Genomic DNA, 57,671 nt, shown 5'->3' with positions numbered 1-57,671 from the left:
TTCATCGGGCTTTTTTGTATCTGGTTCGCATCAACGTAAGCGTCGGTGCTTAAAGCGTATCGTGGAACTCCACAAGTACTTGTTCACACCACTTTTCAATTCGCTCGTCACTCAAGTCGTATTGAGAGTCTTCATCTAGTGCTAGGCCAACAAATTGACTGCCATCTTCCGTTAGCGCTTTCGAGGCTTCAAACTCATAGCCTTCGTTTGGCCAATAACCGATAAACTGGGCGCCGGTTGCTTTTAACTCGTCGTGCAGTAGGCCCATGGCATCAAGGTACCATTCACCATAGCCTTCTTGGTCGCCAAGACCAAATAGCGCCACAACTTTGCCTTTCAAGGGCGTAGACGCGATGTCTTGCCAACTAGCGCTCCAATCTTCTTGGATCTCACCAAAGTCCCAAGTCGAGATGCCTAGAAGCAATAAATCATACTCAGCCATCAGCGATAGCGGCGTCTCTTTCACATTGTGAATATCGACAAGGTCTGCACCAATAATGTTGCGAATTTTCTCTGCTGCCATCTCGGTGTAGCAGGTTGTTGAGCCGTAAAAGAGTCCGATTTTCATTATATTCGTCGTTTTTTGTGTTGCTGTTGCAGAGGATTTTAACCTTAAACTGCCTAGGAATGCAGCGAATATCGTGAGATTCCCCACCTGAGCCAATTTTTTATAGCATTCACACTGGCGCTGTCTTACTCTCACAGGGTATAGATGAACAATAAAAGGAAGCGTGAATGACGGCACAACAGCCTGTCAATCAACAAGATTTTGCGCTTGTTGAGCAATTCTTAGATGCAATGTGGATGGAGCGCGGTCTGTCAGAGAATACGCTGGCTTCGTACCGAAATGACTTAATGAAGCTTCTCACTTGGATGGAGCATCATCGTTACCGCCTCGATTTCATCAGTTTGTCTGGACTTCAAGAATACCAAACGTATCTGGTGGATTTGGATTACAAGCAGACGTCACGTGCTCGTATGCTGTCAGCCATTCGCCGTTTGTTTCAGTATCTTCACCGCGAAAAAGTACGTGCCGATGACCCAAGTGCCTTGTTGGTCAGCCCGAAATTGCCACAACGCTTACCGAAAGACATCAGTGAAGAGCAAGTGGACGCACTTTTGGACGCGCCAGATCCGAATGATCCGGTAGAGCTGCGCGATAAAGCCATGCTTGAGTTGTTGTATGCGACTGGGTTGCGTGTGACAGAACTCGTCAGCCTGACGATGGAAAACATCAGTTTACGTCAGGGCGTCGTGCGTGTGACGGGTAAAGGTGGCAAGGAGCGTTTGGTGCCGATGGGGGAGAATGCGATCGAGTGGATTGATACATTCATCCAGCAAGGTCGTCCTGCATTATTGGGAGATAAGTCTTCCGATGTGGTATTCCCAAGTAAACGAGCACGCCAAATGACTCGTCAGACGTTTTGGCATCGTATCAAATACTATGCTGTCATTGCTGGTATCGATACCGACCAGCTTTCGCCGCACGTTTTACGCCACGCGTTTGCAACGCATTTATTGAACTATGGCGCAGATCTCAGGGTCGTACAGATGCTGCTAGGGCATAGTGACTTATCGACCACGCAAATTTATACTCACGTGGCGACTGAACGATTGAAGCAGATCCACAGTCAACACCACCCAAGAGCATAATGATGGCTTGCTTCATCCTTTTTGATTGGATGAAAAGAATTTATTTAAAGGTGACTTTAATGAGCGTATTACGCCGACTAACTCTGCTGACTTTACCATTCTTTATTACCGCGTGTGGTGCGGAAGAAAGTCAGGCAAAAACCGAAACTCCTGCACAACAGGCTGCGCCAACTGCGCAACAACACTTTGATGAAGCGGCGCTAAAAGCGAAGTTCTCGAAACTAGGTCTGTCTATTATTGATATTCAACCTTCAGATGTGGCGGGCCTGCTAGAAATTCAAACCAACGGCGGCATATTGTTTACGTCAAACAATGGCGATCACTTTATTGCAGGTACGCTATACGCGATTGATGACAACGGCGGTTACAAAGACGTACTTGCAGAACGCCAAGCGCCTTTGAATGCTGAGAAAATTGCTAAGTTTGCAGACAGCATGATCGAATACAAAGCGGACAACGAAAAGTACGTGGTGACCGTGTTTACTGACATCACTTGTGGCTACTGTGTTCGTCTGCATAACCAAATGCAGGGCTACAATGATCTAGGTATTACTGTGCGTTACATGGCATACCCTCGCCAAGGTGCGACAGGGCCTGTTGCTGAGCAAATGGCAACGATTTGGTGTGCAGAAGATCCAAAAGCGGCGATGCATAACGCGAAAGTGAGCCGCACTTTCGACAATCCAGCGAAAGATCTTGAGCAATGTAAAGAGACCATTCAAGCGCACTACAACGTTGGTCGTCAGTTAGGTATTTCAGGTACGCCTGCAATCTTCCTTCCAAACGGTGAGATGGTTGGTGGGTACTTACCGCCAGCTGAACTACTGAAACGTTTAGAGCAACTGTAATCCTTTAAGGAGCAGAGCCGACGCAATAGTCGGCTCTTTTCAAGCATGATAGAAATTCAACGACGTCCCGAACCGGATCTTTCCCTTCTCCCAGATTCCATTCCTCCGATCTTAAAACGCATTTACATCAATCGCGGTATTACTGACATCGCGCAGCTAGAAACCTCTGCTCGTGGATTGCATTCGTACCAAAAGCTTGGCGGCATTGAGCAGGCGGTTAAGTTATTGTTCCAAGCGATTCAAGAGCAAAAACGCATCATCGTGGTGGGTGACTTTGACGCAGATGGCGCAACGAGTTCTGCTCTTTCTGTATTGGCATTGCGTATGCTTGGCAGCAATAACGTCGATTACTTGGTGCCGAACCGCTTTGAAGATGGCTACGGTTTGAGCCCAGAGGTGGTCGATCAAGCATTGGAACTTGGCGCAGAAATGATCATGACGGTCGACAATGGCGTATCGTCGATTGAAGGTGTGCGCTACGCCAAAGAAAATGGCATTACCGTATTGGTGACAGACCACCATTTGCCAGGACAAGTTCTGCCAGAAGTGGATGCGATGGTGAACCCAAACCTCGACAGTTGTGCGTTTCCTTCTAAAGCGTTGGCTGGCGTTGGTGTGGCGTTCTATCTGATGATGGCGTTGTGCGTCCACATGCGCAAACACAACTGGTTTGCTCAGCAAGGCATGCAAGAGCCGAAACTGATGGAGCTGATCGACCTTGTCGCACTGGGCACTGTTGCTGATGTTGTGCCGCTTGATGAGAACAACCGAATTCTGGTGCATCAAGGTTTGCAGCGCATTCGTGCGGGGAAAGCGCGCCCAGGTATTCAAGCACTGATTGAAGTGGCGAAACGCGATGCGCGACGTTTGGTGGCATCGGACTTCGGCTTTGCATTGGGGCCGCGTATTAATGCCGCTGGCCGTTTAGACGACATGTCTTTTGGTGTTGAGCTGCTGATGTGTAACAACATCCACGCCGCACGTCGCATGGCCAGTGAGCTTGATGGACTCAATCAGACTCGTAAAGAGATTGAAGAAGGCATGAAGCAAGAAGCGATGGCGTTTTGTGAACGTTTGCAGTTTGGCGAAAACAGCGAGCTGCCATACGGCTTATCGCTGTTCCAACGCGATTGGCACCAAGGTGTGATTGGTATTCTCGCTTCGCGTATCAAAGAGAAATTCCATCGTCCAGTCATTGCCTTTGCTGACGGTGGTGAAGGGACGATCAAGGGTTCTTGTCGTTCGATTCCTGGATTACACATGCGTGATGCGTTGGACTTCATAGATACGCAAAATCCAGGTTTGATCATCAAGTTTGGCGGTCACGCGATGGCGGCAGGCTTAACCATCAAAGAGCAAGATTTTGAGCGTTTCAGTCGTTTATTCGATGAAGTGGTGAAAAAAGAGCTCGACGAAGCGGCTCTAAAAGGCGTGATTCTTACTGATGGCGAGTTAAAACCGGAAGAGTTTTCTATGCACATTGCGGAGCAGTTGCGCGCTGGTGGGCCATTCGGACAAGCTTTTCCTGAGCCAATCTTTGATGGTGAGTTTAAGGTGTTGCACCAAAAATTGGTGGGAGAAAAACATCTTAAACTGATGTTGGAGCCTTTATACAAAGGGCATCCGACCAATGTGATGATTGATGGAATTGCATTTAACGTCGATTTACGCCGTTGGCCTGACGCATCGGTCAAAACTGTACGTTTGGCTTACAAGCTGGATGTGAATGAATTTCGTGGTAACCAATCATTGCAACTGATGATTGATCACATCGAAGCCAAGTAATACCTAAGCTTTTCTTAAATATAGAGTACGGTTGCCCTTAAGCGGGTGTAAAATTTTATGACCGTGCTCTCTCTAATCGTAATCTGATTTCTCAGCCGAAATTTTCCTGTATCTCCGTCACATTTTTCAGTAGAATTTCTCGGTTAAATTCTATTCTAAAATGTTGAGCAAACATGTTTGAAATCAATCCCATTAAAAACCGTCTTCAGGACGTGTCTGAGCGCACGAATGTCCTGAGGGGGTATCTTTGACTATGACGCGAAGAAAGAGCGTCTAGAAGAAGTCAACGCAGAACTTGAACAGCCAGATGTATGGAACGAGCCTGAACGTGCACAAGCACTAGGTAAAGAACGTGCATCACTTGAAGCCGTAGTTGAAACTATTGATCAACTAGAGCAAGGTGTAGAAGATGTTGATGGTCTTCTTGAACTGGCTGTTGAAGAACAAGACCAAGAAACGTTTGATGAAATCGAACCAGAACTTGCAGAGTTGGAAGAGAAGCTTGCGCAGCTAGAATTCCGCCGCATGTTCTCTGGTGACCACGATAGCTCTGATTGCTACATTGACTTGCAAGCAGGTTCAGGTGGTACTGAGGCGCAAGACTGGACCAACATGATGTTACGCATGTACTTACGCTGGGCAGAAGCGAAAGGCTTCAAGGCGGAAGTAATCGAAGTATCTGAAGGTGAGGTTGCGGGTCTTAAATCTGCAACGGTTCGTATCTCTGGTGATTACGCTTACGGTTGGCTACGTACAGAAACTGGTGTTCACCGTTTAGTACGTAAATCGCCATTCGATTCAGGCGGCCGTCGTCATACGTCTTTTGCGTCTGCGTTCATCTACCCAGAGATTGATGAAAACATTGCTATCGACATTAACCCTGCTGATCTGCGTATCGACGTTTACCGTGCGTCAGGTGCGGGTGGTCAGCACGTCAACACCACTGAATCTGCGGTACGTATTACGCACGTACCAACGAATACTGTGGTGCAGTGTCAAAACGACCGTTCTCAACATAAGAACAAAGATCAGGCAATGAAACAGCTTCGAGCGAAGCTATTTGAGCTTGAATTGCAAAAGCAAAACGCGGAAAAACAAGCTAATGAAGACGCTAAGTCTGACATTGGCTGGGGTAGCCAGATCCGTTCTTACGTATTGGATGATTCACGCATTAAAGACCTCCGTACGGGCGTTGAAAACCGTAATACTCAAGCGGTTCTTGATGGCGATCTGGACAAATTTATTGAAGCTAGCCTGAAATCAGGCCTATAAAGCTTTTCACCGACAAAAACAGGATACATCGAAAATGACTGATGCTGTTCAAAACGAAACTGTACAAGAAGAAAACAAGCTGATTGCTGAGCGCCGCGCTAAACTGGACGAAATCCGAAAGAGCTGCAAAGCAAACGGCCACCCAAACGACTTCCGTCGTGACGCACTAGCGGGCGACCTTCAAAAAGAGTTCGGTGAAAAGACTAAGGAAGAGCTAGAAGAGCTTAACCACGTAGTAGCGATCGCTGGTCGTATTATGGCAAAACGTGGTCCATTCCTAGTAATTCAAGAAACATCTGGCCGTATCCAAGCTTACGCAGACAAAGAAGTTCAAAAAGAACTGAAAGAGAAATACCAAGGTCTTGATATCGGTGACATCATCGGTGTTAAAGGTGCGCTACACAAATCTGGTAAAGGCGACCTATACGTGAACATGGAAGAGTACGAGTTGCTAACAAAAGCACTTCGTCCACTTCCTGAGAAGTTCCACGGTCTGACTGACCAAGAAATGCGTTACCGTCAGCGTTACGTAGACCTAATCGTTAACGAAGATTCTCGTAATGCATTCGTTGTACGTTCTAAAGTTATGTCTGCAATTCGTAACTTCATGATCTCTAAACAGTTCATGGAAGTTGAAACGCCAATGATGCACGTGATCCCTGGTGGTGCAAGTGCTCGCCCATTCATTACGCATCACAACGCGCTAGACATGCCAATGTACCTGCGTATTGCGCCTGAGCTATACCTGAAGCGTCTAGTTGTTGGTGGCTTTGATCGCGTATTCGAAATCAACCGTAACTTCCGTAACGAAGGTCTTTCTCCACGTCACAACCCAGAATTCACAATGATGGAATTCTACATGGCGTACGCGGATTACAAAGATCTAATGGACTTCACTGAAGAACTACTAAGCTCTGTAGCACTAGAAGTTCTAGGTTCAACATCAATGCCTTACGGTGAAGATACTGTTGAGTTTGGCGGTAAGTACGCTCGCATGAGCATGTTTGAAGCAATCAAACACTACAACCCAGACCACGCTCAAATCCAAGCGCTAACGGAAGAAGATCTACAAAACCGCGAACTAATGGTTTCTATCGCGAAATCTGTTCACGTTGAAGTAGAACCTTTCTGGACTTGTGGTCAGCTTCTTGAAGAGATCTTCGGTGAAACTGCAGAACCTAAACTAATGCAGCCTACGTTCATCACTGGCTACCCAGCGGATATTTCTCCACTGGCACGTCGTAGCGATGACAACCCATTCTTCACAGACCGCTTTGAGTTCTTCATCGGTGGCCGTGAAGTAGCAAACGGCTTCTCAGAGCTTAACGATGCAGAAGACCAAGACGCGCGCTTTAAAGCACAGGTTGAAGCAAAAGAATCTGGTGATGACGAAGCGATGTTCTACGATGCAGACTACATCACTGCACTAGAACACGGTCTACCACCAACAGCAGGTCAAGGTATCGGTATCGACCGCCTAGTTATGCTGCTAACTAACACGCACACTATCCGTGACGTGATCTTGTTCCCTGCAATGCGCCCACAAGCGTAATTCTTTGCTGAACAATGACAAAAAACCACCTTCGGGTGGTTTTTTTGTATCTTTAATTTCCTAAAATTCAATAAGTTGCATTTTGATTTTGATGGCATATGCAAATAAGTATTCGCCAAATCTCAATCTATTGCATAGTCTTAATATTGAGACAGACTTCGAGCGTCGTAGTCTCGATAATGTTACCCGTTCGCAAAGATGGGTTTGTGGCGCGAAATTTCTATCAACAAAAGAATAAGGGTTAGAGAATGGCTGGGCAGTTTAAGATGGATTCCATCCCGGGATCGCTTGTGGTAGTTGGCGGTACTTATGAGCCTTGGTTATCAGTACTGGAACAAGTTGGCTGGAAGTGTCACCAAGTAGGCGACTTACGCAAAGCTAACACGTTATTGGAAGATATTGGGCCTTGTATCGGTATCGTTGACCTGAGCCATGACGAGTTTAGCTTGAATGGTCTGGCAAACTTAGTGAGTTCTCATAAGCACGTGCGTTGGTTGGCGTTTATTCGTGAGTCTCAGCTCGGCACAGACACCATCTGCCAATTCATCGTTAACTTCTGTATCGACTTTTTTACTGCCCCAATCCCAGATGCCCAACTGTTGAGCACCATCGGCCACCAACTTGGTATGCTCAAGCTAGAGAAAAAAGTTTGGCCAAGCTTTGGCAATAGCCTCGATATGGGGCTGATTGGCGAATCTATCCCGATGAAGCGCTTACGCGATCAAGTTAAGCGAATTGGTCCTACGGACGTGAGTATTCTGATCTCTGGTGAGAGTGGTACTGGTAAAGAAGCGGTTGCTCGTGCAATTCACAAAGTATCTTCCCGTTCTCATAAGCCCTTTATGTCGATTAACTGCCGCGCTTTGAATGAGCAACGTTTCCAAGCGGAAGTCTTTGGTATTGCTGCGGATGCTGAGATGGGCCCAAGTCTGTTGGAACAAGCAGATGGCGGTACTGTGTTGTTTAATGACATTCTGACCATTTCGAAGGACCAGCAAATGAACCTGTTAAGGTTCTTGCAAGAGGGCACGATTGAAACGCGCGAAGGTGTGAAGAATGTGAATGTGCGTATTCTTGCTGCTAACTCGTCAGACGTAGAAAAAGCCTTGATTGATGGCGACTTCAACGAAGAGTTGTACCATTACATCAACGTACTTCGTATCAACGTACCAAGCTTGAAAGAGCGCGCGAGTGACATTGCACTACTAGCTCGCTTCTATCTGCAAGAGTTCTCTAAAGAGTACAACTCTCAAGCAAAAAGTTTCTCAGAGGACGCTTTGAAAGCTCTGACTCGTTACTTCTGGCCTGGTAATGTTCGCGAGTTGATGAACCAAGTTAAGCGTGCGGTGTTGATGTCTGACAGCGTGATGATTGAAGAGCATCATCTCGATTTGCCGCAACGTAATGATTCAAAACGCAGTTTGAAATCAATTCGTGAAAAGAGTGAGCGTGATGCGTTATTGGTTGTGTTGGAGTCGCACTCTGGTCAAGTTTCCAATGCGGCGAAAGAACTTGGTGTGTCGCGTGCAACCATGTATCGACTACTTAACAAGCACAACTTGATTTCCGATCAAGCGATGTAATTCAAAGAGTGAATCGAATTGAAAGAGCGACCTTGCTGGTCGCTCTTTTTCGTTGTATACGTTCTGATATATAAAACTCGAAGTTTTATATATTCCCTAGATGAATATGTTATATGAAAAAACATATGCAACTTATCTTCAGGGTATTGATTTGTTTTTTATCGAAAGCATAGAAATTGTTTGATATATATTCATCAACGCTTACAATTTAGCCATAACTCGTTGAGTTATATCACTTCACACACGGATTATTTTTTTAGCTAGGAGGCGCAAGATGAAACATTACGTTGTTAACACCACTGCTTGCGCTGATCGTATGTCTAAATCTCCGATAGCTTTTAAATCGGATATTAACGATACCACTGGCTCACAAGATAAAAATTAATCCGTAACCTAATTTATGTTTACTAGGCTGCGGAAAAGTAGCGGCTTAGTCTCAACAGATCTCTCTGTGTCTCTGCGTACTATTTTTCCCAGTCGATCATTTATCGTTTAATTGGAGAAAAATTATGCGTCACTCAATTTACTTAACATTGGCGACTTTGCTTATTAAAGCGGATTTAAAACGTGAAGAGAGAGAATGGCAACGTACCGTGCGCCGCAGTTCTCATGATGTTCCATGGACCAATGTTCATTTATTAAGGGATATTGGTTTAGATCGTGAAGGGCGAGTTACTCAAACCAGCGTGCCTGAAGCGGTTAAAGTTGAACGTCGAGTTCGTCATCTTCGTCGAGTGCTAACTGCGCGAATACCGACGTAATCTATAGCGTGTTGAGCTTCCAACATTACGCTTTAGTTAACCCTAAAAGCTCAACACGCTGTAAACGCATATCGAAATAGATTTGTTCTAAGTGCTATTAACAGGCTGACCTATATGGTCAGCCTGTTTGCTTTTATGGACATGGGTTAGAGTAGGTAGTACCGATCGCTTGAATGTCTGTTAACAGCTCATCACTAAGCTTGATATCGATGCTGTCAATGTTGGCTTTAAGTTGATCAAGGTTGGTCGCACCGATGATATTGGAAGCGACAAATGGACGTTGGTTGACGAACGCCAATGCCATTTGCGCAGGATCTAGGCCATGCTCACGTGCCAAGTTCACGTATGCTTCTGTCGCTTTGACGCCTTGAGGTGTGAAGTAACGAGCGAAACGCTCCCACTTAGTACAGCGTGCACCTTCTGGTTTTGCGCCATTTAAGTATTTACCACTCAAACAACCAAACGCCAGAGGTGAATACGCTAACAGTTGGACACCTTCATAATGGCTGATTTCAGACAAACCCACTTCGAAGCTGCGGTTGAGTAGATTGTATGGATTTTGAATTGAAACGATACGCGGTAAATCATGCTTCTCCGCTAAACGAAGCAAAGACATCACCCCCCAAGGTGTTTCGTTAGATACGCCGATGTAACGCACTTTACCCATCTTAACCAGTTCAGTTAATGCTTCTAGGGTTTCAATTAACGTCACTTCTTCTTGCTTGTCTGGGTAAGGGTAGTTGAGTTGGCCAAAGCAGTTAGTTTGACGCTGTGGCCAGTGAAGTTGGTACAAATCTACGTAATCGGTTTGGAGTCGTTGAAGGCTAGAGTCGATGGCATCATGGATATTGCGACGATTTAAACTCATGTTTTCACGGATGTAGGGCACATTGCGCGGCCCTGCCACTTTCGTCGCTAGAACGACTTTTTCTCGCTTGCCGGATTTTGTCAGCCAGTTGCCGATGTATTGTTCTGTTAGGCCTTGTGTTTCTGCTTTTGGCGGAACTGGGTACATCTCTGCGGTATCAATGAAGTTCACCCCATGATCGACAGCAAAGTCGAGCTGCTCAAAAGCTTCCTGTTCGGTATTTTGCTCACCAAAAGTCATAGTGCCGAGGCAGATTTTACTGATCTCGAGTGATGAGTGCGGTAGTTTGGTGTATTGCATTTCACTTCCTTGAAAAATAGCCAACTGAATAGGTTATCCATCAATATATGGGATTTTTGGTCGCTATCGCAAATCATTTACGTATAAGCGCAAGTGTGGCTCGAAAGGTATTCATCCCCCAACTACACTAAAAAGATCTTGTGAAGGAGGTGCACTATGCAGAAGCATCAACTGGACATGTGGCTACATGGTCAACATAAAGACACCTATACGTTACCCAAAGTATTTGTCATTGGGTGTTCCGATGTCGCTGACTATTTGCTAGCTGTGGAATACAAGCACCAGCTAGAGCCGATTAAAGATGGAGAGGAACCGCTTCATTTTGGTTCTTTAGATTTGGTGAAAGAAGAGCTGCTCAGGTTAGGTATCGACAAAGCTTATTTGCGGTTACACAACGCTTACGATGAGTGCGGTAGTGAGGGTACCGCCTCTTACTGCGATATCGAATTATCGTTGGTTACCCATTAGAGTGAACAGATGAGTTACTCAGATTGCACATTGATATAGTGCTTCAGTAAGATCTGTTCGGTGAATTGTGTTCGCAGGTAAAAGCCTCGTGGTAGCGTCTTCATTGGTTTCCCGTTGGAGCTATAGGCTTCAGTTAGTGCTTTGGCATTAGCGGCCTTTGGGCGTAAGTGAAGCGCTTCGCCATGTCTGGCTGAAATTTGATCAAATTTGCCAAAGACGATCATTTCCATCAGTTCTTCCCAGTCATTTCGTAAGATCTGCTCCTCTTCTTTATCTGGCGACCAAATAAGAGGTGTCCCTACACGACGCTCGGCAAGGGGGATTTCTCGTTCACCTTCTACAGGAACCCACAATACACGCGAGAGCTTATTGCGCACATGGCTGGTTTCCCATGTCAGTCCTTGAACACCAGTTAAGGGTGCAACGCATACAAATGTAGTTTCTAACGGTCGTCCGTTGTAGCCAATTGGAATGCTCTTTAACTCGATACCAAGTTTGGAAAAGTCTTGTTGAGGTTTGCTACCCGCAGGAGCGCCCAAATGCCATTCCAGCAATTGTCCCACCCAGCCTTTATCGCGTTTGAGGTTTTCTGGAACGGTCATCTCTGCTTCGTCCGCTAATTCCGCAAAACTGAGTCCGGCAATATCGTGAGCGCGTTCCATTAACTCCGCTTCTGATTGTGGTTCTGGTTTCATAATAACTGCATGACAATGGAAAAATCCTAGTCTAACAAATTTCAACAAAATCTACTGTCCAAGATTTCATCGAGATGGATTAAGAATGATCAATTCATAACTTATCCACAGATATAGGTGCATATAAGTGGATCTACTGATGGGCTGGATGAATAAACAGGGGTTTTGAAACGTTTTTAGGCTTGATTTTATGTAGATGTCATGAAGTTAGAGAATGAATGTGTGGATAAATAACCGATCGGTTGATCTTTGACCGATCTGAGTTTGGTGAAAAGATCATCAGAATTGACAAGATCGTTTTATCACCAGGTTTGTTTTTAAGTTTATATTTATCATTGAGTTATGATTGGTCGTTATTTTTATTGATGAGTAAGAGAATAATGCTTTTGATTGAAAATCGGAGTTGATATGGAATTCTTCACAAAGTTATTCACAGAAAAGGTGAATAAATGTGGGCAATGTCTCACTCTTGTGTTGATAAACTTTAATTTGATTAAAAGATATCCAATAACGGTGAAAAGGTAATAAATCTTGCTCATATCACATCAGTAAGTTTGCTAGTAATGGGGATATGTGGAAAAATCACGGTAATAAAAAATTATTCATAGAGGTTAGCCAGTGATAGATGGCGATGGTTACCGACTGAATGTTGGTATTGTGATATGTAATAACCATGGTCAGGTCTTCTGGGCTAAACGATACGGGCAACACTCATGGCAATTTCCACAAGGTGGGATTGACGAAGGTGAAACACCTGAACAGGCGATGTTCAGGGAGTTGTATGAAGAAGTCGGATTAACGAAAAAAGACGTTAAGATCATTGCAACAAGTCGTCATTGGTTAAGATATAAACTACCAAAGCGATTGGTGCGTTGGGACTCCAAGCCTGTTTGTATCGGCCAAAAACAGAAATGGTTTCTGCTGCGATTGGAATGCGATGAATCGCGCATCAATATGCAGCGCGGGAAATCCCCTGAATTTGATGGTTGGCGCTGGGTGAGCTATTGGTATCCAGTTCGGCAAGTTGTTTCTTTCAAGCGTGATGTTTATCGTCGAGCGATGAAAGAGTTTGCATCTTTAGCCATGCCTTTTCGAGAGAGAAAAGCGAAAGGGAAAAGAAAAAAGCAACAACGTAGAGGATAGTCATGCTCAGCCAGCTAAAGGAAATAGTTGAGAAAGTCTCCAGAGTCGATGATGTGCATCTGGCTCTCGATATATTGGTAAAAGAGACTTGTGCCGCCCTTCGCACTGAGTGTTGTACTATCTATCTCGCCAATGAAGAAATGCAGCGCCTTGAGTTGATGGCAACTCAAGGCCTTATTTTTGAAGGCGATAGCATCCACATTAATTTCAATGAAGGTTTAGTTGGTCTCGTTAAACGCAGCGCAGAACCTCTTAACCTCGCAGAAGCTTCAAAACACCCTGAATTTAAATTTTTCCCGCAGCTTGGTGAACAGGTTTATCACTCTTTCCTCGCCACTCCAATCATCCATCGCAAACAAGTATTAGGTGTATTAGTCATTCAGCAAAAGACGCCACGATTGTTTAGTGAGATGGAAGAATCTTTCTTAGTGACCTTATCTGCGCAGTTAGCCGTGATCATCGCTCACGCGCAAAGTTTAGGTCATTGGCAATTAGCCTCAAAACCGAAGGTTCTTAAAGGCTTGCCTGCATCAACGGGTGTCGCCATCGGAGAGTTTTGGTTTGACAACACGCAGCCGAGTTTGTCGGACGTATTCCCGTCTTCCACGCTGGATAAAGAGCGAGAGCAAGAGCTGCTGCTGGTAGCGATTGAGCGTGCGCTGAATGATTTCCGCCGGATGCGGAAAAAGTTCGACAGCGAAATCAATAAAGATGCGTTAGCGATATTCGATTTGTTTACCCACTTGCTCAATGATCCAATGTTGCGCGGCGATCTTAAGAAACAGATTGAAAAAGGCGATCGAGCGGATTGGGCGTTGCGTCAGGTAGTCGAAACTTATTCAAACCGCTTTGCTCGTATGTCAGATGTCTATTTGCGTGAACGAGCACAAGATATCCGAGAGTTGGGGCAAAGGTTGCTGTATTTTCTGCACAACAGTGAGCAAGAGAATGCGGCCATCGATCGTCCTATCATCTTAGTGGCCAATGAGCTTACTGCGACTTTGTTAGCATCGGTGCCGAAAGAACATTTATTAGCGGTCGTTTCGCTTGAAGGGGGCGCAAACTCACACGCTGCAATTCTTTCGCGCGCATTGGGTGTGCCGGCCGTTATGGGCGCTAACATCAATACGGATGTGGTTAACGGCAAATTAGGCATCGTTGATGGCTATACGGGCGAGATTTTTCTTGAGCCCAACCGCCAGCTGTTACGTGAGTATCGCAGTTTGGTTAGTGAAGAGTCAGAGCTCTTCGCGATGGTCAATAAAGATCTCGCGTTACCTGCCGTAACGTTAGATAACCAGAACATTGAAGTGATGCTGAATGCGGGTCTCAGTGCCGATAGCAACATTGCCATTAATACGGGCGTCGATGGTGTCGGTTTATATCGAACTGAAATTGCATTTTTACTTCAACATCACTTTCCATCGGAAGATGAGCAGTATCATCAATATCGAGCAATATTAAACAGCTACTCGAGCCAACGCGTGGTGATGCGTACTCTGGACATCGGTGGTGATAAACCATTGCCATACCTGCCAATCGAAGAGGACAATCCGTTTTTAGGTTGGCGCGGGATTCGCTTTACGTTAGATCATCCTGATATCTTTTTGATTCAATTGCGTGCGATGCTAAGAGCCAGTGCTGAAAGTGGTAATTTAAGTATCTTGTTACCCATGGTATCTGGTATTAAAGAGCTGGATGATGCGATGACGCTGATCAACCAAGCCTACAGCGAAGTTGTCTTGCTTGATGAGCGTATTCAGGCTCCAAAGGTCGGGGTGATGATCGAAGTACCATCGATGGTATATCTGCTTCCTGCCATCGCGCATCGAGTGGATTTTGTCTCTGTTGGTACTAACGACTTAACTCAGTATTTACTGGCGGTGGATCGGAACAATTCCCGCGTTGCTGATGTCTATGAATCCATGCATCCGGCAGTGCTGTTAGCACTCAAACAGATTCATGACGTGTGCGATAAATATCATGTGCCAGTGTGCATCTGCGGTGAATTAGCCGGTGATCCATTTGGTGCGCTCTTATTACTTGGGTTGGGATACACCAGCTTAAGTATGAACACATCTAACGTGGCTAAGGTGAAGTATTTGATTCGTCATAGCCAACAACAGGAACTAGAAAAACTAGCGGAACAGGCGATGACAAAATCGTACGGAGAGGAGATTCATCAAATGATGCATGATTTCTTTATCCAACAAGGTTTTGCAGGCTTCGTTCGTGCAGGGAAAAAGTAGGTAATCGTGACCGTCTCTTTATTTTTGTTATTGCTGGCGCTAGGCGCTTTTGTTGGTGTGATGGCGGGGCTACTCGGCATTGGGGGCGGATTAATCGTCGTACCTGCGTTGTTATTTTTGCTGCCTTGGGCGGGCATTTCTCCAGAAATGAGCATGCACATGGCGCTTGCGACATCTTTGGCAAGTATCATCGTCACATCAGGTTCTTCTGCTCTCAACCATCTTAAACTTGGCAACGTAGATATGTTTGTTGTGAAGTGGCTAATGCCCGGAGTGGTGATTGGCGGTTTTGTTGGTGCCAACATTGCCGAATGGATCCCAACTCATTACTTGCCGAAAGTATTTGGTGTCATTGTACTGTGTCTAGCTGTGCAGATGTTCCGATCCATTAAAGTAAAAAGTGAGAAGCCAATGCCGAGTAGTCCGGTCACTATGATGTACGGAACGGGAATTGGTGTGGTTTCGAGCTTAGCTGGTATCGGTGGTGGTTCTTTATCGGTGCCTTTTCTCAACAAGCACGGCGTAGAAATGCGTAAAGCGGTCGGCTCATCGTCAGTTTGTGGCTGCATCATCGCCATCTCTGGCATGATCGGCTTTATTTTGCACGGCTATAAGGTTGAAGGCTTACCTGCGTACAGTATTGGTTATGTTTACCTTCCTGCGTTACTTGCGATTGCGATGACTTCGATGTTGACCACGAAAGTGGGGGCGAAGCTCGCGACCAATCTTCCTACTGCGGTATTAAAGAAAATATTCGCAATATTCTTGATGTTTGTTGCAGCAACAATGCTGCTGTAAGTTTATTCCCAAGTTATTCACGCTGAACCGAGCATTTGAGGTGACTTGGGTATATTGGTTTTATTTGTAAATAAGAAGAGAATGATTTATGTCTCAGGGATACCTTCAATTTCCCAATATTGATCCGGTTTTAGTCTCTATTGGTCCTGTTTCAATTCGTTGGTACGGTTTGATGTACCTCGTCGGTTTCATGTTTGCATTGTGGTTGGCGAACCGTCGTGCTGACAAACCAGGCAGCGGCTGGACTCGAGAGCAAGTCTCTGATCTACTTTTCGCGGGCTTCTTAGGGGTCGTCATCGGTGGTCGCGTCGGTTACGTTATCTTCTATAACTTTGAACTGTTTTTAGATGATCCTTTGTATCTCTTCAAAGTTTGGACTGGCGGTATGTCGTTCCACGGTGGTTTATTGGGTGTGATTACGGCAATGTTCTGGTATGCACACAAGAACGGTCGAACTTTCTTTGGTGTAGCGGACTTTGTCGCGCCGTTAGTGCCATTTGGCTTGGGTATGGGCCGTATGGGTAACTTCATGAACAGCGAGCTTTGGGGGCGTGTAACAGATGTGCCTTGGGCTATCATTTTCCCAAATGGCGGGCCTTTACCACGTCACCCATCGCAACTGTATGAAATGCTGTTAGAAGGCGTAGTGCTGTTTTTCATCTTGAACTGGTTCATCAAAAAGCCTCGCCCATTGGGTTCGGTATCAGGGCTATTTTTAGCTGGATATGGTACATTCCGCTTCTTAGTCGAGTTCGTTCGCGAACCGGATGCTCAGCTTGGTCTATTTGGTGGTTATATTTCGATGGGACAAATTCTATCAACGCCAATGATCGTGTTGGGTATTCTGATGATGGTTTGGGCTTACAAACGTGGTCTTTACCAAGACAAAGCTCAAGTTAAAACGAAGTAAGGTATTGGTGTGAAACAGTATTTAGATTTGTGTCAACGCATCGTTGATCAAGGTGTTTGGGTTGAAAATGAACGTACAGGTAAGCGTTGCCTGACGGTAATCAACGCGGATTTAACCTACGATGTTGCGAACAATCAATTCCCATTGGTAACGACGCGTAAAAGTTTTTGGAAAGCAGCAGTGGCTGAGCTACTTGGCTACATTCGTGGTTATGATAATGCTGAAGATTTCCGTAAATTAGGCACCAAAACGTGGGATGCGAACGCCAACCTAAACGACGCTTGGTTGAATAACCCATACCGTAAGGGTGAAGACGACATGGGCCGTGTGTACGGCGTTCAAGGTCGCGCATGGGCAAAGCCTGATGGTGGTCATATCGACCAGCTACGCAAGATTGTGGATGATTTGACTCGCGGTGTTGATGACCGTGGTGAAATCTTGAACTTCTACAACCCTGGTGAGTTCCATATGGGGTGCTTGCGACCTTGTATGTACAGTCATCATTTCTCGCTACTGGATGACACTTTGTATCTCAACAGTACACAGCGTTCGTGCGATGTGCCGCTTGGATTGAACTTCAACATGGTTCAAGTTTATGTGTTCTTAGCGATCATGGCGCAAATTACGGGTAAGAAGCCTGGTCAGGCCTTCCATAAAATCGTTAACGCGCACATTTATGAAGATCAGCTTGAGTTGATGCGCGATGTTCAGTTGAAGCGTGAACCGTTGCAAGAACCAACATTCCATATCAATCCGGAGATTAAATCTCTAGAAGATTTGGAAACTTGGGTGACACTGGATGACTTTTGGGTAGAAGGGTACGAACACCACGATCCAATTCGTTATCCATTCTCAGTGTAATCACGCTGGTTCTTGATACTACAAAAAGCTCCGAATGGAGCTTTTTTGCTTTTGCGATGCGTTTGAGTTTCGTTACTTCAATGCGCTAACGATATAGCGATGAATCGGGTTAGTTTGCTTCGGAGTCGATAACGCAGGGCTAATGAACTTCGGTTGAGTGAAAATCCCTTTATTAACGAGAGAACGGATCAGATCGAAATACTTTAATTCCGTTTTACCACATAGCAGCAGTGAAAAATCATCCCCTAGCTTATCGTACGCGTTGAGCACTTCTCTAAATCCTCTCAGGTACAAATAATCTTTAGTTAAGCCACCACCGCGGTATACGCGCGAAGTAATGGTAAAGGCTTGAACGTCAGACGCTTTGTACTGCTCCTTCAGCAACATAAAGGTGTGGCGGAAATCGCGCTCTTTAATCATGGATTCTACAGCAAGCACGCGAAGAGCTAAGGTTCTTAAACGTTTGATACTGAAGTGTCCAGAGAGGTACTCACACAAAATTGCCAACCCTTCCTGCGTATTGGTATTGGCAGGGCAACCTAAACTAAGCACTTTAAGTGGTTGTTGACGGCCATTAAGCGTAGTTAGCAAATGCACGCCCATCTCGTGGTGTGCGAGTGCTTCAAGCTCGTCAGTTGTGATGTGCGCAGCGCTGTTAATCTTCACTCGAGAGCCTGACACCAAAGCGTTTGCTAGCATGCCATCTAAGATTTGAATTTCACATTCATACCCATTTTTATCGGCGAAGCTTTGCATGAAATGAGCAATGGAGCGGCTATCATGCTCTGGTTTGCTCTCTTCTTCTGTCGGCAGATGCAAAATGAAATGTGCGTTAGCAATGTCTTTCGCACTTGGTTCACCGTAATAGCGCAGAGAGTTGTATAGGAACTCTTGCGTACCTATGGTGTTGACTTGATCAAGTTTGTCGGCGTAAGACTGAATGACATCCTCATAAAGCTTTTGCAACTGAGTATCTTCGATGTGTTCCAAAGGCAATTCGTACAAACGGCGTTTTGACTGATGAGTGTCAAGAGGCGCTTTCTGGTACTGAAAGTTAGGTTCTTGCGAGTACTTATTACTGATGAACCTTTCTCGCTCTTGGGCGTAATTAAGCGGGTTTACGCTGCTAAGAATATCAATATCAGTGACTAACTGAGTGAGGTTTTCATCTATTGCTAATAGCTGGCTAGAAATTGGTTCATTAAACTGAGCCATGTCGTTCAACTCCATGTGAAGGTAAGACCTTTTTCAACAACGCGCAGAGTACCTGTCAGTCATCGAAGACAACTATGGGAGGCAAGAGCCGTTATCCATTGTGTATATGACCGTCTCTGTACTTTTGACTAACGGTGATTGTATTGAAAGAGGTGGAGCCAAATTATCATTGAGTGTTTGGTTTGAACAACAAATATTTCTCAGTCTCAATCGGAGTTACATCAGCTCTCATTTTTGCATCATGGTTACAGATACAAAAAAGGCCCCACAACGTGGAGCCTTAAACAATAAGCGATGGTTGGTATTATCAGGTTGTCAGAGCAAGGATTGCGCCTGGCAGAATGATGAATACAGACATCAGGTAGCCACCCACAACGGCTTTGTTTTTGATAGCAAGCTCTGAAATCATTTCAGCGCCTTTTACTGGGATTTCACGTAAGAACGGAATACCAAAGATAAACAGTGTCGCCAAAATATTAAAGGTTAAGTGTACTAGCGCAATCTGAAGAGCAAACACAGCAAACTCACCAGATACTGCGGTAGCAGCAAGTAGCGCAGTGATACACGTACCGATGTTAGCACCCAGCGTGAATGGGTAAATGTCACGAACTTTAAGAACACCAGTACCTACAAGTGGAACCATCAAGCTTGTTGTTGTTGATGAAGATTGTACCAGCACCGTCACGATAGAGCCTGAAACGATACCGTGGATAGGACCACGACCAATTGCGTTCTTCAGAATATCGCGAGCACGGCCAACCATTAAGCTCTTCATTAGCTTACCCATTACTGTGATAGCAACGAAGATTGTAGCGATACCTAAAGCAATTAGAGCCACGCCACCCATGGTGTCACCAAATGTTGATAGCGGTTCTTTGATAGCAGAAACAACAGGCTTAGTGATTGGCTTGATGAAGTCAAAACCCTTCATGCTCATGTCGCCAGTGTTCAATAGTGGCGAAACCAACCAGTGAGAAATTTTCTCTAGAATGCCGAACATCATTTCCAAAGGAAGGAAGATCAGAACAGCAAGAAGGTTAAAGAAGTCGTGGATCGTCGCACTAGCAAATGCGCGCTTGAATTCTTCCTTACAACGTACGTGACCTAGTGAAACCAAAGTATTGGTCACTGTGGTACCAATATTGGCACCCATTACCATTGGAATCGCTGTCTCTACAGGTAGACCACCTGCAACTAAGCCCACAATAATAGAAGTTACAGTACTTGAGGATTGGATTAGGGCTGTTGCTACTAGGCCGATCATAAGACCAGCGATAGGGTGAGATGCAAACTCAAACAATACTTTTGCTTGGTCGCCAGTTGCCCATTTGAAACCGCTACCAACCATAGATACTGCTAGAAGAAGCAGATACAGCATGAATGCCAAGTTAGCCCAGCGTAACCAACGAGTCGTGCTCGAGATAGGCGCTGCTGTTGAAGTAGCTTGGTTCATCATAATTTTCTCCGTTGACCTTTAAGTTCGTTTTTCGGTCTTAAGTTGAAACTTCGGGCGATGTTAGAGAACAAATATTTCAGTAATATTACAGATTGATTTCTGTGAGCACTTTTTATTGTGCTTTTTAATAGTTCAAAAAAAGTAGCGGATTATCCTGTTTTAATTCATTGAAAAATATAGGCTTTATTGGTTTTATAAACTGAGGTTTTTTTGAAGAGAATTCGATAAAAAGTGCGTTTTACTTCAAGTTTTATGACAATACTGAGATTGTATTTTCGGTAAAACTTAATTTTAGTTGGTTAAAGTGATGGTTTTGCCGAGTATCTTGTCTGTCTCTGTCACATTTGGTATAAAAAGCATCACCTTCTTTTCTGGAATTGGCCGATGTCACATCTAAATTACAACCATCTTTATTACTTCTGGATGGTGTGCAAGCAAGGCTCTGTTACCAAGGCCGCGGATGCGCTTTTTCTCACTCCTCAAACGGTGACCGGGCAAATCAAAGCGCTTGAAGAGCGGATGAAAGGCAAGCTAACCAAGCGAAACGGCCGTACTGTAGAACCAACAGAACTCGGACAATTGGTCTTCAAATATGCGGATCGTATGTTTGGTTTAAGCTATGAGATGCTTGATATTGTGAACTACAGTCAGCACTCCAACATTTTGTTTGAAGTTGGTGTCGCCGATGCGCTGTCAAAACGGCTAGTTAGTAAAGTACTGATGACAACCGTGCCTGAAGACAACAGTATCCACTTACGTTGTTACGAGTCGACGCACGAACTGTTATTAGAACGGCTATCGCAGCACAAGTTGGATATGATTCTTTCTGATTGCCCGGTGGACTCGACGCAAAGCCCAGGCCTTTATAGTAAGAAGCTTGGCGAGAGTAGCATGAGTTTCTTTGCATCTTCTGACATTCCAGACGTCAAGTTCCCTGAAATTTTGGAAAAGAAAAAGCTGTTGATCCCAGCAAGTCGAACGGCGATGGGGCGAAAAGTCATTCAATGGTTTGATCGCCAAGGATTACAACCTGATGTCTTGGGAGAGTTTGATGACGTCGCGTTGATGAAAGCCTTTGCGAGATACCGTGATGATGTAATCTTTTTGGCGCCGACGGTTTACATGTCAGAAATCGAAGATGACCGCAGCCTACAGTTGATCGGTCATGTTGAGGATTTGAAAGAAGAGTATTACGTTATTTTCGCCGAGCGAATGATTCAGCATCCTGCGGTAAAAAACGTATGTGATGCTGATTTCAGTCAAATGTTTGAGTAAACCCGTATCGTTGCTCAAATAAATAGATTACTATCGATAAAAATATAAATCTAAATGATACCTAAGTAATTCAAGATACTTGGCTTAGTGAGCAAAATTATTTCTCGTCGATAAAGCCCCAGTGAACACTGCTGGTGGGTAAAATTGATGTATCGCTTTAAAGCTAAATTTAGAGGTTCTAATAAAGAAGACTCTGGAGAAGAATCTTGATGTTCTTAGAGATATTAAATCAGTGCAACACAACAAGCTGGCCAGGGTTGGAATAAGTAAGTTGTAGCTAGAGGTCCAACACATGAATCTACAAGAAATGGAGAAAAACTCCGCAAAAGCCGTCGTGTTGCTCAAAGCGATGGCAAACGAAAGACGCCTACAAATTCTTTGTATGCTGCATAACCAAGAGTTGTCCGTTGGGGAGCTGTGTACCAAACTGGAATTAAGCCAGTCGGCGTTATCGCAACATTTAGCTTGGCTTCGTCGTGACGAATTAGTCGCGACGAGAAAAGAAGCGCAAACGGTGTATTACACGTTAAAAAGTGATGAGGTGAAGACATTGATTCAAACCCTTCACGGTCTTTATTGCGCAAACTGATCGCACAGACTGAAATGCGTTAGTGTTATCTGTGTTGTTTAGGCAACGGTAGGTAACTGGCAGATTTGAGTCGTTCTAAATAACAAAAGCTGGCAGTGCCAGCTTTTTTCTTATCTTGGATTCGTGATTTGACGAATTTTAGATATAAAAAAACCGACATAAAGCCGGTTTTTTCTTCACTGTAAAATCAAGTGTCTATTAAAGAGCTTTGATTTGTGCAGCGAAACGAGACTTATGGCGAGCTGCTTTATTCTTGTGAATAAGGCCTTTAGTTGCCATGCGGTCTAGGATAGGTGTAACTACAGCGAATGCAGCAGTTGCAGCTTCTTTGTCGCCTGCTTCGATAGCAGCAACAGTTTTCTTCATGTAAGTACGCATCATTGAGCGACGGCTAGCATTGTGCTGACGACGTTTCTCAGCTTGGATAGCGCGCTTCTTAGCAGATTTACTATTTGCCAAGGGTCTAACTCCCAAAAACTTAGTTCTGTGACAATTTAAGGGCGAGGAATATCCCTCATTTGCGCCTAAATGTCAAATGATTTGTGCAAAAACCCATCTAAACCAAAACAAATTTTGGTATGAAAGGTTATCGCGGTTAAGATGGCGGGGATTCTAACAGCATTTTTATACCAATGCTAATAATTATCCGCTTAGAACTAACAATAAACGGATATATTTTTGACGTCTATTTAGAGCCTCCACGAGCTTAACAGTATAGGGTTGGCTGTCTTATAGTGATATTCCGAGGTTACAGTGAGTAAACGACTACTCAAGTCAGGCATGATCGTCAGTGCTATGACATTAATTTCCCGCGTTCTGGGTTTAGTTCGCGATGTTGTAGTGGCAAATTTAATGGGGGCAGGAGCAAGCGCTGACGTCTTTTTCTTCGCCAACAAAATTCCGAATTTCTTACGACGTTTGTTTGCTGAAGGGGCTTTTTCTCAAGCGTTTGTCCCTGTTTTAACGGAGAATCACGCTCAAGGTGATATGGATAAAACACGCGAGTTGATTGCTCGTGCTGCCGGTACGTTAGGGGTTATTGTCTCTATTGTTACCGTGCTGGGCGTGCTGGGCTCTGGTGTGGTAACCGCGCTGTTTGGTTTTGGCTGGTTTTTAGATTGGATGCATGGTGGGCCGGCCGCAGAGAAATTTGAGCTAGCCAGTCTGATGCTCAAAATTACCTTCCCTTATTTATGGTTCATCACCTTTGTTGCGCTTTCCGGAGCCATTCTTAACACACTCGGCAAGTTTGCCGTCTCCTCATTCACTCCGGTCTTTTTGAATGTCATGATCATTCTGGCGGCTTGGTTTATCTCGCCACAGATGTCTCAACCGGAAATCGGTCTGGCTATCGGTGTGTTTTTAGGTGGTTTGGTTCAGTTCTTATTCCAAATTCCTTTCCTTATTAAGGCGGGCGTGATGGTTAAGCCTAAGTGGGGGTGGCGCGATCCTGGGGTGGTTAAAATCCGCACGTTGATGATTCCCGCTTTGTTTGGCGTCTCTGTCAGTCAGATCAACCTGCTATTTGATACTTTTATTGCCAGCTTTCTACAAACTGGCTCAATTAGCTGGTTGTACTATTCCGATCGTTTGTTGGAGTTCCCGCTGGGGCTGTTTGGTATTGCTATTGCGACGGTGATTTTGCCTGCGCTGTCTCGTAAACATGTGGACTCGCAGAGCGAAGGTTTTGCACATACCATGGATTGGGGCGTTCGCATGGTAACGCTGCTCGGGATTCCGGCGATGTTGGGTTTGATGGCGTTGGCGAAGCCGATGTTGATGGTGCTATTTATGCGCGGTGAGTTCTCTCCACAAGATGTGCACCAAGCGTCTCTGTCGTTGCTCGCTTACGCATCTGGACTATTGAATTTCATGTTAATTAAAGTGTTGGCGCCAGGCTATTACTCACGTCAAGACACAAAAACGCCAGTGAAATACGGCATCATCGCGATGGTGACTAACATGGTGTTCAACGCAATTTTCGCCTATTTCTACGGTTACGTCGGCTTGGCTATTGCTACGGCATTGTCAGCGTTCGTCAACATGGCGCTGTTGTACCGAGGTCTGCACATTGCAGGGGTCTATCAAATCACTAAGCGTACCGTCTTCTTTATTATACGTTTGGTTATTGCTGGCGCTGCGATGGTCGCTGCGATCTTATGGCAATTGGAAGATATGTCGGTTTGGCTAGAGTGGAGCTTTGCTCACCGTAGCGGCATGTTAGGAATGTTAATTGGTCTAGGCGCCGCAGTTTACCTGGCGGTTCTATTTTTGACAGGCGTACGTTTAAAAGACCTAAAAGCTGGGACAGATTGAGGTTGATTAGTATATAATCCGTCAGTTTCACACAGTGCAAAGTAAAAACAGAGGCAGAACGCAGTATCCAATGGAACTGATTAGAGGCATTCATAATATCGCACCACACCATTATGGTTGTGTGTTGACGATCGGCAATTTCGATGGCGTACACAAAGGCCATCAACAAGTATTGCAGCAAGTGTCTGAGCAAGCGGAGAAACTTTCGTTACCGTCGGTTGTGATGACCTTTGAACCTCAGCCAATGGAGCTGTTTGCCAAAGACAAAGCGCCCGCAAGGTTGACGCGACTGCGCGACAAGTTCGTTCAATTAAGCAAGCTCGACATCGACCGTTTGCTTTGCGTCAACTTTAATCGCCATTTTGCCAGCCTGACAGCGGAAGAGTTTATCCGCGACTTGTTGGTCGAGCGTTTGGGTGTTAAGTTTCTTGTCGTTGGTGATGATTTCTGCTTTGGCAAAGGCCGTTTAGGTAACTTTGCTATGTTGCAGGAAGCTGGGGAAAAATACGGCTTTGAAGTCGTCAGTACCCAAAGCTTTTGTTTACAACAGTTACGAGTGAGTAGCACCGCGATTCGCGAAGCCTTAGCTCGTGACGATTTGCATGCCGCACAAGAGATGCTGGGAAGAGATTACAGCATCAGCGGTCGCGTTTCACACGGAAGAAAGTTAGGAAGAACCATTGGGTTCCCGACGGCCAATATTCCACTGAAACGTTGTGTTTCTCCGGTTTCCGGAGTCTATGTTGTTCAAGCGCTAGGCTTGGGTGATAAGCCAGTCGGTGGCGTGGCTAATATTGGCCAACGACCTACAGTAAATGGCGTTCGCCAACAGTTAGAAGTACACTTATTTGACTTTCATGCCAATTTATATGGCAAGCAACTAGAAGTGGAACTTTTGCACAAACTTCGAGATGAGCAAAAGTTTGAGTCGTTTGAAGCACTTAAACAACAAATCGAATTGGATGCTGAAGCAGCAAGGGTGTGGCTGCGTCAGCTTAAGAGTTGAACGGTTTATTCCACCGTTCGACATAATGTCTAATTTTCGCCCAATATAACGGAATTAAGAATCGATGAGTGAGTATAAAGATACCCTGAACTTACCTGAAACAGGGTTTCCAATGCGCGGCAACCTGGCTAATCGTGAGCCAGAAATGCTTGAGCGTTGGTACAAAGAAGATCTTTACGGTGAAATCCGTAAAGCTAAAAAAGGCAAAAAGTCATTCGTATTGCACGATGGCCCTCCTTACGCAAATGGTGACATTCACATTGGTCACGCACTAAACAAGATTCTTAAAGACATTATTATTAAATCCAAAACACTTTCAGGTTTTGACGCACCTTACATCCCAGGCTGGGACTGCCACGGTCTGCCAATCGAATTGATGGTAGAAAAGAAAGTAGGCAAACCAGGCCAAAAAGTAACGGCAGCGGAATTCCGCGAAAAATGTCGCGAATACGCAGCAGGTCAGGTTGAAGGTCAGAAAGAAAGCTTCAAGCGTCTTGGCATCATGGGTGAGTGGGATAAGCCATACCGCACTATGGATTTCGCAACTGAAGCGAACATCATTCGTGCGCTTGGTAAAATCGCAAGTAATGGCCACCTATTAAAAGGTTTCAAACCTGTTCACTGGTGTACGGATTGTGGTTCTGCACTTGCAGAAGCAGAAGTAGAATACAAAGATAAAGTATCGCCATCTATCGACGTACGTTTTAAAACAGCGGACGAAGCTGCGCTGCTATCTAAATTTGAATTGACGGAAGGTCACGAAGGTAAGGGTGACGTTTCAATCGTTATCTGGACAACCACTCCTTGGACTCTGCCGGCAAACCGCGCAGTATGTCTACGTGATGATCTTGAGTACGTGCTAATCCAAGTTGAGGGTGACAACCCTGAGCGTATTATCGTTGCTGCTGAATTGGCAAAAGATGTGATGGATCGCGCGGGTATCGAGCACTTCCATAACCTTGGTTTTGCGAAAGGTGCGGATTTAGAGCTTTCACAGTTCCAACACCCATTCTACGATTTCACAGTTCCAGCGATCCTTGGTGATCACGTGACGACTGACTCAGGTACTGGTGTTGTTCACACGGCACCTGGCCATGGTCAGGAAGACTTTGCGGTTGGTCAAAAGTACAACCTAGAAGTGGCAAACCCAGTGGGCTCAAACGGTGTTTACCTACCAGACACTGAGCTTTTTGCTGGCCAGCACGTATTCAAAGCGAATGACGCTGTCGTAGAAACGCTAAAAGAAAAAGGCGCGCTACTACATCATCACGCTTACGAGCATAGCTACCCGCACTGTTGGCGTCATAAGACTCCAATCATCTTCCGCGCAACACCGCAATGGTTCGTATCAATGGACCAAGCTGGCCTACGTGCAAAAGCACTAGAGTCAATCAAAGGTGTTCAGTGGATGCCTGAGTGGGGTCAAAGCCGTATCGAAGGTATGATCGAAGGTCGTCCTGAGTGGTGTATCTCTCGTCAACGTACTTGGGGTGTACCAATCGCTCTGTTTGTTCATAAAGAAACAGCAGAACTTCATCCAAACACGTTAGAGCTAATTGAAAAAGTAGCGAAGCTTGTTGAAGAAAAAGGCATCCAAGCATGGTGGGATGTAGACGCAGCTGAACTACTAGGCGACGAAGCAGAGCAGTACGAAAAAGTACTCGATACGCTAGACGTATGGTTCGATTCAGGTGTTACGCACTTCTCAGTTGTTGATGCTCGTGAAGAGTACAACGGTAACAGTGCCGACCTATACCTTGAAGGTTCTGACCAACACCGTGGTTGGTTCCAGTCTTCTCTAATTTCATCAATTGCGATGAAAGGTGTAGCGCCATACAAACAAGTTCTGACGCACGGTTTCGTGGTTGATGGTCACGGCCGTAAGATGTCTAAATCTATCGGTAACGTGGTTGCACCAAAAGACGTAACGAACAAACTTGGTGCAGACATTTTGCGTCTATGGGTTGCATCTACAGACTACACTGGTGAAGTTGCGGTTTCTGATGAAATCCTAAAACGTTCTGCAGATGCGTACCGTCGCATCCGTAACACAGCGCGTTTCTTCCTTGCGAACCTAAATGGCTTCAACCCAGCAACAGACATTGTTCCTGCTGAAGAAATGGTGGCGCTAGACCGTTGGGCAGTTGGTCGTGCACTTGCTGCGCAAGAAGAGATCATCAAAGCGTACGATGAATACAACATCCACGCCGTAACTCAGCGTCTAATGCAGTTCTGTTCTATCGAGATGGGCTCATTCTACCTAGACGTAATCAAAGACCGTCAGTACACAGCGAAGCAGGGCGGCCACGCTCAACGTAGCTGTCAGACTGCACTTTACTACATCGTAGAAGCACTAGTTCGTTGGATGGCGCCAATCATGTCATTCACCGCAGATGAGATCTGGAACGAGATGCCAGGCGAGCGCGAAAAATTCGTGTTCACAGGTGAGTGGTTCGATGGTCTATTTGGTCTAGCGGAAGGTGAAGAGCTGAACAACGAATTCTGGACTGAAATTCAGAAAGTTCGTGGTGCGGTGAACAAACTTCTTGAAGCGGCGCGTGCAGAGAAAACCATCGGTGGTGCACTACAAGCTGAGCTAACTCTATTTGCTGATGACGCACTAGCGGCGAAAATCAACAAGCTAGAAGACGAGTTACGCTTTGTGCTACTGACGTCTGCAGCAGCAGTTAAGCCTTTAAGCGAGAAATCTGACGCGGCACAAGCAACAGACATCGAAGGTCTGTTTGTTGAAGTGAAAGCGACAGAAGCTGAGAAGTGTGATCGTTGTTGGCACCACACGCCAGACGTAGGCACAATTGCGGGTCACGAGAAGATTTGTGGTCGCTGTGTATCTAACGTTGATGGCGAAGGTGAAGTACGTAAATTCGCGTAATTGCCTAGAACGACTGAACTTTTTTTAAAATTAACAGCCCCAGTATTTACTGGGGCTGTTTGTAGGTAAAGTAATGAGTGAAAAAGCACTGACGTTAAAGCAATCAGGTGTACGTTGGCTGTGGCTAGCGATTGTGATTTTTTTGGCCGATATAGGCATTAAATACGTTGTCATGAACAACATGGGATATGGCTGGGCAAACCGAATTGAAATTTTGCCTTTCTTCAATCTTCTCTATGTTCACAACTATGGCGCAGCTTTCAGCTTTTTGAGCGATCAAGCGGGTTGGCAACGTTGGTTGTTTACCGGTATCGCGTTTGTAGTCACAGGTCTTTTGACTTATTGGATGAGTAAGCTTCCTGCAAAAGAAAAGTGGAACAACATTGCTTACGCCATGATTATTGGCGGTGCAGTTGGCAACGTATTTGACCGCGTGATCCATGGTTTTGTGGTCGATTACTTAGACTTCTACTGGGGCAATTATCACTGGCCGGCATTTAACCTTGCTGATATGGCGATTTGTCTTGGTGCGGCGATGATTATCCTAGACGGCTTTCGCAAGAAAGACACAGCAAAAGCCTAAATCGTGGCCATGTATATTGGAAAAGTCGAATAACCCTAAGCGTCGTCCGTTGATTCGTACGACGCTTTTTATTATGTTGGAGCGCAAATCCGCACATCAGTGTATAAAAAGACAAAGCGGATAGACGTAATGACCCAAGAACAAGGAAGCAGTAACGTGACAACAATAACGAATGATTCGGTAGTAACCCTGCACTTTACGATCAAAATGAAAGATGGTTCGGTGGCAGACAGCACTCATAATATGGGCAAACCAGCGAAATTTGTGATGGGTGACGGCAGCCTGAGTGATAACTTCGAGCAGTGCTTGGTGGGGCTCCAATCTGGTGAGAACAAAGCGATTGAACTCAAAGCGCAAGATGCTTTTGGTATGCCTAATCCAGACCATATTCATCATATGGATCGCACCAAATTTGTTGGTGAAGCGGAAGTTGAAGTCGGTACTATCATGGCTTTCAGTGGCCCTGATGGTATGGAAATTCCGGGCATCATTACTGAGATTGCTGGCGATTCGGTAACGGTAGACTTTAATCACCCTCTAGCGGGACAAGACGTGACTTTCGAAGTCGAAATTTTGTCAGTAGAATAGCCAACCCAATAAAAGATAATTTCCATGAGCAATGAAATGAAAATCCTATTAGCTAACCCACGCGGTTTTTGTGCTGGTGTTGACCGTGCGATTAGCATCGTAGAGCGTGCGCTAGAGCTGTATCAGCCACCGATTTATGTTCGCCATGAAGTGGTACATAACCGTTTTGTGGTTGAGGGGCTAAAGCAACGAGGCGCTATCTTCGTTGAAGAGCTACATGAAGTGCCTGACAACAACATCGTGATTTTCTCTGCTCATGGTGTATCGCAAGCGGTTCGCCAAGAAGCAAAACAGCGTGATCTGACGGTATTTGATGCAACCTGCCCATTGGTAACGAAAGTTCATATGGAAGTTGCGCGTGCAAGCCGCCGCAATATGGAAGTGGTTCTGATTGGTCACGCTGGTCACCCAGAAGTCGAAGGTACGATGGGTCAGTACTCAAGCGAAACTGGCGGCATGTACTTAGTGGAAACTCCTACGGACGTTGAAAAACTAAAAGCGATCGTGAAAGATCCATCGGATCTGCACTATGTAAGCCAAACCACATTGTCTGTCGATGAAACCGCTGATGTGATTGAAGAGCTACGCCGCGTATTTCCTGACATCCAAGGCCCACGTAAAGACGATATTTGTTACGCAACACAAAACCGCCAAGATGCCGTGCGAGAGCTGGCTGGTGATGTGGATGTAATGGTGGTTGTGGGTTCTAAGAATTCTTCAAACTCTACTCGTCTTAAAGAGTTGGCTGAGAAACTTGGCACGCCTGGTTACTTGACGGATTGTCCTGAAGATATCAAGCCAGAGTGGTTTGAAGGCAAGACAAAAGTAGGTGTGACAGCGGGTGCTTCTGCGCCAGAAGAGTTGGTGAATCAGATTCTTGAGCGTATCAAAGAGCTAGTGGGTGCACGCTCAGTCGATGAAGTCTTAGGTCGAGAAGAAAACATGTTCTTCGAAGTACCAAAAGAGCTGCAAATCAAGCAAGTGGACTGATATCCATTTATCGAATATTCAAAAGGCGACCTCAAGGTCGCCTTTTTTGATCGCATGTTTCGCTCATATTCGGCACTTAGTGGCTGATACCTAGCATCTCTTTGAGTACTTTGAGGTAACGACGGCTTACAGGGATCTCAAAGCCTGTTTTGGTGATGATTTCGGCTAGACCATTTTCCAGCAGCTTGATTTCACTGATGGCTTTAATGCTCACTAAATATTGGCGATGACAACGCACTAAGGGCGTTTTTTCTTCCAGTGTTTTTAACGTGAGCTGAGTGCTTGCTGTTTGGCTGGTGGAACGTACATGCACACCGCTAATATCGCTATAAGCACATTCCACCGTCTCGGTTGCCATGATCACAATCCGATTGTGTCCAATACAAGGAATTTGATCCAAAGTATCGGGTGTAATCGCAGACAGTTGTTGAGTTAACGCTGATTGACTGATCACCTTGTTTAGGCGCTTAACGGTTTTGTTCAAGCGGCATGGGTCGACAGGTTTGAGGAGATAATCAAACGCGTTGTCTTCAAAAGCTTGGATTGCGTATTGGTCATAAGCGGTAACAAAAACCACATACGGCATGGTTTCAGGATCGAGCATGCCAAGCAGCTCGATCCCGGTTACTTGAGGCATTTGGATATCTAAGAACACCACATCAGGTTTGAGCTCGTTGATTTTTTTGAGGCCCAAGATGGCATTGGACGCATCACCGACCACCTCCACTTGACCTGTTTCATCCAAGAGCTCTGCCAGCTCTTCTCGAGCAAACTGTTCATCATCAATGACGAGTGCGGTTAACATCCAACATTACCTTTATTGCTGCTGATTGGGTTTATGATTTCGGGGGAATGATAAAGCTCATTTTAGTAAATTGATGCGTCACACACGCAATTTTTAGCGCTGAATCACGCCCAAATTGATTAGTGAGACGTTTGTCTACAATTTCCAAGCCTAAACCTGAGTGGTTGTCTTTTGGTGGCTGGAAACTGCCTGCGTTGTCCTCGACCGTAATCAGGTGTCCTTGAGGGTGCGCTTCGCTGTAAATTTTAACTTTTCCACCTTCAAGCATATTGGAGATGCCGTGTTTGATGGCATTTTCCACCAAGGGTTGAAGTGTGAAACTTGGCAGCTTGATATCGAGCAACTCTGGGTCGATATCTATTTCTACTTCCAAGCGATCCGTGAAGCGTGCTTTTTCGATACTGAGGTAAGAATTGACGTGTGCAAGCTCTTCTTTCAGTGTCACTGTATTGATGTTCTGCTTTAAGTTGCTGCGGAAAAAGTGCGATAAATTTTGAATTAATTCACGGGCTTTATCTGGATCGCGGCGCGTAATCGCACTGATGGTATTGAGTGCATTAAACAAAAAGTGAGGGTTTACCTGCGCGTGCAGCAGTTTGATTTCTGCCTGCGCTAACAGCGCTTGTTGTTGTTGATAATCGCCATACAAAATTTGGCTGGAGAGCAACTGAGCTATCCCTTCTGCCATTGACATGTTGGCGGTTGAGAACAGCTTACGCTTAGGTTCATAGAGTTTGATTGTTCCGATGACCGCTTTCCCCGCACGCAATGGAATGATCAACGCCGAACCGAGTTTGCAATCTTTCGCCAAAGAACACTGATACGGACGCTCTGTACCATCAAGGTAGATGATGTCGTTTTTCTCCATCGAATCTAATGTGCTTTGCGATGAAATAGGCGTATTCGGTCTATGGTGGTCATCGCCAATGCCGACAAACGCCAAAATCTTCTCTTGGTCAGTAATTGCAACTGCGCCAACCTTGGTTTCTTCGTAAATGATACGAGCGATTTTTTCTGCATTCTCGGTGTTAAAACCGTTGCTCAAAATGCCTACGGATCGATCGGCGATGGTAAGCGCGCGGCGTGAAAAGGTAGCGGAGTACTTTTCAAAAATGGTTTTTCTATCTTGTAGGATGCTCATGAAAAGTGCGGCACCGAACGAGTTGGCAATGATCATCGGAGCGGCAATCGCTGACACCAGTTCGTAGGCTTGGTCGAAGGGTTTGGCTACCGCCAACAACAAAATCATCTGCACAACTTCGGCAACAAATGTCACGCTGAACACCACGCTTGGGTTGAACAGCAATGCGCCCTTGTTGCGTTTGATAAGGTAGACATGCAATAAACCACCAATCACGCCTTCAGCAGTGGTTGAAATAGCGCAGGCTAGGTCGGTAAAGCCGCCAAGGGAATAACGATGAATCCCGCCAGTTAAGCCGACAGCAAAACCGACTACTGGCCCGCCGAACAACCCACCCATGACAGCGCCAATGGCACGGGTGTTGGCGATCGCATCATTGATGTGTAGACCAAAGTACGTCCCGAGGATACAAAAGCCAGAAAAGAGCACGTAGCAAATCAAACGATGGCTAAGGCGAGACGAAATACTCAGTAGCGGTAAGATGATGGGTGTTTTACTCAGCATGTAAGCCAAGACTAAGTAAACACACATTTGCTGCAAGAGAGAGATAACCAGTTCCATAGCGAACCTAACCTGAAATTAATGTTGTTATTGTATACCTAAACAACCTCAAGGTTTTATCGGCCTTTAAAGTCATTTAGGTATAAAACAAAAAGAGCCTGCAAACGGCAGGCTCCTTGTCTTAACCAGTCAATATGAGGTGGCTTACGCAGTTTCTGTTACTGCTTGTGGTTTTTCTTCATCCGCCAGTTCAGATTCGCCTTTACCTTTAGAGGTTTTGATAACGTAACCTGTAACGACTAGGGAGAAGATGACACCCGCGATAGTCGACACTTGCATTGGTAGGCCGAAACCTAGTGAGCTGTTGTTCAGAATGAAAGTTACACACACTGTAGTCATGAACATTGCAGGGATAGTTGTAATCCAGTGCAGTTTGTTGTGACGCAGTAGGTAAGCTGACGCAGTCCACAACATCATTACTGCTGTTGTTTGGTTTGCGAAGCCGAAGTAACGCCAGATGATGCCAAAGTCTACTTGAGTCAACACACCACCGATAACGAATAGCGGCACAGCCATTAGTAGACGGTTACGTAGTGTTTTCTGTTCCATGTTGAAGTATTCAGCAAGGATTAGACGGCTTGAGCGGAACGCTGTGTCACCTGAAGTGATTGGTAGGATAACCACACCTAGGAAAGCAATGATACCGCCGAATACACCTAGTAGACCAAATGACGCGCTGTATACCACGTTACCAGGACCACCGTTTTTCACTGCTTCAGAAAGCGCTTCTAGAGAGCCGAAGAATGATAGGGCGATAGCACACCAGATTAGAGCGATAACACCTTCACCAATCATTGCACCGTAGAATACGAAGCGACCGTTTTTCTCGTTTTCCATACAACGCGCCATTAGTGGCGACTGAGTTGCGTGGAAGCCAGAGATTGCACCACAAGCGATAGTGATGAACAGTGCAGGCCATAAAGGCATATCATTTGGGTTTAGGTTAGAGAACATGTCTGTTACTTGGAAATCACCCATCACTGTGTGCTCGCTAGATAGAGCAACCGCAGTCATTAGACCAACCGACATGAAGATAAGTAGTGCGCCAAATAGAGGGTAGAAACGACCGATGATCTTATCTACTGGAACGATTGTCGCGATGATGTAGTAAGCAAAAATAACCACAACCATTGTTGTCATGCTTACGTTTAGGCTGGTTTGATCATTGATTAGGTTTGTGATCATGCCCGCTGGCGCTGATACGAATACCACACCAACAAGAAGCAACAGGACAATGGCAAAGATATTCATAAAGTGTTTTGCGCCATTACCTAGGTAGCGACCAGTAATCGTTGGCACTGATGCACCGCCGTTACGCACAGAAAGCATACCTGAGAAGTAATCGTGTACGGCACCTGCAAAGATACAACCTACAACAATCCAAAGCATTGCGGCTGGGCCGTAAAGTGCACCCATGATTGGGCCAAAGATAGGACCAACACCTGCGATGTTAAGTAGCTGAACTAGGTAAACCTTCTTTGTTGACATTGGAACAAAGTCAACACCATCCGTTTTGGTGTGTGCAGGGGTTTGGCGTTTCTCATTGATGCCGAAAATTTTCTCAACGAAAGCGCCGTAGATGAAGTATCCGCCGATGAGGGCAGCGACACAAGTTAGAAACCACATCATAGCAATTGTCCTTGGTTGGGTAGGGTAATTTTTTAATCTCAGGGTGCATGTTATGCGGCACTTGTGTTAAATGCATTCGCTTAGTAGATGAGTGGTCGAATACAGTAGCGAGTGGTCGATATACCGATTGAGTGGTTTGTGATGCTAGTGAGTGGCGCGTTTCATCATTAAGTGGTTTAACGGCAGCGTGAGTGGCGAAATCTGGGTGTTGAGCGGCAGATTCTGAGAATTAGTGATAAGCTTGTTTTGAAAACAATCAGTTAAGGAAGAGTTATGAAAAAAGCGACGTTGGGGTTGGCGCTGGTATTATTGGCTGGGTGTGCTGCAACCACGGAAGATCTCGCCAAATCGGGTGATTGGTATCAGATTGGTTATCAAGATGGCATCGCAGGGCACACTTCTCGTAGTGTAAAAGAGCTGAAAACGTTAGGCACTGCTAACCCAGGTGATTATGACCGTGGCTATTTGGAAGGTGTCGCTGAATATTGCAATCCAGACTTTGCTTATCAAATGGGTCTATCTGGCCAATATTATGAGGGTGTCTGTGAGGGCACTGAGCAAGCGCAAAAATTCCGTATGGAATGGCAACGAGGCTGGAACGAATACAGTAATTAATAAATACAGTAGTTAACGGCAAGACTCATTCTGTTTCATAATCAAGACGATAGTTTGGCTTGTTGAACTTCTGACAATTCTATCGGATCGCTTTGGTCTACTTGGCTCATTGAGATTGAGTAATAAGTGATATTGAAATATGAAAAAGTACTTTTTAGTTGCGTTAGTATTACTGCCGCTAACCGCAAGTGCCGGCAATGTGCTGAAAGATACGATCAAAGCGAAACGCAAATACGACCATAACAAGCATCAGATTACGAATACGCTCAATAATACCAAGCGGGATATTGAAGATCTCACCAACGGTACTTACGTGCAAAACAAAATGAAACGGGAAGTAAACGAGGCGACAAGCCAGTACACGAATAAAGTGGAACGCGTTAAAAATGCCACTGATCCAGACCAGATCAAGCGTAAGGTGAATAACGAGTTAAATCGCGAATTTGATGAGTGGTTGTATGATGGGGATTGATGCTTGATGTGTTAGCTCCGGCGAAAAGAGAAGGTGGCCCATGAGCCACCTTTTTACTGTCCAACCTTCTTACATTAGGTCAGTTTGATTTATGGCTTTCTACCGCTTTACGCAAGAAGCCGTCTTGATGATGAAGGTGCTGACGTGCGGACTCGATATCAAGATCGGTCAAGATCATTAAGATCGCCAGTTTCACCTCATAATTGGTCTGCTTAAGTACCTCGGTTGCCTCTTCTTTAGTGCACTCCGTCGCCTGCATAACAATGCGAGCAGCACGCGCGACCAATTTGTTGTTGGTCGCTTTCACGTCCACCATCAAGTTTTGGTAGCTCTTACCTAAACGGATCATACTTGCTGTAGTGAGCATGTTGAGCACTAACTTTTGCGCGGTGCCTGATTTTAAGCGAGTGGACCCCGTCAAGGCTTCAGGGCCAACAACGGGGCTTATTGCGATATCGGCAATATCTGCGATAGGAGAATCCGGATTGCACGACAACGCAACGGTAGTTGCACCAATCGTATTCGCGTATTCCAAACCGCCAATCACATAAGGTGTACGACCACTGGCTGCTATTCCTACCAGTACATCATTGCTGCTGAAGTCGATAGCCTTTAAATCTTGCTCACCAAGTTGAGGTGAGTCCTCTGCACCTTCTTTGGCTTTTAGTATCGCTTCTGGGCCACCAGCGATAAGGCCGATCACCATTTTGTCCGATACGCCAAACGTTGGTGGGCATTCCGAGGCATCCAGTACACCTAAACGGCCGCTCGTGCCTGCACCCATATAAATTAAGCGTCCACCCACTTTAAAGGCGTCGGTGATCTTATCGACCGCTTGAGCAATCTCAGGCAGCACTTTTTCAACGGCAAGCGGAACGAGTTTGTCCTGTTGGTTGATGCGCTGAACAATATCGAGAGAAGGCAGCAAGTCGATGTCCATGGTGTCTGGATTTCGCCCTTCAGAGACCAAATGGGATAAAGCTGCGATAAGTGCATCGTTCGTCATAATGAATTAAGCCTTTTTGTTTAGGGTCTATTGCCCTTAATTTTTTGAATAGAGCACACCAAGTGAAGCGAGGCGACTTGCCCCTGTGACTTCCGGTAAATTGCTAGGGAGGCCATGAATATGGCGCTGCGCAAGCCAAGCAAACGCCATTGCTTCCATGTAGTCGCCATCAACGCCTTTATCGGTAGTGGTTGCCACATGCCATTGGGGGAGAAGTTCCGCTAAACGTTGCATCAACAGTGGGTTGCGTGCACCGCCGCCGCAAACCAACAGCTGAGGAGTCTCGCCATACGTGAACTTTGTTACGTCATGCGCAATAGTGATCGCGGTGTATTCGCACAAGGTGCGTTGGACGTCTTCGACGGATACATCGTAATTGGCTAACTGGTGATGTAGCCAATCCATGTTGAACAGTTCACGTCCAGTACTCTTTGGGGCAGACATTGCGAGATAAGGCTCTTTAAGTAAATGAGCCAGCAATGCTTCGTTGACGCTGCCTCGCAGGGCAAGTTGCGCGTCTTTGTCGAAACCGTGACCTGTATGTCGCTCACACCATGCGTCCATCAACATATTGCCCGGCCCTGTATCGTAGCCGTGCACGGGTTGCTGCGGATGCAAAACCGAAATGTTGGCAATGCCGCCGATGTTTAGCACGACCGTTGTGGAATCTTGCATGGCAAAGATGCTTTTGTGAAAAGCGGGAACCAGTGGAGCACCTTGTCCACCCAGCGCCATGTCTTTACGACGAAAATCCGCTACCGTATCAATGCCTGTTTTGACCGCGATAATGTTGGCATCGCCCAATTGAGTGGTAAATGGCAAGTCTCCGGTAGGCTGATGGAACACTGTCTGACCGTGATTACCAATCGCACGAATTTGTTCTGCGACGTAACCAGACTTATTGAGTAGCTGCAACACGGCATCTGCAAATAGGTGGCCGAGCTGGTGGTCAAGTTCACCGATGGCTTTTAAGTTTGTCGCTTGACCGGTACAAACCGATAACAGCATTTCTTTCATCGCCGCAGGCATTGGATAGTCGTCGTGCGCAATTAAGCGAACGTGATTATCTGTAATCTCAACCAGAGCGGTATCAACGCCGTCCATACTGGTTCCAGACATCACACCAATGTACAGTTCGTTAAATTTCATAGCCGATCTCGTCAATTCTTCATTCACTTATTGTAAAGCAAATCTGAAGCGAATAACCTCATCGAATACGAGATATTCAGCCGATTTTGAGGAGAAAAAATGGGACCGTTATGGGTTGACGTTGCGGGTTATGAACTGACCGCAGAAGACAAAGAAATTCTGGAACATCCTACGGTTGGTGGCTTGATCCTATTTACTCGTAACTATCATGATAGTGAACAGCTTCAAGCACTTACTCAATCTATCCGCAAAGCTGTGAAACGCCCATTCCTGATTGGTGTGGATCAAGAGGGCGGGCGAGTACAACGCTTTCGTGAAGGTTTCTCGTTAATCCCTGCCGCCGACGAATACGCCAAACATCACAATGGCGAAGAGCTAGCACGTATGGGCGGTTGGCTAATGGCAGCCGAGTTGATTGCTCACGACATCGATTTAAGCTTTGCACCCGTGCTCGACAAAGGTCATCAATGTAAAGCGATCGGTAACCGTGCATTTGGTGAAGATGCCGATACCATCCTTCGTTATAGCACCGCTTATATGCAGGGTATGAAGAGCGTAGGAATGGCGACGACCGGAAAACACTTCCCAGGTCATGGTGGTGTGATTGCTGACTCACACTTAGAAACGCCATACGACGAGCGCAGCGATATTTTTGAACAAGACATGGCTATCTTCAAAGCGCAAATTGATGCCGGTATTTTAGATGCTATGATGCCTGCTCACGTAATTTTCCCGAACTACGATTCTCAGCCCGCAAGTGGTTCTGAATACTGGTTGAAACACGTTTTACGTCAACAGCTTGGTTTTAAAGGCTTAATTTTCTCCGATGATTTGACGATGGAAGGCGCAGCGATCATGGGCAGCCCAGCTGAGCGTGGGGCTCAAGCCATGAAAGCAGGTTGCGATATGCTATTGATGTGTAATAAGCGTGAAGCACAAGTTGAAGTGTTGGATAACTTGTCTGTTTCAACCGTGCCACTGGCGGATGCGCTACTCAAAAAGCAGTCGTTTTCTTTAAGCGATCTCAAATTGTCTCATGAGTGGAAAGCGGCGAGTGAAGCGATGAAACGCTTGACCAGCTAAACCTCTTGTAAACTGTTAAAAACACCAATTAGAAGCCAAAGCTCATTAGACTTTGGCTTTTTCTTTGTGTGTAAATTAATTTTTACAGTAAATGTTTTTTATTATGTACGCTTGTTTTTCTTTTTTAGCCTGTTATCTTGTCGTTAAAGCTTAGTTGTCTCGCCAAGGATTTGGTTGGGTGTAAAAATGAATATACAGGTTTGAATTATGCAAAAAAGTGAATTGAGCAATATTAACATCAGCGATGAACAGGTTCTTATTACGCCAGATGAACTAAAAGTGAAGCTTCCTCTTAGTGAAAAGGCACGCCGTTTTATTCAAGAATCTCGCCAAACCATCGCCAACATCATTCACAAAAAAGACCATCGCCTACTTGTTGTATGTGGACCATGCTCTATCCATGACATTGAAGCAGCAAAGGATTACGCGAAGCGTCTAAAAGCTCTTTCTGAACAACTAAGCGACCAACTGTATATTGTAATGCGTGTTTACTTTGAGAAACCGCGCACTACGGTCGGCTGGAAAGGCCTGATCAATGACCCACACCTAGACGGCAGCTTCGACATTGAACACGGTCTGCACGTAGGTCGTGAACTGCTGGTGGAACTGGCGGAAATGGAAATCCCACTTGCAACCGAAGCTCTTGACCCAATTAGCCCACAATACTTAGCCGATACTTTTAGTTGGGCAGCGATCGGCGCACGCACAACAGAATCACAAACACACCGTGAGATGGCTAGTGGTCTTTCGATGCCGATTGGCTTTAAGAATGGCACAGATGGTAGTTTGGCAACCGCAATCAATGCGATGCAGGCCGCCTCTTCTAGCCACCGCTTTATGGGTATCAACCGTGAAGGTCAAGTTGCGTTGCTCACAACCCAAGGTAACCCGAATGGCCACGTGATCTTACGTGGTGGTAAACAGACGAACTACGATTCAGTATCCGTTACGGAATGCGAACAAGAAATGGCGAAATCAGGTCTTGAAGCGTCATTGATGGTGGATTGCAGCCATGCAAACTCACGCAAAGATTACCGTCGTCAGCCATTGGTTGCAGAAGATGTGATTCACCAAATCCGTGAAGGGAACAAGTCGATCATCGGTTTGATGATCGAGAGCCACATCAATGAAGGTAATCAATCTTCTGATCTGGCGTTGGATGAGATGAAATACGGCGTATCTATCACTGACGCTTGTATTAATTGGGAGTCAACTGAGGCACTATTACGTCATGCACACGAAGAGCTGGTGCCTTTCTTAGAAAACCGCCTTAAAGGCTAAAACGGAACTTATTTAAGGAACATCAATGGCAGTTGAACTTAACGCATTGCGCGATCAGATTGATGCAGTCGACAAACAAATGCTTGAGCTTTTGGCTCAGCGTTTAGCGCTGGTAGAAAAAGTTGGGGAAGTAAAAAGCGAACACGGTTTGCCTATTTATGCCCCTGATCGTGAAGCGGCGATGCTGGCGTCTCGCCGAGCAGAAGCTGAGAAAATGGGTGTCCCACCTCAGCTTATCGAAGACATTCTTCGTCGTACCATGCGTGAGTCTTATGCCAGCGAGAAAGATTCCGGTTTTAAGTGTTTGAACCCAGAATTACGCTCAGTGGTCATTATTGGTGGTAATGGCCAGTTAGGCAGTCTGTTTGGCCGCATGTTCAAGCTGTCAGGTTACCAAGTGAAAGTTTTGGGTAGCAAAGATTGGGATCGTGCGGATGAGATTCTCAAAGACGCAGGCCTAGTGGTTGTCACCGTACCGATTCACCTGACGGAAGGGGTGATTGAAAAACTGGGCAACTTGCCACAAGACTGCATTCTGTGTGACCTGACGTCTATCAAGTCAAAGCCGCTGCAAGCGATGTTGAATGTGCACGCTGGACCTGTGGTTGGTTTACACCCGATGTTCGGCCCTGATGTTCCTAGCCTTGCCAAGCAGGTGATTGTGTACTGTGATGGGCGTGGTAACGAGCAATACCAATGGTTGTTACAACAGTTTGGTATTTGGGGCGCGAGCTTGTGTCAGATTGATGCGCAAGAGCACGATCATGGCATGACGTTAATCCAAGCGCTGCGCCACTTCACGTCATTTGCTTACGGAATGCACCTTAGCAAAGAGAACCCGAATATTGAGCAACTGTTGAAACTGAGCTCGCCAATCTACCGTCTTGAATTGGCAATGGTGGGGCGTCTGTTTGGGCAGGATCCAAATCTCTACGGTGACATCATTCTCGCATCGCAAGAGAACATCGATATGATCAAACGTTTCCATCAACGCTTTGGGGAAGCGCTTGCGATTTTAGACAGCAAAGACAAAGCCAAATTTGTAGAAAGTTTTGAGCAGGTGAGTGATTGGTTTGGTCAATACTCTCAGCAATTTATGAACGAGAGCCAAAACTTACTCAAACAGGCGAATGACAATATCCATCGTGGATAATGTTATCCTCTTAAAAGAAAAGAGCAGCTCTAGGCTGCTCTTTCTATTTCAAGGAATGACATCAGTTAATAATCGTTTCGTTGTTGTCTTCACTAGAAACAGTATTAATCGTTGTGTCACGGTAGGGTGAGTTAGTTAAGTTGATTTGTAGACGCACTACATTATCAATCAACTGAACTAATGGACCCCATTTCACCATCTTCTCTTTCTCAAACACGTAGTTGAAGTTTTCTGGCGTCCACTCCATTAGTGATTGAGGGTTTAGTGTGCGACCTAGAAATCTCACTTCATAGTGCAAATGTGGGCCGGTTGAATTTCCTGAGTTACCACATTGCGCAATGACATCACCTTTACTAACAAACTGGCCGCTTTTGACATTGAACTTGTTCAAGTGAGCGAAAGAGCTAGAGAAACCAAAAGAGTGACGCAGGGTGAGGTAGTTACCATAACCTTTGTTTCCTGGACGTATGGTTTCAACCACACCGTCTGCAGGTGCGAGGATTTCTTCACCGCGCTTACAGGTCAAATCGATACCGGTATGCACGTGTCTTCTGCCTGAGATAGGATTGATCCGACTGCCGTAAGAAGAAGAGATTCGTTGATACGTCACTGGGCTATCATTCGGAATCAAACGGAACATGGTCGCACGAACCGCAGAATCTATAGCTGCCGCATCAATTCGCTCTTCTAAGGCGAGGTTGTTCTCATCGATAGACAGCTCTTCATCAGCAAGGCCGAGTACCGATTCCACATCAAATACGCGCTTTCCGAGCAGTTGAATCTGGTTGTTCTTGTCCGTCAAAGCTTGAGAGAGTGAGTGGTTGGTATCTAATTGCTCTTCATAGAGCGCTGTGATTTCCGCTTTCTCGCTTTCTAGCTTGGTAATGGTTTGCACCAGCGTTGTCTGATTATGAATCTGTTGCTGGTTCAAATACCAAGCCCCGCCGACAACGGCAGGTAAGGCGATGATCGAAGTTAATATGGTTAGGACCGAACCGCGGCCCAAATAAAATTGCTGATCACCGTTTTTAGTGGGGATCTGCATGATGATTTTTTTAGACATAATTATTGTTACTTAAATAGGCGTTGATTTATTTTTCCCCTAAATCGGAAAGATGGTCTAACTCTCGATTCAGAAGTTCGTTATTGCCTACATTCAATTCGATAAATCGTTTTAATTGGCTAATGCTTTCAATGCCGATGTTGGTGATCTTGAGCCGTATTTGGTCTTGAGTGACGTCTACGATCTGTGCCGTTAACGTAATCTCTTGTTCAGACTGGTGGAACGAGAAACCGACATCAACCAAAAGTGCAGGATTCAATGTATCTAAGCCTTCGGCTTGTAAGAGCAAACCATGTAAGGAAAGATCTTGAATCGTAGCGTTAAGTCTCAAATCACGTTGTTCTAACTGAGCTGGAGCTTGGTAGATGATGCGTGAAAAGCGTCTTTTCTCCGTCATATTGCGCTCTCTAAGGCATTTAAACAGATTGAATAGTATATCAAGAAGAACAAAAAGTGTTCGAATGTTGTTTAAAAACTGTCGAGAACGCTACAGAGTTACGTAAGTACACGGTCATGTTTTTCACTGACCCAATGACTCTCAAATCATCAAATACCTTAATGACGCCAATCAAAATGGCCCAGAAAGGCGCTTTTAACTGGCTGGGGTATACGACAAAGGCCGCTATGATAGCGGCCTTTGTATAAATTACCAACAGACTTTCCAGAAAGCGTAAGTTTCGGTGTCAGTCTGTCGTAATCATTATTTCGCAATACGTTTGTATTTGATACGGTGTGGCTCTGCAGCTTCAGGGCCTAACGTTTTCTTCAACCAATCCATGTATTCAGTGTAGTTACCTTCGTAGAAGTTAACTTGGCCTTCGTCACGGTAGTCGATGATGTGCGTTGCGATACGGTCTAGGAACCAACGGTCGTGCGAGATAACCATTGCACAGCCCGGGAACTCTAGTAGTGCTTCTTCTAAAGCACGTAGCGTTTCAACGTCAAGGTCGTTGGTTGGTTCGTCGAGTAGTAGTACGTTACCGCCCGCTTTAAGCAGTTTTGCTAGGTGTACACGGTTACGCTCACCACCAGATAGCTCGCCAATCACTTTCTGTTGGTCTGAGCCTTTGAAGTTGAAACGTGAACAGTACGCACGCGCAGGGATTTCAAAGTTGTTGATCTTGATGATGTCAGCGCCTTCAGAAATCTCTTGGAATACCGTGTTCTTATCGTTCATTGAATCACGGAACTGCTCAACAGATGCGAGTTTCACTGTGTCACCCATCTCAATGGTACCTGAGTCAGGTTGTTCAGTGCCGCTTAGCATCTTGAATAGCGTTGATTTACCCGCGCCGTTGGCACCGATGATACCCACGATCGCACCTTTAGGCATGTTGAACGATAGGTCATCAATCAGAACGCGACCGTCAAACGACTTAGTCAGGTTCTTCACTTCAATCACTTTGTCACCTAGACGCTCACCTGGTGGGATGAACAGCTCGTTGGTTTCGTTACGTTTTTGGTGCTCAGTGTTTTGTAGCTCTTCAAAGCGCGCCATACGTGCTTTAGATTTTGCTTGGCGACCTTTAGGGTTTTTACGTACCCATTCAAGTTCTTTCTCGATGGTCTTTTGGCGAGCGCTTTCTTGTGATGCTTCTTGTTGTAGACGTGCATCTTTCTGCTCTAGCCAAGAGGTGTAGTTACCTTCCCATGGAATACCTTCACCACGGTCAAGCTCAAGAATCCAACCTGCTGCGTTGTCTAGGAAGTAACGGTCGTGGGTGATCGCCACAACAGTGCCAGAGTAATCCACTAGGAAGCGTTCTAGCCATGCAACCGACTCTGCATCCAAGTGGTTGGTTGGTTCGTCGAGTAGTAGCATGTCTGGTTTCGATAAAAGCAGACGACAAATTGCTACACGGCGACGTTCACCACCAGATAGGTGAGCGATTTTTTGGTCCCATTCAGGTAGACGAAGTGCATCTGCCGCACGCTCTAGCGTGTTTTCTAGGTTGTGGCCGTCTTTTGCTTGGATCAGAGCTTCTAGTTCACCTTGCTCTTTCGCTAGGGCATCAAAGTCTGCATCTGGTTCTGCGTATGCAGCGTACACAGCGTCAAGACGTTTCAGTGCGTCAGCAACGTCAGCAACTGCTTCTTCAACGACTTCACGAACGGTTTTCGATTCATCGAGTACTGGTTCTTGCGGTAGGTAGCCAACGTTTAGGCCCGGTTGTGGACGTGCTTCACCGTCGATATCCGTGTCGATACCAGCCATGATACGTAGCAGGGTAGATTTACCTGCACCGTTCAGACCTAAAACACCGATTTTCGCACCAGGGAAGAAGCTCAGAGAGATGTCTTTAAGAATTTGACGCTTAGGTGGCACAATTTTGCTCACCCGCGACATGGTATATACGTATTCAGCCATTGCCGATCGTTCCTAAATTAACTGTCATTCAAACCCACTATTTTATACCAACTCCCTTTGTTTTGTTACCGGATTGCAAGAATTTCCCTATGGATGAGATTTCTTATTTTCAGCTGACCGGAAACTTACACGGTTAGGGTATACACTTTTGTTATTCGCTTTGATTTTAGGAGCGTCTGCATTGCTTATTGGGAACATCATGCCTCTATTGTCTTAAAAGTTTCACGAGTACAAATTTTAATACACCAAGTTGTTTTACAGTGATAGCCGCATTCCAAACGAATGAATGCATGGATTCAAAGCGCCTTCAAAACACTGAACTCTAAGAAAACTAGGCTTTGGGGCAGTAAATGTCTGGGGAAAATGACACAAATGAGATTCAACGTATCTGAATTGGCTAAAAACGTGTGTTATGCCGCTGCGTTATGTGCAGTGAGCATGACAGCAAACGCGTCGCTCAGCTTAGAAAAGCAGCGCGAAGTATATGAACAAGCTCAAGATTTATTAGATAAGAATGACATTGACGGATACTTATCTATTCGTCCAAAAATTGCTGATTATCCACTGACTCCTTATGTGGATTACCGAACGTTCATCAGGCAGCTATCCATGAAATCACCACAACAAGTGGATGCTTTCATTAATGAGCATGAGGCGTTCCCGTTCTCACGTCGCATTCGTGCGCCTTATCTCGATAACTTGTACAAACAGAAAGATTGGAAAACCATCACTGAGTTTCAAAAAGTCATTCCAAGTGGTGAGCGTTATCAGTGTATTTTTTACGTTGCTCAGTTAAAACAAGGCAAACAAGTTGCTGCGTTTAAAGGCGCAGAAGATATGTGGCTAAGCGGTTCTAGCATCGCGAGTGAGTGTGACCCGTTATTTAATGCTTGGGATAAAGCGGGTGGACGTACAGACGATTTGATTCTGCAACGCATGTTGTTGGCGTTTGATGCTCGTAACGGTAGTTTGATGGCTTATTTGCAAAAGCTGCCAAGCTCTGCAAAAGCGAAACAACAAGCGCAAGAAATGAAAGCGTTGTTTGATAAACCTGCGACGGTGGCTGAGTTTGCTAAGAAAAAACCAGCCAACGACTTTTATCGTGCTCAGAGTGAGTATGCGTTAGAAAAGCTAGCTCGCATGGATGTCAATCAAGCTCAAAAAGCGTATACGCAAGTCGTGAAAGGACAAAAATTCTCAGCAGAAAAAGCCCAAGCACTTGCGGACTACATTGCGATTCGTCTGATTCGTACTGAATCCGATTCACTAGCCAAATGGCGAGATGATAAGACGAAAACCAGTAAAAATGTCGCTTTGATCGAAAATCGTATCCGTCTAGCAATTCAAAATGCAGATTGGAAAGGTGTTCAACAGTGGATTGCCGTACTCAACAAAGATGAGCAAGCCTCGCTTCGCTGGCAATATTGGTTAGGTCGAAGTGAGATTGCGCTGGGTGATGATATTGCTGGCAAACAGCGATTGGCGACCTTAGTTGGTCAGCGCAATTTCTACAGCGTGGCTGCGGCGAATGCGATTGGTCAGTCAATCAAATATCCATCTCATCGTATTAAGCTCGATACTAAGGTTATTCACCCGTATCAAAACTCTCTCACTCGTATTGAAGAGTTGATTGCGACAGATAAAATTGCGGCAGCGAAAAGTGAGTGGGCGCATTTGCTGAGTCGCGTAGGTAAAGATGAAAAGGCGATGTTGGCGGCGTATGCCTCATCCAAGAATTGGCATCACCTAACCGTCACAGCCAGTATCCAAGCGCAAATGTGGGACAACATTGAACTGCGATTCCCAATTGCGCACCGCTGGTGGTTCAACTTTTATGCGAAGAAGCATGACATCGACCCGATTACGATGATGTCGTTAGCCAGACAAGAAAGTGCATTGGATTCAGAGGCGCGTTCTCCGGTAGGGGCTCGTGGTATCATGCAGATCATGCCAGCGACTGCGAAGTACACGGCACGTAAATACAAGCTGACTTATCAAGGTAGCGATGATTTATACAACGTCGGCAAAAACATCGAGATCGGTAGCCATTATCTGCAAGGTTTGCTAGAGGATTACGATAATAATCGTATTTTTGCGCTCGCCGCTTATAATGCTGGCCCTAACCGAGTAAAAACGTGGCGAGAGCGAACCCAAGGCAAAGTGGACGCATACGCCTTTATTGAGGCGATTCCATTTAACGAAACTCGTGGGTATGTGCAAAACATTCTGATGTTTGAAACCTACTATCGTGATCTTTTGGGTATCGACGGCGCGTTCTTGAATCAACACGAGATCAATACCAAGTATTGAGTGAGGTAACTTGATGTCACACGAACCCGAGTACAGAGACTGGCAACAGATTGTCGAGCTAATCCGATCCAGCGTGGATAGCCAGCAACATGAGATGTTGTTAACCATGCTGATGACACCTGATGAGAGGGAATCATTAACTGCACGCGTTAACATTCTTAATGAGCTTCTCAAAGGGGAATTATCTCAACGTCAGATCAGTCAGATGCTTGGTGTTGGCATTGCCACGATCACTCGTGGCTCAAATGAGTTGAAGTCGAAATCCGAAGCGGAAAAAGACAAGCTGAAACTCTTATTAGAGCAAGTGGCTCAAGTCGCGAAGTAACAGAAAAGGGCGGAAATATCCGCCCTTTTTCGTATCTGGTAATTCGAATTAAAGATTGGCAGGGAAGTGGTCTGGATTCGTAAATGGAATCAGCGCCAGAATTAATGCTTGATGATACACCGAGCTACGAGTTAATTGGTTTTGGGTCAGCAAGCTGATTGCGCCGCCCTTTTGTTTGATGTTTTCGGTGCCAAATACTTTGTCCATCACATCACCAAGTTCATTAGCATCTGCAAGTTGAGCTAATACTTCTGGCGGTAGCATCAAACTGGCTGAGCGAGATTCTCCACGATGGGTGTCTGATTCAATCACCATCCACGCAAACGTCACATTGCCTTCAATTCCAGCTTCTAAGCCAACATAAAAGTCTGCAGTTGGCATTTCCACTTTGGCATTTTTAACTCGATTGACTGCGCCGCGATGGGTCTCTTCGTTAGTCATCGGCTGATCGGCGACTTCACTCGGAACGCTGATGCCGACAAACTCAAAAGCTTGTTGAGGGAATGCGCTTTGAAATGCACTCTTTACCGCATTGATTTTTGCAGGGTTTAGAGAGGCGATAACGACTTTTGGGGTTGCCATGATCTTTTTACTCATCGATGTCTATTAGCTCAATTTTACTTGCGTTGGTTTGATGTTTTCGCTTGGATAACAACCCAGTACTTTCAAATGTTTAGTGATTTTTGTTAGCTCTTGCAATGCTTGCTGCATTTCGGTTGAGCCTAGGTGCGCTTCTAGATCAACGTAGAACATTTCTTCCCACGGGTTACCCATGATTGGACGCGATTCTAACTTGGTCATATTGATGCCGTAGCGTTGCAGTACCAGTAGAGTTTCAACTAATGAGCCCGCCTCTTGGGAGGTCGACATAATCAACGTCGTTTTGGCTGGAATTTGCGTCGAGACTTCAACTGGTTTACGCGCGACGACAATAAAGCGCGTGTGGTTTTCGGTTTGGTTCGCGATGTTGCCTTGGATCGCTTGCAGGCCGTACAACTTACCACTTGAAGCATTACCAATTGCGGCCACATCATCACGATTCATCTCTTGGACTTTTTGCATCGCGTCTGCTGTGCTTGCGCAAGACTCCAGTTTCACGCCTTTCATACGGCTTAAGAATTCGCTGCACTGTTGGTGCGGTTGCGGATGCGAGTACAGTGTTTTGATGTCTTCGAGGCGAATGTCTTTCGTTGCAACTAAGCAGTGCTCGATAGGTTGAGTCAGCTCACCAACAATATACAGCGTGGTGTGTTGTAGTAGGTCATATACTTCATTGATCGAGCCCGAGCTGGTGTTTTCGATGGGCAGCACACCGTAATCAGCATGGCCAGATTCCACCGTTCGAGTCACTTCTTTGAAATGCTCACAATTTAGCTCGATAAGCTCGGTATTTTTACGACTGAAATATTCGCGGCTTGCCAAGTGCGAGTAAGAACCTTTGGCTCCCAAGAAAGCGACGCGTGCAAGTGGCTTGCGGCTTTGTTGTGGGTTCACAAGGTTTTGCAGATAACCTTGTTGAAGTAAGACAGAATCTTCAATGATGGTGTGGAAAAGTTTGGTGATGTACTGAGCGTCGAGTTCGTATTTGTCTCGGCCGTTGGAAATCAACTTAACCAACAGTTGTTGCTCTCGAACGGCATCACGAACCGGTTTTGAGGTTTGTACTTTGCTTTTGGCTACTTCAATGCTGAGTTTACGGCGTTCAGACAGCAAGCTAAGGAGCTGGTCATCAAGCTCATTCAAGCGTAAACGAATTTCTTCAAGGGAAATAGGTTGGTCAGTCATCAATTCTTTCCTTATAAAAAAAGCCTCCCGAGTGGGGAGGCTTTCTGTTTGTTTTTGACTTTTCTTTCACAAACGAGTTAGCCCCTCCAACTATGGAAGGAAAAAGAAGTCAAAAATAAACAGTGAGGTTAAGTGCATAAATAGTGCTTAATTTATGAGTGTTTAAACACAATAAGCAAGCAGGCGGGGAGCGTCAAGCAAAAAAATAGCGCCTTTCGGCGCTACTTCCTCAATCTGGTCGGTTTACTCTTCTTCTTCCACTAGCTCAGGCTTATTGGCACGACGAGCTTCAGGTTTGTGGGTCAGCTTATTCAGTTGTCGTTCTAGTTTTTGCTCCACTTCATTGATAGCTGCGTAAAGATCTTCGTGAGTTGCTGAGGCGACAAGTTGGCCTTTAGGAACTTTAATTACCGCTTCGAATTTCTTCTGTTTATTCGGTTCCTCACTGAAAGTTGCTTGGCATCCAATAATGTCGACTTGCCATTTCTCCAGTTTTTTAAATTTGCTCTCAATATGAGCACGGATTGCAGAGGTGATTTCGATGTTTTTGCCAGTGATATTCATTGTCATAAGTGTTTTTCCTCTGTTGCATCCCTCATGGGTTGAGTTCAGATTACCGCTTTAAGGATAAAAGAATGTGATTTAGATCACTTTTTAAGTTGTGTTTTTGATGATGAAAAATGAATGTGATCTCACTCAAGATCTGTTGAGATTTATCGCAAAATTGCTTGTTATCGGTTAGCAAATCATTAGATTGGATAGAGTACTCAGCTGAAAACGCCTTCGTTTTTAGGGACGTTGTTCAGCCTGTTTTTTAGAGTGGTTAAATTTTAACTAGAATGAAAATGTGACATTAATCAATCTGCAATTTCAAAGTACACTGAATAATAAAAATGCCGCTTAATTAACAAGCGGCATTTTTGTATCTGGCGTTTGAGTGATTTTCCTTATTGGTGTCATAAAGACTGGGTCATCAGGAATCAGCAGCACATTTTCTAGTGTTTTGGCGAGGTCTAAGCTCTCTAGTTGCTTATAGATGACGTAGTAACGGTTCACGCTGGTCACATAACTGACCGTTGAGCTGAGGCTTTTTCGCATGACCACTTCGACATTATTAAACCAAACGTTGGGGTCGTAGCCTTGCTGTGCGGCTCGCTTGCGCATTTTCTCGACATTACCTGGGCCTGCATTGTAAGCCGCTAAGGTAAAGTAAATTTTGTTCTCAGCCGTAATGGCCTTATCGCCAAAGTACTGCCGACGCAAAAACGCTAAGTATTTCGCTCCTGCGTGGATGTTGTTTTCGAGTTGTCGAACATTTTTGATGTTGATGTTTGGATCGCGCGCTGTGCTCGGTAAGACTTGCATTATGCCCACAGCGCCTCTTGTGCCGACTAAGTTGTTATTAAATCCGGACTCTTTATACGCAACCGCCGCAATCAGCAAATAATCCAAGTCATATTTCTCCCCGTAGCGCGAAAACAGCGCCGACAGTTTTTCTAGCTGGGCAATTTTCTTAGGGTTAAGTGCCTTATTGAGCCAATTGGTATTGTCGATGTATTTGCTGTATATGACGTTTCCAAGGAGTGTGCCTGAGCGAGATTTTTGGATGAATTTGTTCACCACTGCTTTGAGTTGAGGACTGTTTTGTCGCATTACCCAAGCGATGTTGCCGTTTTTGCGAAGAGGGACTTTCTTATGCGCTTTGATGTCATCCATCGCATTGAGCCAAAGTTTGGCTTTGTGGCTATCTAAAACAATGGCTTTGATATAGCCATTGTTGAGCATGCCGACGAGTTCGTAGTCTTGCAGAGTCTCTTCGATGAAGTGCACGATAATTGGCGGTAAGCCTTTCTTGTTCAGTGTTTTGTTGACGGCTTGAATACTTTCAAAGTAGCTGGAACTGGCACGTACCCAAATCTCCTTACCGCTCAACTGCTCAAGTTTAGTGATGGTTGGAGTATTTTTGTTGGTGATCACCCACTCTTCGATGCCGGATAAGATTGGGGTACTGAAGTCGACTTTTTGTTTGCGGGCATCGGTGATCGTCAAGTTTGCCACCACTAAATCACCAGAGCCGTTTTCGAGAGAAGGGAGCAATTGGTCTCGCGCTAGAGGGATGATTTGTACGTTCAGTTTGGGTTTGATTTTGCGTAAATCTTTTTCAAAGTGAGCCAGCAGCTCTGCGCCAATCCCTTTTGGTGTTCCTCCTTCGATATAGTAGAAGCCTAAATCGGCAGAAACTAAAACGCGCAATACGTTTTTCTCCTTGATGACATCTAAGTCACCCGTGTACGGAGGCTGTTTTAATGGTGAGATTTCCAAAGCGTAAACGGACGCCGACAACAGAAAGAACAGCATTGCCCAAAACTTAGATATGGTCACGTTCACGTCCAGTTTAATGGTGGAGTAGAACTCTAAGCATAAGTTGTGCTCAAAAAATCATCAAGATTGTTCAAAGAGAAGGAATTGGTGGTAGAAAACAAAACCGCCACAGTTTGAGCTGTGGCGGTAGGCGTTTATTTGACAGGATTTAGCTTAATGAGCGCTTCTGTTCTTGCAACGGCATCTTCTAGTTGCAGCTGCTTGTAGGCTTCCAGCTGAATTTCTAACGATTTGCGAGCAGCTTCTGTATCAGGGAATGATTTTTGAAGCTCTTGGCTACGGTTAATGGCTGCGATCCAGGCTTCACGGCGAAGGTAAAAATCAGCGGTAGCTAAATCGTAATTCGCTAAGCGGTTTTTCAAGGCCACCATGCGTTTTTGTGCATCTTCCGCATATGGGCTGTTTGGATAACGTTGAAGCAGCTTCTTAAAGTCATCAAATGCTTTTTTCACGGGCTCTGGGTCGCGGTCGCTACGATCGATGCTAAACAGGTCGTGCATAAAGTTACGATCTTGAGCCATGTGGCTCAGGCCACGCATGTAAAGCACCCAGTCCATTTTTTCATGGGTCGGGTTGAGGCGCATAAAGCGAGAGATGGTTGCTAAGCCTAACGCTAGGTCGTCGTTTTTGTAGTATGCGTAAATAAGGTCAAGTTGCACCTGTTCAGAGTAGGCACCAAATGGGTAACGTGAGTCTAACGCTTCCAGTTTCTCAATCGCAGAAAGCCAGTTGCCACTTTGAAGTGAGACTTGTGCGTCTGCATACAGTTCCGAAGGTGGCACATCAGGAACGATTTCTTCTTTGCTTGCACATCCAAACAGAAGAGATACCGCTAAAAGGCCTGTTAAAGTCTGACGTTTCATATCAGGAGTCTGTTCCTTGAATCTAAATATTTCTTAAGCTGCCGTTACTTTCTTTCCAGTAACAGATACAATGACGTAATAGTCTATTTTTCCACAGTCGTGAGCATTAGTCTCACAGTTTTTAAAAAAGTTCGATATGGCTCAGCAGATTGTATTAACAAATACCGTAAAAGATAGCCAGTTAGGTCAACGTTTAGACCAAGCTATCGCCGAATTGTTCGCTGACTTCTCTCGTTCGCGCCTGAAAGAATGGTTGCTGGACGGGAAAGTTCAAGTGAATGGTGAAGTTGTCACTAAACCTCGCACCAAAGTTATGGGTGGTGAGGAAATTACTTTGCAAGCCGAGCTGGAAGATGAAGAACGCTGGGAAGCGCAAGATATCCCACTAGATATCGTCTACGAAGATGATGACATCATCGTAATCAATAAGCCTCGTGACTTCGTCGTTCACCCTGGTGCTGGTACACCAGATGGCACCGTGCTGAATGCATTGCTACATCATTACCCAGACATCGCAGAAGTACCGCGAGCGGGCATCGTGCATCGTCTTGATAAAGACACCACAGGTCTGATGGTTGTGGCGAAAACCGTTCCAGCGCAAACTCGTTTGGTTCGTGCCCTGCAAAAACGCAACATCACGCGTGAGTACGAAGCGATTGCAATCGGTCGTATGACAGCGGGTGGTAAAGTGGATCAACCAATTGGTCGCCACTCGACTAAACGCACACTCATGGCTGTAGCTCCTTTGGGTAAACCTGCGGTAACGCACTACCGTGTAGCAGAACACTTCCGTGAGCACACGCGTATCCGTCTGCGTTTGGAAACGGGTCGTACTCACCAAATCCGTGTTCATATGTCTTACCTACAGCATCCTCTGTTAGGTGATACTGCCTACGGTGGTCGTGCACGTATTCCTACTGGTGCATCGCAGGAACTGACGGACATGATTCGTGGTTTCGATCGTCAGGCGCTACACGCTGTAATGCTTCGTTTTGAACACCCGATAACTGGTGAAGAACTGGAATTCCATGCTCCAGTGCCAGACGATATGGTGGCAATGACTGAAGCGCTGCGTAAAGACACTGAAGAATACGGTCTACCGGACGAGTTTTAAGATGAAGGCAATCATTCCTAACTGGTCTGCACCTAAAAATGTCAAAGCCTTTGCTTCTACGCGAGTTGGTGGCTTTTCGACAGGCTCTTATCAAGGGTTAAATCTCGGTGCACACGTTGGGGATGATGCTTCTATCGTAGCGAAGAATCGTCATTGGTTGGCGCAGCAAGCGAATATGCCAAGTGCGCCAATTTGGTTAAACCAAACTCATTCTACTGTCGTTGCCCATGCGAATGCTCCTACGTCAATAGTGCTTGATGCTGATGGCGTCTTCACATCGGCGAGTAATGTTGTGTGTTCTGCCATGACCGCTGATTGTTTGCCTATACTGCTGACGAATATTCAAGGTACTCAAGTAGCAGCTGTTCATGCCGGTTGGCGTGGTTTGGCAAATGGTATCGTTGAAAATGCTCTTGCATTATTTTCGGGTGATGTGATGGCATGGTTAGGGCCTGCTATTGGTCCACAGGCGTTTGAAGTGGGCGAAGATGTTCTACAAGCGTTTGTCGATTTTGACTCAAAAGCTCAGCGCGCATTTACCCCTCGTAATGTGGAAGGTAAATGGCTTGCCAACATGTCGCAATTAGCGACGCAGCGTCTCAACAGGGCTGGCGTCTCGCAAGTTTTCGATTCCGGTTTGTGTACTTACCAAGATAAAGAGTCCTTTTATTCTTACCGCCGAGATGGTGTGACAGGAAGGCAAGCTACGTTTATCTGGATTGAAGAGTAAGCCCCATAAAGCTCAAAAGAGCTGAGATGCATAGTTCTATTTTTGCAAAGCTATCTTTATTTATTCACTCCCTTGAAATTCCCCCACTGAGTATCCATCTTTCTACTGTCAAAAGAATTCTCTTTAATCGAGGTTAGGAAGGTCGATATGCGTCTTGATAGATTTACCAGTAAGTTTCAAATCGCTATCTCTGATGCTCAATCACTAGCGTTAGGGCGCGATCATCAGTACATCGAGCCAGTTCACTTAATGGTGGCTTTGCTTGATCAAAATGGCAGTCCAATTCGTCCATTGCTGACAATGCTGGACGTGGATGTAACTCATCTCCGCTCAAAGCTGGGCGAAATGCTTGATCGATTACCAAAGGTGAGTGGCATCGGTGGTGATGTGCAGCTTTCTAGCTCGATGGGGACTTTGTTCAATCTGTGTGACAAAGTGGCTCAAAAGCGTCAAGACTCCTACATCTCGTCCGAAGTCTTCTTGCTTGCGGCACTAGAAGATCGTGGTCCTTTAGGGCAACTACTCAAAGAAGTTGGGCTGACCGAGCAAAAAGTGAGTCAAGCGATTGAAAAGATCAGAGGTGGCCAAAAGGTCAATGATCCAAATGCTGAAGAGCTACGTCAGGCTCTTGAAAAATTCACCATCGATTTAACTGAGCGAGCTGAGCAGGGCAAATTGGATCCTGTAATTGGTCGAGATGATGAAATTCGTCGCACGATTCAAGTATTGCAACGTCGCACCAAAAACAACCCAGTGATCATCGGCGAGCCTGGTGTGGGTAAAACCGCAATTGTGGAAGGCTTGGCGCAGCGAATTGTTAATAACGAAGTGCCAGAAGGTCTACGCGGTCGCCGTGTGTTATCACTGGATATGGGCGCACTTGTTGCTGGCGCGAAATACCGTGGTGAATTTGAAGAGCGTTTAAAATCAGTATTGAATGAACTTGCTAAAGAAGAAGGCAACGTCATCCTCTTCATTGATGAACTACACACTATGGTCGGCGCTGGTAAAGGTGAAGGCTCAATGGATGCGGGCAACATGCTCAAACCAGCATTGGCTCGCGGCGAACTTCACTGTGTTGGTGCAACAACATTGGATGAGTACCGTCAATACATCGAAAAGGATGCTGCATTAGAACGTCGTTTCCAAAAAGTGCTGGTGGATGAGCCGACAGTAGAAGATACGGTGGCTATTCTTCGTGGTTTGAAAGAGCGTTATGAACTTCATCACCATGTAGAAATTACTGACCCAGCGATTGTTGCAGCGGCAAGTTTGTCGCACCGTTATATTTCGGACCGTCAGTTGCCAGATAAAGCCATTGACTTGATCGATGAAGCGGCTTCAAGCATTCGTCTACAAATCGATTCAAAACCAGAATCATTGGATAAGCTTGAGCGTAAAATCATCCAACTAAAAATTGAGCAACAAGCACTAAGTAACGAACACGATGAAGCGAGTGAAAAGCGTCTGCAAGCATTGAATGATGAGTTGAATGAGAAAGAACGCGAATACGCAGAGTTAGAAGAGGTTTGGAATACAGAAAAAGCCGCACTTTCTGGTACTCAGCATATTAAATCTGAACTAGAGCAAGCTCGTATGGACATGGAGTTTGCGCGTCGTGCTGGTGATCTGAACCGAATGTCTGAGCTTCAATACGGTCGTATTCCGGAATTAGAGAAGCAACTAGACTTGGCGACTCAGGCTGAAATGCAAGAAATGACGCTGCTTCGCAATAAGGTAACAGATAACGAAATCGCAGAAGTGCTTTCTAAACAAACTGGCATTCCAGTATCTAAGATGCTAGAAGCGGAGAAAGAGAAACTACTTCGCATGGAAGATGTGCTTCACAATCGTGTTGTAGGGCAAAGCGAAGCAGTTGCAGTGGTATCGAACGCGATTCGTCGTAGCCGAGCTGGGCTTTCTGATCCAAACCGACCAATTGGTTCCTTCTTATTCTTAGGCCCAACTGGTGTCGGTAAAACGGAATTATGTAAGACACTCGCGAGCTTCATGTTCGACAGCGAAGATGCAATGGTACGTATCGACATGTCGGAGTTCATGGAGAAACACTCAGTCGCAAGATTAGTGGGTGCGCCTCCAGGTTACGTTGGTTACGAAGAGGGTGGTTATCTAACTGAAGCGGTTCGTCGTAAACCATACTCAGTGATCTTGTTGGATGAAGTAGAAAAAGCACATCCAGATGTGTTCAATATTCTTCTGCAGGTGCTCGATGATGGCCGACTCACTGATGGACAAGGTCGTACGGTTGATTTTCGTAACACCGTCGTGATCATGACATCAAACTTGGGTTCCTCTCGAATCCAAGAGAACTTCGCCACATTGGACTATCAAGGTATCAAGAGTGAAGTGATGGATGTGGTTAGCAAACACTTCCGCCCAGAGTTCTTGAACCGTGTTGACGAAATAGTGGTATTCCACCCACTTGGTCAAGAGCACATTAAGTCCATTGCTTCTATTCAATTAGAACGCTTGGCAAAACGACTAGAAGAAAAAGGGTATCAATTAGAGGTTTCTGATAAAGCACTCGACTTGATCGCCCAAGTTGGTTTCGACCCAGTATACGGTGCACGTCCTTTAAAACGTGCAATTCAACAGAATGTCGAGAACCCATTAGCTAAATCCATTCTTGCTGGTGAAATAGTTCCAGACAAGAAAGTGCAGCTAATCGTTACTAATGACCAAATTCTCGCTCATCAGTAATTGCACTGACACAAAAAGTGAGATTAAAATCACATTTAAGGGGCTTTCGGGCCCCTTTTCTATGCGCTTTTAGTCCGTTTTGGATGTTTTCTATACGAATGAACTAAAAAGGAGAGTTTTTTTGAAAAATAGGCTTGTGTTCCTCAATGAACTCCCTATAATGCGCCTCCGTTGCCAAGGGAAAGCAAGTTAAGCGAAGCCTAGTCAACAAGGTCAGTGAGTTAAGAATTAACTCGCAGATAAATAACTTAAAAAAGTGTTTGACACGATAAGTTATCTAGCTAAAATGGCCGTCCACTTTGAAGAGAACTTCAAAGTGTGCTCTTTAAAAATAAGAACCTATCAATCTGTGTGGGCACTCGTTGATGATAATCCAATTCGATACTTCGGTATCAAATTAGGTTTCAATGAAACGAAGTGACCATTGAATCTTCGGATTCAGCACAGTCAATTCAAAC

Annotated in this window: 50 protein-coding genes and 1 other annotated feature; of the genes, 31 read left to right on the top strand and 19 right to left on the bottom strand. The window is 45.4% G+C overall.

What is annotated here, in order from left to right:
- Positions 1-49: 49 nt before the first annotated feature.
- A complete protein-coding gene (fldB, locus tag NL646_RS17855) occupies positions 50-568 on the bottom strand; it encodes a flavodoxin FldB (RefSeq protein WP_253664500.1) in 519 nt (172 codons plus the stop codon).
- Positions 569-735: 167 nt separating this feature from the next.
- On the opposite strand from fldB, the gene xerD reads away from it, so the two are divergent.
- From xerD to NL646_RS17820, 7 genes are all read left to right on the top strand, one after another.
- Positions 736-1,653, top strand: coding sequence for a site-specific tyrosine recombinase XerD (gene xerD, locus NL646_RS17850; protein WP_153644456.1), 918 nt, complete (start codon positions 736-738; stop codon positions 1,651-1,653).
- A gap of 59 nt (positions 1,654-1,712) precedes the next feature.
- Positions 1,713-2,501 carry a bifunctional protein-disulfide isomerase/oxidoreductase DsbC gene (gene dsbC, locus NL646_RS17845; RefSeq protein ID WP_253664499.1) on the top strand — a complete coding sequence of 263 codons (789 nt, stop codon included), beginning with the start codon at positions 1,713-1,715 and terminating at the stop codon, positions 2,499-2,501.
- A gap of 45 nt (positions 2,502-2,546) precedes the next feature.
- Positions 2,547-4,286: a single-stranded-DNA-specific exonuclease RecJ gene (gene recJ, locus NL646_RS17840; RefSeq protein ID WP_253664498.1), complete on the top strand. Its 1,740-nt coding sequence runs from the start codon at positions 2,547-2,549 to the stop codon at positions 4,284-4,286.
- A 173-nt stretch (positions 4,287-4,459) separates the two neighbouring features.
- Positions 4,460-5,558, top strand: a protein-coding gene (prfB, locus tag NL646_RS17835) for a peptide chain release factor 2 (protein ID WP_097371395.1) whose coding sequence is annotated in 2 segments (ribosomal slippage) — positions 4,460-4,534 and positions 4,536-5,558 — 1,098 coding nt in all. Because the reading frame shifts where the segments join, the coding sequence is not laid out codon by codon here.
- A gap of 34 nt (positions 5,559-5,592) precedes the next feature.
- The gene (gene lysS / locus NL646_RS17830) at positions 5,593-7,110 is read left to right on the top strand and encodes a lysine--tRNA ligase (protein WP_005459407.1); all 1,518 of its coding nucleotides are present in this window, start codon (positions 5,593-5,595) and stop codon (positions 7,108-7,110) included.
- A gap of 248 nt (positions 7,111-7,358) precedes the next feature.
- Entirely contained in the window at positions 7,359-8,693 is a 1,335-nt protein-coding gene (gene vpsR, locus NL646_RS17825) for a cyclic-di-GMP-binding transcriptional regulator VpsR (protein ID WP_005459408.1), read from the top strand.
- Between the two features lie 509 nt (positions 8,694-9,202).
- Positions 9,203-9,454 carry a hypothetical protein gene (locus NL646_RS17820; RefSeq protein ID WP_005459410.1) on the top strand — a complete coding sequence of 84 codons (252 nt, stop codon included), beginning with the start codon at positions 9,203-9,205 and terminating at the stop codon, positions 9,452-9,454.
- Between the two features lie 133 nt (positions 9,455-9,587).
- On the opposite strand, the gene NL646_RS17815 is transcribed toward NL646_RS17820, so the two are convergent.
- Positions 9,588-10,622, bottom strand: a complete 1,035-nt coding sequence (locus NL646_RS17815; RefSeq protein ID WP_120416505.1) for an NADP(H)-dependent aldo-keto reductase — start codon at positions 10,620-10,622, stop codon at positions 9,588-9,590.
- Positions 10,623-10,778: 156 nt separating this feature from the next.
- On the opposite strand from NL646_RS17815, the gene NL646_RS17810 reads away from it, so the two are divergent.
- Positions 10,779-11,090: a DUF6482 family protein gene (locus NL646_RS17810; protein ID WP_253664497.1), complete on the top strand. Its 312-nt coding sequence runs from the start codon at positions 10,779-10,781 to the stop codon at positions 11,088-11,090.
- A 14-nt stretch (positions 11,091-11,104) separates the two neighbouring features.
- Here NL646_RS17810 and mutH read toward each other — a convergent pair whose 3' ends face one another.
- Positions 11,105-11,785, bottom strand: a complete 681-nt coding sequence (mutH, locus tag NL646_RS17805; RefSeq protein WP_024702567.1) for a DNA mismatch repair endonuclease MutH — start codon at positions 11,783-11,785, stop codon at positions 11,105-11,107.
- Positions 11,786-12,403: 618 nt separating this feature from the next.
- On the opposite strand from mutH, the gene rppH reads away from it, so the two are divergent.
- The 5 genes from rppH to NL646_RS17780 all read left to right on the top strand — a co-directional run bounded on the left by rppH (position 12,404) and on the right by NL646_RS17780 (position 17,746).
- On the top strand, positions 12,404-12,928 hold the full coding sequence (rppH, locus tag NL646_RS17800) for an RNA pyrophosphohydrolase (RefSeq protein ID WP_005457789.1): 525 nt from the start codon (positions 12,404-12,406) through the stop codon (positions 12,926-12,928).
- A 2-nt stretch (positions 12,929-12,930) separates the two neighbouring features.
- On the top strand, positions 12,931-15,177 hold the full coding sequence (gene ptsP / locus NL646_RS17795; protein ID WP_253664496.1) for a phosphoenolpyruvate--protein phosphotransferase: 2,247 nt from the start codon (positions 12,931-12,933) through the stop codon (positions 15,175-15,177).
- A gap of 6 nt (positions 15,178-15,183) precedes the next feature.
- Positions 15,184-15,975 (top strand): sulfite exporter TauE/SafE family protein, encoded by a 792-nt coding sequence (locus NL646_RS17790; protein ID WP_005481395.1) that lies wholly within the window; start codon positions 15,184-15,186, stop codon positions 15,973-15,975.
- Positions 15,976-16,063: 88 nt separating this feature from the next.
- Entirely contained in the window at positions 16,064-16,885 is an 822-nt protein-coding gene (lgt, locus tag NL646_RS17785) for a prolipoprotein diacylglyceryl transferase (protein WP_025441314.1), read from the top strand.
- A gap of 9 nt (positions 16,886-16,894) precedes the next feature.
- Positions 16,895-17,746 carry a thymidylate synthase gene (locus tag NL646_RS17780; protein WP_140330779.1) on the top strand — a complete coding sequence of 284 codons (852 nt, stop codon included), beginning with the start codon at positions 16,895-16,897 and terminating at the stop codon, positions 17,744-17,746.
- A 72-nt stretch (positions 17,747-17,818) separates the two neighbouring features.
- Here the strand turns inward: NL646_RS17780 and NL646_RS17775 are convergent, their stop codons facing one another.
- Positions 17,819-18,976 (bottom strand): flavohemoglobin expression-modulating QEGLA motif protein, encoded by a 1,158-nt coding sequence (locus tag NL646_RS17775; RefSeq protein ID WP_005460509.1) that lies wholly within the window; start codon positions 18,974-18,976, stop codon positions 17,819-17,821.
- A gap of 292 nt (positions 18,977-19,268) precedes the next feature.
- Entirely contained in the window at positions 19,269-20,417 is a 1,149-nt protein-coding gene (locus NL646_RS17770; protein WP_005497177.1) for a Na/Pi symporter, read from the bottom strand.
- Between the two features lie 384 nt (positions 20,418-20,801).
- On the opposite strand from NL646_RS17770, the gene nhaR reads away from it, so the two are divergent.
- The gene (gene nhaR / locus NL646_RS17765; RefSeq protein WP_005457134.1) at positions 20,802-21,692 is read left to right on the top strand and encodes a transcriptional activator NhaR; all 891 of its coding nucleotides are present in this window, start codon (positions 20,802-20,804) and stop codon (positions 21,690-21,692) included.
- 292 nt (positions 21,693-21,984) lie between these two features.
- The gene (locus NL646_RS17760; RefSeq protein WP_005461077.1) at positions 21,985-22,281 is read left to right on the top strand and encodes a metalloregulator ArsR/SmtB family transcription factor; all 297 of its coding nucleotides are present in this window, start codon (positions 21,985-21,987) and stop codon (positions 22,279-22,281) included.
- Positions 22,282-22,479: 198 nt separating this feature from the next.
- Here the strand turns inward: NL646_RS17760 and rpsT are convergent, their stop codons facing one another.
- Positions 22,480-22,740 carry a 30S ribosomal protein S20 gene (rpsT, locus tag NL646_RS17755; protein WP_005381938.1) on the bottom strand — a complete coding sequence of 87 codons (261 nt, stop codon included), beginning with the start codon at positions 22,738-22,740 and terminating at the stop codon, positions 22,480-22,482.
- A gap of 294 nt (positions 22,741-23,034) precedes the next feature.
- Here rpsT and murJ point away from each other — a divergent pair, with 294 nt between their 5' ends.
- From murJ to ispH, 6 genes are all read left to right on the top strand, one after another.
- Positions 23,035-24,597 (top strand): murein biosynthesis integral membrane protein MurJ, encoded by a 1,563-nt coding sequence (gene murJ, locus NL646_RS17750; protein ID WP_017449478.1) that lies wholly within the window; start codon positions 23,035-23,037, stop codon positions 24,595-24,597.
- 70 nt (positions 24,598-24,667) lie between these two features.
- Positions 24,668-25,603, top strand: coding sequence for a bifunctional riboflavin kinase/FAD synthetase (gene ribF / locus NL646_RS17745; protein WP_005477935.1), 936 nt, complete (start codon positions 24,668-24,670; stop codon positions 25,601-25,603).
- A gap of 64 nt (positions 25,604-25,667) precedes the next feature.
- The gene (ileS, locus tag NL646_RS17740; protein WP_005488293.1) at positions 25,668-28,496 is read left to right on the top strand and encodes an isoleucine--tRNA ligase; all 2,829 of its coding nucleotides are present in this window, start codon (positions 25,668-25,670) and stop codon (positions 28,494-28,496) included.
- Between the two features lie 73 nt (positions 28,497-28,569).
- Positions 28,570-29,079, top strand: a complete 510-nt coding sequence (gene lspA / locus NL646_RS17735) for a signal peptidase II (protein ID WP_005460289.1) — start codon at positions 28,570-28,572, stop codon at positions 29,077-29,079.
- 156 nt (positions 29,080-29,235) lie between these two features.
- Positions 29,236-29,667, top strand: coding sequence for an FKBP-type peptidyl-prolyl cis-trans isomerase (gene fkpB / locus NL646_RS17730; protein ID WP_025622202.1), 432 nt, complete (start codon positions 29,236-29,238; stop codon positions 29,665-29,667).
- 24 nt (positions 29,668-29,691) lie between these two features.
- Positions 29,692-30,657: a 4-hydroxy-3-methylbut-2-enyl diphosphate reductase gene (ispH, locus tag NL646_RS17725; RefSeq protein ID WP_025507039.1), complete on the top strand. Its 966-nt coding sequence runs from the start codon at positions 29,692-29,694 to the stop codon at positions 30,655-30,657.
- Positions 30,658-30,733: 76 nt separating this feature from the next.
- Here the strand turns inward: ispH and btsR are convergent, their stop codons facing one another.
- From btsR to NL646_RS17710, 3 genes are all read right to left on the bottom strand, one after another.
- Positions 30,734-31,462 (bottom strand): two-component system response regulator BtsR, encoded by a 729-nt coding sequence (gene btsR, locus NL646_RS17720; protein ID WP_005460295.1) that lies wholly within the window; start codon positions 31,460-31,462, stop codon positions 30,734-30,736.
- Between the two features lie 31 nt (positions 31,463-31,493).
- Positions 31,494-33,164, bottom strand: coding sequence for a sensor histidine kinase (locus tag NL646_RS17715; protein WP_005488281.1), 1,671 nt, complete (start codon positions 33,162-33,164; stop codon positions 31,494-31,496).
- Positions 33,165-33,308: 144 nt separating this feature from the next.
- Positions 33,309-34,793: a carbon starvation protein A gene (locus NL646_RS17710; protein ID WP_005477897.1), complete on the bottom strand. Its 1,485-nt coding sequence runs from the start codon at positions 34,791-34,793 to the stop codon at positions 33,309-33,311.
- Positions 34,794-35,066: 273 nt separating this feature from the next.
- Here NL646_RS17710 and NL646_RS17705 point away from each other — a divergent pair, with 273 nt between their 5' ends.
- Both NL646_RS17705 and NL646_RS17700 read left to right on the top strand, forming a co-directional pair.
- Entirely contained in the window at positions 35,067-35,408 is a 342-nt protein-coding gene (locus NL646_RS17705; protein WP_005460271.1) for a DUF2799 domain-containing protein, read from the top strand.
- Positions 35,409-35,547: 139 nt separating this feature from the next.
- A complete protein-coding gene (locus tag NL646_RS17700; RefSeq protein ID WP_029999935.1) occupies positions 35,548-35,880 on the top strand; it encodes a hypothetical protein in 333 nt (110 codons plus the stop codon).
- A gap of 79 nt (positions 35,881-35,959) precedes the next feature.
- On the opposite strand, the gene murQ is transcribed toward NL646_RS17700, so the two are convergent.
- Both murQ and NL646_RS17690 read right to left on the bottom strand, forming a co-directional pair.
- Positions 35,960-36,886, bottom strand: a complete 927-nt coding sequence (murQ, locus tag NL646_RS17695) for an N-acetylmuramic acid 6-phosphate etherase (protein WP_005477926.1) — start codon at positions 36,884-36,886, stop codon at positions 35,960-35,962.
- Between the two features lie 36 nt (positions 36,887-36,922).
- Positions 36,923-38,035, bottom strand: a complete 1,113-nt coding sequence (locus NL646_RS17690) for an anhydro-N-acetylmuramic acid kinase (RefSeq protein WP_025633162.1) — start codon at positions 38,033-38,035, stop codon at positions 36,923-36,925.
- Positions 38,036-38,134: 99 nt separating this feature from the next.
- Between NL646_RS17690 and nagZ the strand changes: the two genes are divergently transcribed.
- From nagZ to tyrA, 3 genes are all read left to right on the top strand, one after another.
- Entirely contained in the window at positions 38,135-39,118 is a 984-nt protein-coding gene (gene nagZ / locus NL646_RS17685; protein ID WP_029807312.1) for a beta-N-acetylhexosaminidase, read from the top strand.
- Between the two features lie 207 nt (positions 39,119-39,325).
- The gene (locus NL646_RS17680) at positions 39,326-40,399 is read left to right on the top strand and encodes a 3-deoxy-7-phosphoheptulonate synthase (RefSeq protein WP_005488320.1); all 1,074 of its coding nucleotides are present in this window, start codon (positions 39,326-39,328) and stop codon (positions 40,397-40,399) included.
- Positions 40,400-40,424: 25 nt separating this feature from the next.
- A complete protein-coding gene (gene tyrA, locus NL646_RS17675) occupies positions 40,425-41,552 on the top strand; it encodes a bifunctional chorismate mutase/prephenate dehydrogenase (protein ID WP_024700215.1) in 1,128 nt (375 codons plus the stop codon).
- A gap of 61 nt (positions 41,553-41,613) precedes the next feature.
- Here tyrA and NL646_RS17670 read toward each other — a convergent pair whose 3' ends face one another.
- The 3 genes from NL646_RS17670 to ettA form a co-directional block, all read right to left on the bottom strand.
- Positions 41,614-42,615 carry a M23 family metallopeptidase gene (locus tag NL646_RS17670; protein WP_253664495.1) on the bottom strand — a complete coding sequence of 334 codons (1,002 nt, stop codon included), beginning with the start codon at positions 42,613-42,615 and terminating at the stop codon, positions 41,614-41,616.
- A 28-nt stretch (positions 42,616-42,643) separates the two neighbouring features.
- The gene (locus NL646_RS17665) at positions 42,644-43,012 is read right to left on the bottom strand and encodes a PilZ domain-containing protein (RefSeq protein ID WP_005460291.1); all 369 of its coding nucleotides are present in this window, start codon (positions 43,010-43,012) and stop codon (positions 42,644-42,646) included.
- Positions 43,013-43,315: 303 nt separating this feature from the next.
- Positions 43,316-44,983, bottom strand: coding sequence for an energy-dependent translational throttle protein EttA (ettA, locus tag NL646_RS17660; protein WP_005460278.1), 1,668 nt, complete (start codon positions 44,981-44,983; stop codon positions 43,316-43,318).
- A 363-nt stretch (positions 44,984-45,346) separates the two neighbouring features.
- Here ettA and sltY point away from each other — a divergent pair, with 363 nt between their 5' ends.
- Positions 45,347-47,293 carry a murein transglycosylase gene (sltY, locus tag NL646_RS17655; protein WP_029812025.1) on the top strand — a complete coding sequence of 649 codons (1,947 nt, stop codon included), beginning with the start codon at positions 45,347-45,349 and terminating at the stop codon, positions 47,291-47,293.
- Positions 47,294-47,306: 13 nt separating this feature from the next.
- A complete protein-coding gene (trpR, locus tag NL646_RS17650) occupies positions 47,307-47,618 on the top strand; it encodes a trp operon repressor (RefSeq protein ID WP_005497218.1) in 312 nt (103 codons plus the stop codon).
- A 48-nt stretch (positions 47,619-47,666) separates the two neighbouring features.
- Here trpR and yjjX read toward each other — a convergent pair whose 3' ends face one another.
- The 5 genes from yjjX to NL646_RS17625 form a co-directional block, all read right to left on the bottom strand.
- The gene (yjjX, locus tag NL646_RS17645; RefSeq protein WP_180768661.1) at positions 47,667-48,200 is read right to left on the bottom strand and encodes an inosine/xanthosine triphosphatase; all 534 of its coding nucleotides are present in this window, start codon (positions 48,198-48,200) and stop codon (positions 47,667-47,669) included.
- Positions 48,201-48,224: 24 nt separating this feature from the next.
- A complete protein-coding gene (gene pheA, locus NL646_RS17640) occupies positions 48,225-49,403 on the bottom strand; it encodes a prephenate dehydratase (RefSeq protein WP_005468591.1) in 1,179 nt (392 codons plus the stop codon).
- Between the two features lie 13 nt (positions 49,404-49,416).
- Positions 49,417-49,539 (bottom strand) — a sequence feature (Phe leader region).
- 107 nt (positions 49,540-49,646) lie between these two features.
- Positions 49,647-49,973, bottom strand: coding sequence for a ribosome-associated translation inhibitor RaiA (raiA, locus tag NL646_RS17635; RefSeq protein WP_005468590.1), 327 nt, complete (start codon positions 49,971-49,973; stop codon positions 49,647-49,649).
- Between the two features lie 330 nt (positions 49,974-50,303).
- Positions 50,304-51,785 carry a lytic transglycosylase F gene (locus NL646_RS17630; RefSeq protein ID WP_025623485.1) on the bottom strand — a complete coding sequence of 494 codons (1,482 nt, stop codon included), beginning with the start codon at positions 51,783-51,785 and terminating at the stop codon, positions 50,304-50,306.
- Positions 51,786-51,919: 134 nt separating this feature from the next.
- Positions 51,920-52,648 (bottom strand): outer membrane protein assembly factor BamD, encoded by a 729-nt coding sequence (locus tag NL646_RS17625; protein ID WP_005460312.1) that lies wholly within the window; start codon positions 52,646-52,648, stop codon positions 51,920-51,922.
- A 136-nt stretch (positions 52,649-52,784) separates the two neighbouring features.
- Between NL646_RS17625 and rluD the strand changes: the two genes are divergently transcribed.
- From rluD to clpB, 3 genes are all read left to right on the top strand, one after another.
- Positions 52,785-53,762 (top strand): 23S rRNA pseudouridine(1911/1915/1917) synthase RluD, encoded by a 978-nt coding sequence (rluD, locus tag NL646_RS17620; protein ID WP_005460300.1) that lies wholly within the window; start codon positions 52,785-52,787, stop codon positions 53,760-53,762.
- A gap of 1 nt (position 53,763) precedes the next feature.
- Positions 53,764-54,492: a peptidoglycan editing factor PgeF gene (gene pgeF, locus NL646_RS17615; RefSeq protein ID WP_253664494.1), complete on the top strand. Its 729-nt coding sequence runs from the start codon at positions 53,764-53,766 to the stop codon at positions 54,490-54,492.
- 147 nt (positions 54,493-54,639) lie between these two features.
- Positions 54,640-57,213 (top strand): ATP-dependent chaperone ClpB, encoded by a 2,574-nt coding sequence (clpB, locus tag NL646_RS17610; RefSeq protein ID WP_005460310.1) that lies wholly within the window; start codon positions 54,640-54,642, stop codon positions 57,211-57,213.
- Positions 57,214-57,671 lie beyond the last annotated feature (458 nt).

Origin of the sequence: Vibrio sp. Y20_XG_PY13 (assembly GCF_024181925.1) — a bacterium.
GTDB lineage: Bacteria > Pseudomonadota > Gammaproteobacteria > Enterobacterales > Vibrionaceae > Vibrio > Vibrio parahaemolyticus.
This window is presented reverse-complemented; position numbering and strand designations above follow the sequence as displayed.

Coding starts and splice junctions, on each gene's coding strand:
- fldB (WP_253664500.1), bottom strand. CDS start 568: ATGAAAATCGGACTCTTTTACGGCTCAACAACCTGCTACACCGAGATG.
- xerD (WP_153644456.1), top strand. CDS start 736: ATGACGGCACAACAGCCTGTCAATCAACAAGATTTTGCGCTTGTTGAG.
- dsbC (WP_253664499.1), top strand. CDS start 1,713: ATGAGCGTATTACGCCGACTAACTCTGCTGACTTTACCATTCTTTATT.
- recJ (WP_253664498.1), top strand. CDS start 2,547: ATGATAGAAATTCAACGACGTCCCGAACCGGATCTTTCCCTTCTCCCA.
- lysS (WP_005459407.1), top strand. CDS start 5,593: ATGACTGATGCTGTTCAAAACGAAACTGTACAAGAAGAAAACAAGCTG.
- vpsR (WP_005459408.1), top strand. CDS start 7,359: ATGGCTGGGCAGTTTAAGATGGATTCCATCCCGGGATCGCTTGTGGTA.
- NL646_RS17820 (WP_005459410.1), top strand. CDS start 9,203: ATGCGTCACTCAATTTACTTAACATTGGCGACTTTGCTTATTAAAGCG.
- NL646_RS17815 (WP_120416505.1), bottom strand. CDS start 10,622: ATGCAATACACCAAACTACCGCACTCATCACTCGAGATCAGTAAAATC.
- NL646_RS17810 (WP_253664497.1), top strand. CDS start 10,779: ATGCAGAAGCATCAACTGGACATGTGGCTACATGGTCAACATAAAGAC.
- mutH (WP_024702567.1), bottom strand. CDS start 11,785: ATGAAACCAGAACCACAATCAGAAGCGGAGTTAATGGAACGCGCTCAC.
- ptsP (WP_253664496.1), top strand. CDS start 12,931: ATGCTCAGCCAGCTAAAGGAAATAGTTGAGAAAGTCTCCAGAGTCGAT.
- lgt (WP_025441314.1), top strand. CDS start 16,064: ATGTCTCAGGGATACCTTCAATTTCCCAATATTGATCCGGTTTTAGTC.
- NL646_RS17775 (WP_005460509.1), bottom strand. CDS start 18,976: ATGGAGTTGAACGACATGGCTCAGTTTAATGAACCAATTTCTAGCCAG.
- NL646_RS17770 (WP_005497177.1), bottom strand. CDS start 20,417: ATGATGAACCAAGCTACTTCAACAGCAGCGCCTATCTCGAGCACGACT.
- nhaR (WP_005457134.1), top strand. CDS start 20,802: ATGTCACATCTAAATTACAACCATCTTTATTACTTCTGGATGGTGTGC.
- NL646_RS17760 (WP_005461077.1), top strand. CDS start 21,985: ATGAATCTACAAGAAATGGAGAAAAACTCCGCAAAAGCCGTCGTGTTG.
- ribF (WP_005477935.1), top strand. CDS start 24,668: ATGGAACTGATTAGAGGCATTCATAATATCGCACCACACCATTATGGT.
- ileS (WP_005488293.1), top strand. CDS start 25,668: ATGAGTGAGTATAAAGATACCCTGAACTTACCTGAAACAGGGTTTCCA.
- lspA (WP_005460289.1), top strand. CDS start 28,570: ATGAGTGAAAAAGCACTGACGTTAAAGCAATCAGGTGTACGTTGGCTG.
- ispH (WP_025507039.1), top strand. CDS start 29,692: ATGAGCAATGAAATGAAAATCCTATTAGCTAACCCACGCGGTTTTTGT.
- btsR (WP_005460295.1), bottom strand. CDS start 31,462: ATGTTAACCGCACTCGTCATTGATGATGAACAGTTTGCTCGAGAAGAG.
- NL646_RS17715 (WP_005488281.1), bottom strand. CDS start 33,164: ATGGAACTGGTTATCTCTCTCTTGCAGCAAATGTGTGTTTACTTAGTC.
- NL646_RS17710 (WP_005477897.1), bottom strand. CDS start 34,793: ATGATGTGGTTTCTAACTTGTGTCGCTGCCCTCATCGGCGGATACTTC.
- NL646_RS17705 (WP_005460271.1), top strand. CDS start 35,067: ATGAAAAAAGCGACGTTGGGGTTGGCGCTGGTATTATTGGCTGGGTGT.
- NL646_RS17700 (WP_029999935.1), top strand. CDS start 35,548: ATGAAAAAGTACTTTTTAGTTGCGTTAGTATTACTGCCGCTAACCGCA.
- murQ (WP_005477926.1), bottom strand. CDS start 36,886: ATGACGAACGATGCACTTATCGCAGCTTTATCCCATTTGGTCTCTGAA.
- NL646_RS17690 (WP_025633162.1), bottom strand. CDS start 38,035: ATGAAATTTAACGAACTGTACATTGGTGTGATGTCTGGAACCAGTATG.
- nagZ (WP_029807312.1), top strand. CDS start 38,135: ATGGGACCGTTATGGGTTGACGTTGCGGGTTATGAACTGACCGCAGAA.
- NL646_RS17680 (WP_005488320.1), top strand. CDS start 39,326: ATGCAAAAAAGTGAATTGAGCAATATTAACATCAGCGATGAACAGGTT.
- tyrA (WP_024700215.1), top strand. CDS start 40,425: ATGGCAGTTGAACTTAACGCATTGCGCGATCAGATTGATGCAGTCGAC.
- NL646_RS17670 (WP_253664495.1), bottom strand. CDS start 42,615: ATGTCTAAAAAAATCATCATGCAGATCCCCACTAAAAACGGTGATCAG.
- NL646_RS17665 (WP_005460291.1), bottom strand. CDS start 43,012: ATGACGGAGAAAAGACGCTTTTCACGCATCATCTACCAAGCTCCAGCT.
- ettA (WP_005460278.1), bottom strand. CDS start 44,983: ATGGCTGAATACGTATATACCATGTCGCGGGTGAGCAAAATTGTGCCA.
- sltY (WP_029812025.1), top strand. CDS start 45,347: ATGACACAAATGAGATTCAACGTATCTGAATTGGCTAAAAACGTGTGT.
- trpR (WP_005497218.1), top strand. CDS start 47,307: ATGTCACACGAACCCGAGTACAGAGACTGGCAACAGATTGTCGAGCTA.
- yjjX (WP_180768661.1), bottom strand. CDS start 48,200: ATGGCAACCCCAAAAGTCGTTATCGCCTCTCTAAACCCTGCAAAAATC.
- pheA (WP_005468591.1), bottom strand. CDS start 49,403: ATGACTGACCAACCTATTTCCCTTGAAGAAATTCGTTTACGCTTGAAT.
- raiA (WP_005468590.1), bottom strand. CDS start 49,973: ATGACAATGAATATCACTGGCAAAAACATCGAAATCACCTCTGCAATC.
- NL646_RS17625 (WP_005460312.1), bottom strand. CDS start 52,648: ATGAAACGTCAGACTTTAACAGGCCTTTTAGCGGTATCTCTTCTGTTT.
- rluD (WP_005460300.1), top strand. CDS start 52,785: ATGGCTCAGCAGATTGTATTAACAAATACCGTAAAAGATAGCCAGTTA.
- pgeF (WP_253664494.1), top strand. CDS start 53,764: ATGAAGGCAATCATTCCTAACTGGTCTGCACCTAAAAATGTCAAAGCC.
- clpB (WP_005460310.1), top strand. CDS start 54,640: ATGCGTCTTGATAGATTTACCAGTAAGTTTCAAATCGCTATCTCTGAT.